Origin of the sequence: Variovorax sp. Root434 (assembly GCF_001426595.1) — a bacterium.
Lineage (GTDB): Bacteria > Pseudomonadota > Gammaproteobacteria > Burkholderiales > Burkholderiaceae_C > Variovorax.
Genome location: NZ_LMEK01000001.1, coordinates 113633 through 169505 on the forward strand (window position 1 = coordinate 113633; position 55873 = coordinate 169505).

Annotated in this window: 52 protein-coding genes (2 of these 52 cut by a window edge); 19 read left to right on the plus strand and 33 right to left on the minus strand. The window is 68.1% G+C overall.

All coding sequences use genetic code 11. The annotated features are described in order from the left end of the window. From ASD05_RS00525 to ASD05_RS00550, 6 genes are all read right to left on the minus strand, one after another. Nucleotides 1–1735: the 5' portion of a DUF5682 family protein gene (locus ASD05_RS00525; RefSeq protein WP_056586160.1), read on the minus strand. It extends 704 nt beyond the left edge of the window; the window shows 1735 of its 2439 coding nt (coding positions 1–1735); its start codon is at nt 1733–1735; its stop codon lies off the left edge, out of view. A 144-nt stretch (nt 1736–1879) separates the two neighbouring features. Next, a complete protein-coding gene (locus tag ASD05_RS00530) occupies nt 1880–3016 on the minus strand; it encodes an ATP-binding protein (protein WP_056586163.1) in 1137 nt (378 codons plus the stop codon). A 123-nt stretch (nt 3017–3139) separates the two neighbouring features. After that, the gene (locus ASD05_RS00535) at nt 3140–7288 is read right to left on the minus strand and encodes a WGR and DUF4132 domain-containing protein (protein ID WP_056586167.1); all 4149 of its coding nucleotides are present in this window, start codon (nt 7286–7288) and stop codon (nt 3140–3142) included. Nucleotides 7289–7475: 187 nt separating this feature from the next. Next, a complete protein-coding gene (locus ASD05_RS00540) occupies nt 7476–8285 on the minus strand; it encodes an SDR family NAD(P)-dependent oxidoreductase (RefSeq protein WP_056586169.1) in 810 nt (269 codons plus the stop codon). A 134-nt stretch (nt 8286–8419) separates the two neighbouring features. Next, nucleotides 8420–10141 carry a single-stranded-DNA-specific exonuclease RecJ gene (gene recJ / locus ASD05_RS00545; RefSeq protein WP_056586172.1) on the minus strand — a complete coding sequence of 574 codons (1722 nt, stop codon included), beginning with the start codon at nt 10139–10141 and terminating at the stop codon, nt 8420–8422. After that, nucleotides 10138–11100 carry a hypothetical protein gene (locus tag ASD05_RS00550; RefSeq protein WP_056586176.1) on the minus strand — a complete coding sequence of 321 codons (963 nt, stop codon included), beginning with the start codon at nt 11098–11100 and terminating at the stop codon, nt 10138–10140. The genes recJ and ASD05_RS00550 overlap by 4 nt, the downstream gene beginning before the upstream one ends. Nucleotides 11101–11155: 55 nt before the next feature. Between ASD05_RS00550 and ASD05_RS00555 the strand changes: the two genes are divergently transcribed. Together ASD05_RS00555 and lolD are read left to right on the plus strand one after the other, a co-directional pair. After that, a complete protein-coding gene (locus ASD05_RS00555; protein ID WP_056586178.1) occupies nt 11156–12412 on the plus strand; it encodes a lipoprotein-releasing ABC transporter permease subunit in 1257 nt (418 codons plus the stop codon). Next, on the plus strand, nt 12405–13082 hold the full coding sequence (gene lolD, locus ASD05_RS00560) for a lipoprotein-releasing ABC transporter ATP-binding protein LolD (protein ID WP_056586181.1): 678 nt from the start codon (nt 12405–12407) through the stop codon (nt 13080–13082). Before ASD05_RS00555 ends, lolD begins: the two co-directional genes overlap by 8 nt. Before the next feature lie 4 nt (nt 13083–13086). On the opposite strand, the gene ASD05_RS00565 is transcribed toward lolD, so the two are convergent. Further along, the gene (locus ASD05_RS00565; RefSeq protein WP_157609913.1) at nt 13087–13608 is read right to left on the minus strand and encodes a hypothetical protein; all 522 of its coding nucleotides are present in this window, start codon (nt 13606–13608) and stop codon (nt 13087–13089) included. Nucleotides 13609–13762: 154 nt separating this feature from the next. On the opposite strand from ASD05_RS00565, the gene ASD05_RS00570 reads away from it, so the two are divergent. Further along, a complete protein-coding gene (locus ASD05_RS00570; RefSeq protein ID WP_007837476.1) occupies nt 13763–14377 on the plus strand; it encodes an ATP-dependent Clp protease proteolytic subunit in 615 nt (204 codons plus the stop codon). Nucleotides 14378–14394: 17 nt separating this feature from the next. On the opposite strand, the gene ASD05_RS00575 is transcribed toward ASD05_RS00570, so the two are convergent. Further along, the gene (locus tag ASD05_RS00575) at nt 14395–14784 is read right to left on the minus strand and encodes a RidA family protein (RefSeq protein WP_007837475.1); all 390 of its coding nucleotides are present in this window, start codon (nt 14782–14784) and stop codon (nt 14395–14397) included. A gap of 190 nt (nt 14785–14974) precedes the next feature. On the opposite strand from ASD05_RS00575, the gene ASD05_RS00580 reads away from it, so the two are divergent. The 9 genes from ASD05_RS00580 to ASD05_RS00620 all read left to right on the plus strand — a co-directional run bounded on the left by ASD05_RS00580 (nt 14975) and on the right by ASD05_RS00620 (nt 24544). Beyond that, entirely contained in the window at nt 14975–16552 is a 1578-nt protein-coding gene (locus tag ASD05_RS00580; protein ID WP_056587736.1) for an ABC transporter substrate-binding protein, read from the plus strand. A 31-nt stretch (nt 16553–16583) separates the two neighbouring features. Further along, nucleotides 16584–17525, plus strand: coding sequence for an ABC transporter permease (locus ASD05_RS00585; protein ID WP_056586187.1), 942 nt, complete (start codon nt 16584–16586; stop codon nt 17523–17525). 3 nt (nt 17526–17528) lie between these two features. Next, nucleotides 17529–18368, plus strand: a complete 840-nt coding sequence (locus ASD05_RS00590; protein WP_007837472.1) for an ABC transporter permease — start codon at nt 17529–17531, stop codon at nt 18366–18368. After that, nucleotides 18368–19405: an ABC transporter ATP-binding protein gene (locus tag ASD05_RS00595; RefSeq protein ID WP_056586190.1), complete on the plus strand. Its 1038-nt coding sequence runs from the start codon at nt 18368–18370 to the stop codon at nt 19403–19405. Before ASD05_RS00590 ends, ASD05_RS00595 begins: the two co-directional genes overlap by 1 nt. Nucleotides 19406–19559: 154 nt before the next feature. Beyond that, on the plus strand, nt 19560–20543 hold the full coding sequence (locus ASD05_RS00600; RefSeq protein ID WP_056586193.1) for an ABC transporter ATP-binding protein: 984 nt from the start codon (nt 19560–19562) through the stop codon (nt 20541–20543). Further along, a complete protein-coding gene (locus tag ASD05_RS00605; protein WP_056586196.1) occupies nt 20540–21841 on the plus strand; it encodes an amino acid deaminase in 1302 nt (433 codons plus the stop codon). Before ASD05_RS00600 ends, ASD05_RS00605 begins: the two co-directional genes overlap by 4 nt. 10 nt (nt 21842–21851) lie before the next feature. Further along, nucleotides 21852–22763, plus strand: coding sequence for a MurR/RpiR family transcriptional regulator (locus tag ASD05_RS00610; protein WP_007837465.1), 912 nt, complete (start codon nt 21852–21854; stop codon nt 22761–22763). Then, the gene (locus ASD05_RS00615) at nt 22760–24232 is read left to right on the plus strand and encodes an N-acyl-D-amino-acid deacylase family protein (protein ID WP_056586199.1); all 1473 of its coding nucleotides are present in this window, start codon (nt 22760–22762) and stop codon (nt 24230–24232) included. Before ASD05_RS00610 ends, ASD05_RS00615 begins: the two co-directional genes overlap by 4 nt. Nucleotides 24233–24358: 126 nt before the next feature. Then, on the plus strand, nt 24359–24544 hold the full coding sequence (locus tag ASD05_RS00620; protein ID WP_056586202.1) for a hypothetical protein: 186 nt from the start codon (nt 24359–24361) through the stop codon (nt 24542–24544). Between the two features lie 23 nt (nt 24545–24567). On the opposite strand, the gene ASD05_RS00625 is transcribed toward ASD05_RS00620, so the two are convergent. Continuing rightward, a complete protein-coding gene (locus tag ASD05_RS00625) occupies nt 24568–25491 on the minus strand; it encodes a LysR family transcriptional regulator (protein WP_056586205.1) in 924 nt (307 codons plus the stop codon). A 141-nt stretch (nt 25492–25632) separates the two neighbouring features. On the opposite strand from ASD05_RS00625, the gene ASD05_RS00630 reads away from it, so the two are divergent. Together ASD05_RS00630 and ASD05_RS00635 are read left to right on the plus strand one after the other, a co-directional pair. After that, nucleotides 25633–26529 carry a transporter substrate-binding domain-containing protein gene (locus ASD05_RS00630; RefSeq protein WP_056586208.1) on the plus strand — a complete coding sequence of 299 codons (897 nt, stop codon included), beginning with the start codon at nt 25633–25635 and terminating at the stop codon, nt 26527–26529. A 3-nt stretch (nt 26530–26532) separates the two neighbouring features. After that, nucleotides 26533–27834: an aminotransferase class V-fold PLP-dependent enzyme gene (locus ASD05_RS00635; protein ID WP_056586211.1), complete on the plus strand. Its 1302-nt coding sequence runs from the start codon at nt 26533–26535 to the stop codon at nt 27832–27834. Nucleotides 27835–27888: 54 nt separating this feature from the next. Here the strand turns inward: ASD05_RS00635 and ASD05_RS00640 are convergent, their stop codons facing one another. Beyond that, complete coding sequence (locus ASD05_RS00640) at nt 27889–29571, minus strand: SulP family inorganic anion transporter (RefSeq protein ID WP_056586214.1); 1683 nt, start codon at nt 29569–29571, stop codon at nt 27889–27891. Nucleotides 29572–29827: 256 nt separating this feature from the next. Here ASD05_RS00640 and ASD05_RS00645 point away from each other — a divergent pair, with 256 nt between their 5' ends. Both ASD05_RS00645 and ASD05_RS00650 read left to right on the plus strand, forming a co-directional pair. Next, the gene (locus tag ASD05_RS00645) at nt 29828–30328 is read left to right on the plus strand and encodes a DUF4337 domain-containing protein (protein WP_235507822.1); all 501 of its coding nucleotides are present in this window, start codon (nt 29828–29830) and stop codon (nt 30326–30328) included. Between the two features lie 19 nt (nt 30329–30347). Beyond that, a complete protein-coding gene (locus tag ASD05_RS00650) occupies nt 30348–30608 on the plus strand; it encodes a hypothetical protein (RefSeq protein WP_157609914.1) in 261 nt (86 codons plus the stop codon). Between the two features lie 521 nt (nt 30609–31129). On the opposite strand, the gene ASD05_RS00655 is transcribed toward ASD05_RS00650, so the two are convergent. Then, nucleotides 31130–31402: a helix-turn-helix domain-containing protein gene (locus ASD05_RS00655; RefSeq protein ID WP_056586223.1), complete on the minus strand. Its 273-nt coding sequence runs from the start codon at nt 31400–31402 to the stop codon at nt 31130–31132. A 254-nt stretch (nt 31403–31656) separates the two neighbouring features. On the opposite strand from ASD05_RS00655, the gene ASD05_RS00660 reads away from it, so the two are divergent. Next, a complete protein-coding gene (locus tag ASD05_RS00660) occupies nt 31657–32229 on the plus strand; it encodes a helix-turn-helix domain-containing protein (RefSeq protein ID WP_056587739.1) in 573 nt (190 codons plus the stop codon). 309 nt (nt 32230–32538) lie between these two features. Here ASD05_RS00660 and ASD05_RS00665 read toward each other — a convergent pair whose 3' ends face one another. The 21 genes from ASD05_RS00665 to ASD05_RS00765 form a co-directional block, all read right to left on the minus strand. Next, nucleotides 32539–34059 carry a tripartite tricarboxylate transporter permease gene (locus ASD05_RS00665; RefSeq protein WP_056586226.1) on the minus strand — a complete coding sequence of 507 codons (1521 nt, stop codon included), beginning with the start codon at nt 34057–34059 and terminating at the stop codon, nt 32539–32541. 25 nt (nt 34060–34084) lie between these two features. Further along, entirely contained in the window at nt 34085–34507 is a 423-nt protein-coding gene (locus tag ASD05_RS00670; protein WP_414930028.1) for a tripartite tricarboxylate transporter TctB family protein, read from the minus strand. 187 nt (nt 34508–34694) lie between these two features. Continuing rightward, a complete protein-coding gene (locus ASD05_RS00675) occupies nt 34695–35525 on the minus strand; it encodes a ChbG/HpnK family deacetylase (protein WP_056586232.1) in 831 nt (276 codons plus the stop codon). Continuing rightward, nucleotides 35518–37098 (minus strand): ArnT family glycosyltransferase, encoded by a 1581-nt coding sequence (locus ASD05_RS00680; protein WP_056586236.1) that lies wholly within the window; start codon nt 37096–37098, stop codon nt 35518–35520. Before ASD05_RS00680 ends, ASD05_RS00675 begins: the two co-directional genes overlap by 8 nt. Beyond that, entirely contained in the window at nt 37095–38147 is a 1053-nt protein-coding gene (locus tag ASD05_RS00685; RefSeq protein ID WP_082571929.1) for a glycosyltransferase family 2 protein, read from the minus strand. Before ASD05_RS00685 ends, ASD05_RS00680 begins: the two co-directional genes overlap by 4 nt. Continuing rightward, nucleotides 38144–38740: a phosphatase PAP2 family protein gene (locus ASD05_RS00690; protein ID WP_056586240.1), complete on the minus strand. Its 597-nt coding sequence runs from the start codon at nt 38738–38740 to the stop codon at nt 38144–38146. Before ASD05_RS00690 ends, ASD05_RS00685 begins: the two co-directional genes overlap by 4 nt. 158 nt (nt 38741–38898) lie before the next feature. Further along, nucleotides 38899–39348, minus strand: coding sequence for a hypothetical protein (locus ASD05_RS00695; RefSeq protein WP_056586243.1), 450 nt, complete (start codon nt 39346–39348; stop codon nt 38899–38901). Nucleotides 39349–39704: 356 nt separating this feature from the next. Further along, nucleotides 39705–40265: a methyltransferase family protein gene (locus ASD05_RS00700; RefSeq protein ID WP_056586245.1), complete on the minus strand. Its 561-nt coding sequence runs from the start codon at nt 40263–40265 to the stop codon at nt 39705–39707. A gap of 40 nt (nt 40266–40305) precedes the next feature. After that, complete coding sequence (gene paaZ / locus ASD05_RS00705; protein ID WP_056586248.1) at nt 40306–42366, minus strand: phenylacetic acid degradation bifunctional protein PaaZ; 2061 nt, start codon at nt 42364–42366, stop codon at nt 40306–40308. Between the two features lie 151 nt (nt 42367–42517). Further along, a complete protein-coding gene (locus ASD05_RS00710) occupies nt 42518–43249 on the minus strand; it encodes an ABC transporter ATP-binding protein (RefSeq protein ID WP_056586251.1) in 732 nt (243 codons plus the stop codon). Further along, entirely contained in the window at nt 43246–45150 is a 1905-nt protein-coding gene (locus ASD05_RS00715; protein WP_056586253.1) for an ABC transporter permease subunit, read from the minus strand. The genes ASD05_RS00710 and ASD05_RS00715 overlap by 4 nt, the downstream gene beginning before the upstream one ends. After that, nucleotides 45147–46175: a branched-chain amino acid ABC transporter permease gene (locus ASD05_RS00720; protein WP_056586256.1), complete on the minus strand. Its 1029-nt coding sequence runs from the start codon at nt 46173–46175 to the stop codon at nt 45147–45149. The genes ASD05_RS00715 and ASD05_RS00720 overlap by 4 nt, the downstream gene beginning before the upstream one ends. 167 nt (nt 46176–46342) lie before the next feature. Then, nucleotides 46343–47491: an ABC transporter substrate-binding protein gene (locus ASD05_RS00725; RefSeq protein ID WP_056586260.1), complete on the minus strand. Its 1149-nt coding sequence runs from the start codon at nt 47489–47491 to the stop codon at nt 46343–46345. Nucleotides 47492–47525: 34 nt separating this feature from the next. Beyond that, nucleotides 47526–48611, minus strand: a complete 1086-nt coding sequence (gene paaE, locus ASD05_RS00730) for a 1,2-phenylacetyl-CoA epoxidase subunit PaaE (RefSeq protein WP_056586263.1) — start codon at nt 48609–48611, stop codon at nt 47526–47528. A 13-nt stretch (nt 48612–48624) separates the two neighbouring features. Continuing rightward, the gene (gene paaD / locus ASD05_RS00735) at nt 48625–49152 is read right to left on the minus strand and encodes a 1,2-phenylacetyl-CoA epoxidase subunit PaaD (RefSeq protein ID WP_157609916.1); all 528 of its coding nucleotides are present in this window, start codon (nt 49150–49152) and stop codon (nt 48625–48627) included. Continuing rightward, nucleotides 49149–49922 (minus strand): 1,2-phenylacetyl-CoA epoxidase subunit PaaC, encoded by a 774-nt coding sequence (paaC, locus tag ASD05_RS00740; protein WP_056586269.1) that lies wholly within the window; start codon nt 49920–49922, stop codon nt 49149–49151. The genes paaD and paaC overlap by 4 nt, the downstream gene beginning before the upstream one ends. 167 nt (nt 49923–50089) lie before the next feature. Next, entirely contained in the window at nt 50090–50386 is a 297-nt protein-coding gene (gene paaB, locus ASD05_RS00745) for a 1,2-phenylacetyl-CoA epoxidase subunit PaaB (RefSeq protein ID WP_056586272.1), read from the minus strand. After that, a complete protein-coding gene (gene paaA, locus ASD05_RS00750; RefSeq protein ID WP_056586275.1) occupies nt 50383–51393 on the minus strand; it encodes a 1,2-phenylacetyl-CoA epoxidase subunit PaaA in 1011 nt (336 codons plus the stop codon). The genes paaB and paaA overlap by 4 nt, the downstream gene beginning before the upstream one ends. Nucleotides 51394–51429: 36 nt before the next feature. Then, nucleotides 51430–52740 carry a phenylacetate--CoA ligase PaaK gene (paaK, locus tag ASD05_RS00755; protein ID WP_056586278.1) on the minus strand — a complete coding sequence of 437 codons (1311 nt, stop codon included), beginning with the start codon at nt 52738–52740 and terminating at the stop codon, nt 51430–51432. 13 nt (nt 52741–52753) lie between these two features. After that, nucleotides 52754–53197: a hydroxyphenylacetyl-CoA thioesterase PaaI gene (paaI, locus tag ASD05_RS00760; RefSeq protein ID WP_007837426.1), complete on the minus strand. Its 444-nt coding sequence runs from the start codon at nt 53195–53197 to the stop codon at nt 52754–52756. Nucleotides 53198–53533: 336 nt separating this feature from the next. Next, nucleotides 53534–54337, minus strand: a complete 804-nt coding sequence (locus tag ASD05_RS00765; protein WP_056586282.1) for an enoyl-CoA hydratase-related protein — start codon at nt 54335–54337, stop codon at nt 53534–53536. 153 nt (nt 54338–54490) lie between these two features. Here ASD05_RS00765 and ASD05_RS00770 point away from each other — a divergent pair, with 153 nt between their 5' ends. Together ASD05_RS00770 and ASD05_RS00775 are read left to right on the plus strand one after the other, a co-directional pair. Then, complete coding sequence (locus ASD05_RS00770) at nt 54491–55093, plus strand: phenylacetic acid degradation protein PaaY (protein ID WP_056586285.1); 603 nt, start codon at nt 54491–54493, stop codon at nt 55091–55093. Nucleotides 55094–55158: 65 nt separating this feature from the next. Next, nucleotides 55159–55800: a TetR/AcrR family transcriptional regulator gene (locus ASD05_RS00775; protein WP_056586288.1), complete on the plus strand. Its 642-nt coding sequence runs from the start codon at nt 55159–55161 to the stop codon at nt 55798–55800. On the opposite strand, the gene ASD05_RS00780 is transcribed toward ASD05_RS00775, so the two are convergent. Beyond that, nucleotides 55784–55873: the final stretch of a VWA domain-containing protein gene (locus tag ASD05_RS00780; RefSeq protein WP_056586291.1), read on the minus strand. 948 nt of this gene lie beyond the right edge of the window; the window shows 90 of its 1038 coding nt (coding positions 949–1038); its start codon lies beyond the right edge, outside the window; its stop codon occupies nt 55784–55786. The genes ASD05_RS00775 and ASD05_RS00780 overlap by 17 nt on opposite strands.

The following is a 55873-nucleotide window of genomic DNA, read 5'->3' on the forward strand; positions in this document are numbered from 1 at the left end:
GCGCGCGGTCGAAGCCCGACTCGATCACTACGCGCAGCACGGGCGCATCGGCCATGCCCAGCATCTGGCCGTGCCGCAGCAGCGTGTGCAGCACCGACAGCGCGGGGCCGAGCGCCTCGAAGCGCGGCTCATTGGCAACGGCGCCCTGCAGTTCGCGCAGCAGCGCATCGCTGAGCGCCGACAGCCCCGCCCATGCGGCTTGGTTGAGGCCGTCGGCGAGCGGGCCGATGTGGCCGTGGGCCTGGCGCAGATCGTCTTCGAGCCGGGCGCGCGCTGCGTCGTGCAGGCTCGCGCCCCAGGCGCCGGCCTCGATCATCGCGGCCTGCTGCTCCAGCGGTTCGCTCAGCGACCACAGCTCGGTGCGCTCGCCCGACATCGCGAGCTTCGGCCCCTGGGTGCGGCGCACGCCGGGCAGCCGCAGGATAGCCAGGCGGTGCAGCACGCGGCTTTTCGCGCGGTCGGCTTCGAGCAGCAGGTCGAGCTTGATCTGGCCGCGCAGCACGATGCCGTGCGCCGCGAGTTCGGCCTGCACCGCGGCCACCAGCGGCGGCTGGGGCGTGCCGGGCGCCAACTGCCCGACGGTGTCGCCGGCCAGCACGTCCATCGCCTGCACCAGCACGGGATCGGTGCCGGGACGGATCGCGCCGCGGTAGGTCCAGGGCAGCGGCGCGTCGAGCGCGTCTTTCACGAGCGCACCGGCCAGCGCGTCGAGCCAGTCGGAGCGCAGCGGCTTCTCGTGGCCGCGCAAGCGCGCGAGACCTTGTGCGCGCAGGTGCACGGCCATCAGGTCGGCGGTGGAGGCGGGGAGTTTCTTCTCGCGCAGGCGCTGCATCACGTGCTGCAGCGCGCGGCGCGCGGCGCCTTCGGGGCCGTGGTCCCAGACCCACTGGTAGTAGGCGGGGGAGGGCATGCCCGAGGCATAGCCTGCGAAGGCGTCGAGGCGCTTGAAGGTGTAGGGCACGAGGTAGGAGCCGAATCGCAGCGCGGTGTCGGCGTCGTGCGTGTCTTCTTCGTCGGTGGATTCGAGCGAAGGCTGCGGCGTGGCGGGCAGCTCCGCAGGCATGCCTTGCCACAGCCGCGCCAGCGCGGGCGCGTGATAGCCGCCGCACACCACCAGCGCCTGCGCGCGGCCCGGCTCGCCCGGCTGCGCCATCGCCCAGGCGATCCAGCGCGCCATCATGGCTTCGCGCGCCTGGTTGCCCTGCGAGCCGCGGTCTTCGCCGCGCAGGTGGTCGAAGTAGGTCGAAAGGCGCTGCGCCAGCTCGGCCGCATCGCAGCCGTCCTCGAACAGGTGGTCCCACAGCGCATCGCGGCCCTGCACCGAGAGCTTCTCCGTCAGCGCGCGCTCGTAGGCTTCGGCGCGCTCCTCGTGCTCGTGGTCGGCCACGTCGGCATAGCGGTTCTCCATGCGCGAGAACGCGTCGTGCCAGGCCGGCAGGTCGATGAAGCGCACGGTGGAACCGACCTCGCGCGCGACCTGCAGCGCCTGCCACTCGGGCGAATGCTCGGCAAAGGGCGACCACGAACCGCGGTGCGTGTCGTCGCCCGAGAGATAGCTGTAGATCGCCACCGGCAGCCGGTGCGGCAGGTACATCTCGTCGAGGCGTTCGTTGAAGTCGGCCGGGCCTTCGATGAGCACGTACGCGGGGCGCAGCGTGCGGATGCGCTCGGCCACCAGCCGCGCGCAGGCCGGGCTGTGGTGGCGCACGCCGACGATGTGAAGCGATTCGCTCATCCTCGTCACCGATGGCGCGCCAAGCGAAGCGAGGGCCCTTCGCGGAACACCGCGGAACCGGCTTTGCCGGGCCGCAGGTGTTGCCCCCTGCAAGGGGGTTGGCGAAGCGACACGGAGTGCGCGAAGCCTGGGGGTTTGCTCATGTCAAGGCAGGCGGTGGCGAGCGTCGTAGTACGCGCGCCAGTGCGAGCCGCTTCGCTTTGCCGCCTTCTGCTCGAAGTAGCGCCGCAGCTTGGCGCGGTCGTCGGCGTTGTCCTTCACCACCGTGCCGGCGATGCAGTCGACCAGGTCGGCCGGCGAGCCCTCGCGCTGTTCGAGGAACCATGCGCGCACGCCCACCGCATGCGCCACGTTCACCGCCTCGGCGGTGGACATCACGGCGGTGAGCCGGTCCATCGCCGCGTCGCCCGAGTTGCCGTTGTCGCCCTTCGCGGGTGCGCCGCGCAGGTCGCGGAAGGTGGACACCAGCAGTTCCAGCACCGGCGCAGGAACCGTCTTCGGAATGCCGCTCTGCGCGAGCAGCCGCGTGGACGATTCCTGCACCAGCGCCAGCTCGCGGTCGAAGTCGAGGATGGGGAACACCGTCTCGAAGTCGAAGCGCCGCTTCAGCGCCGCGCTCATCTCGTTCACGCCGCGGTCGCGCGTGTTGGCGGTGGCGATGATGTTGAAGCCCTCGCGCGCATAGAGCATGCCATGCTCGCCCGACAGCTCGGGCACCGCCATCACGCGGTCCGACAGCATGCCCAGCAGGCAGTCCTGCACCTCCAGCGGCGCGCGCGTGATTTCCTCGAAGCGCACCACCTGGCCCTGCTGCATGCCGAGGTACAGCGGCGCCGGCACCATTGCGCGCGGACTCGGGCCTTCGTTGATGAGCAGCGCGTAGTTCCAGCCGTACTTGATCTGGTCTTCGGTGATCGAGGCGCCGCCCTGGATGGTGAGCGTCGAGACGCCCGAGATGGCCGTGGCCAGCAGCTCCGACAGCATCGACTTCGCCGTGCCCGGCTCGCCCACCAGCATCAGCCCGCGACCGGTGGCCAGGGTGACGAGCATGCGTTCGATGCTGGCCACGGGCGCGACGATCTTGGGCGCGATGCCGAGCGCCGCATCGCCGAGGATGAACGAGCGCGCGGCCTTCAGGCCCAGTGCCCAGCCGGGCGGGCGCGGGTCGGTGTCCTGCGCGCGCAGCCGCGCGAGCTGTTCGGCGTAGAGGATCTCGGCCGGCGGGCGCTGCAGTTGCTGCTGCGCCGTGCCGGTGTCCTTGGTCGTGTTGTTGATGGCCATCTTTGATTCGGTCAGGTCAAGTTCGGGGAACGCCGCGGAACCGGCTTTGCCGGGCCGCAGGTGTTGCCTCCTGCAAGGGGGTTGGCGAAGCGACACGAAGTGCGCGAAGACTGGGGGTGTGCCTCATGCCGCCCGCAGACCTTCCATGTCGCGGATGAGTTCGCTGGCGGAGATCGGGTCGAGCAGGTGCAGTGCCTCTGCATCCTGCATGTCGCCCCAGCCCGAGGGCTGGCCCACCTGCACCTGGCCGAGCGTCTGCTCGGGGTATTCGTCCACCATGCCGACGATGATGCCGGGGTCGAGGCTCAACTCGATCACGCGGCTCGTGCCCAGCGGCTTGCTGAAGTACCAGATGCAGCCCGAGTCCTGCGCCTGGCCGCGCCGCCAGCCCTTGTTGGCCAGCCCCAGCACGCGGCCGGTGGGCACCTTGACGTCTTTCCAGCGCTCCAGCTTCAGGCTCTTCTTCTCCTCGTCGGACAGCGTGTAGACGTCGCGACCGATCTGCGCGAAGGGCTGCAGCAGCTCGTAGTCGGCGAACACCTGCCCGAAGGCGGCGGCGTCGGCGGCCGGCAACTCCAGCGCGTGCGGCACGCCGATGCGGATGTTCTCGCCCACGGGCAGTTCGAACGGATCGTCTTCCGCGGTGGTGAAGCTGCCGTCTTCCGCCACGCGGAAGCAGGCCTGCAGCGTGCCGCCATAGCTGGCACCGCCTTCCACCGCGTACACGCCCCAGATCAGCCGCTGCACGATGTGGCGCACCAGCGGATGTTCGACCAGGAAGGTGCGGAAAACCTCGGGCGTCCAGCGGCGGCGCGCGCACATCGCCACCTCGAGGCGCAGCAGCTGCTGGCTGGCGATGGTGCGCACGTCCTTCTTCAGCAGCTTGAAGCGCTCGACCGCTTCCTTGCCCAGTTCGGCGTCGTCCGTCTTCTTGGGCTTGGGCAGGTCGGGCAGGCGCGCGCCGTCCGTGCCGTCGGCGCCGGTCTCGCGCACATAAGGCTTGAGCGACTCGTCGAAGCCGACCTTGAAGGCGCGCGGACCGAAGTCCAGCAGCATGGTGCCCTGTTCGTCGAGGCCGAGGTCGGGCGCGAGCCGATCCTCGAGTTCCTCGGTGCTGAGGCCGCGCGCCTCGGCGATGGCGTCGATCTTCTCGCGCGCCTTGTCCTGCAGGCCCTTGAACTTGACCTTCTGCGCGATGCCGTTGAGCAGCATCAGCGCGACGTCGCTGCCGATGGCGGCCAGCACGTCGAGCCCGGTCACGGCGCGCGCATGCGCGGCCTCGCCGGGCCATGCGCGGATGAAGGGCGTGAGCTTGCGCGCGGTGTCGTCGTTGCCCAGCAGGCCGAGCGCGGTGAGGGCCCAGCCTTCCTTGCTGGGGCCGCCGGCCTCGAGCCAGGCGGTGAAGGCGTCCCAGGCGAACTCGGCCAGCGAGCCGGCGTCGCAGGCTTCCTTGGCCACGGCGATGCCGCCGTAGATTTCCTCGTTGGTCGGAAAGGTCAGCATCTGGCCCAGATGGTCGAGCGCGTCGTCGGGCAGCGCCTTGCCGTTTCGCAGCACGGGCCGGCGCCAGCCGCGCGGCTGCCAGAACTCAGGCAGCTTCGCGCGCCGGGTGGGGAAGCGGTCGATCGGGCTTTCGTCGAGCACGGCGCGCATCGCTTCCACCACTTCGGGCTTGCCGTAGCGGCCAGCCACTTCGAGCAGCAGTGCCTCGTGGCCGTTGGCCTGCAGCAGGCGCAGCGCGGAACCCGCACAGTCGCGCGCCTCGCCGGCCTTGCCCAGCGCCGGCGCGATCAGGCCGGCTGCGCTGTGCTCGGGATACTTCAGCAGCCATTCACGCCCTTCGGCGCGCAGCGTCTTGAGCTTGGCGAAGGCGCGCGCGGCCGGCGCGGCCAGCTCGACGGCGCCGTAGTTCAGGGCGTGCGAGAGGTTGTCGGCGGGCTTGGATCGCACCATGGCCACCAGGCCGGGCAGCACCGCGAGGCCGTGGGTGGCCAGGATCAGGCCGATGTTGTCGCTTTCGGCCTCGCCCGCGACGGCGTTCCAGAACGGCACGCCGATCGCCGCCGGCAGCAGCGTAACGAAGCTCGCGTGGAAGTTGAACCAGTAGTAGCGGTCCTTCTTCCGCTCGGCCACCATCTCGCGCCAGCTGGTGATCAGCGCGCCGGCGTCGCCGGCCGCGACGGCCGCGGCGGCGGCCTTGGCGAATGGCACAAGGCTGTGCCTGCCCTTGTCGAAGCCCAGTTCGTCGAGCAGCACGTCGACGCTCTTGCGCGCGGTGTCGTGGCGGCCGGTCTGCCACGAGTTCAGGCGCTGCGCGCTCTCGCGCTTGCCTTCGCCCCATTGCTCCACCGATGCCAATGCCAGCGGCTCCAGCACCAGGGTGCCGGCCGCCTTCTTCTGCACCTTGGCGAGCCAGGGCGGCGCGGCCAGCACGCCGGGCAGTTCGCTTGCATCGGCCACCTCGCTCGGGCCGGCCAGCAGCGCCAGTTGCCGGTCGATCACCGCCTGCGCACCCGCGTCGAGCCAGGGCCGCAGGGTGGGCAGGGCAGGGCCATGCGCGCGCAGCAGGCGCGTGAGGCCGGGCGTGACGAGGTTGGCGTCCTTGCCGCCGGCCGCGACGAGCCGCGACAGCGCGGGAATGGCCGCCATCGGCCAGCGGTCGACGGCCAGCGCCAGCCGCGCCAGCGCGCCCTTCGAACTGCCCGCCACGCGGGCCAGCGCGAGCACGGCGTCGGGCGTGCCGATGCAGGCCAGCGCGTCGCCCGCGTGGTCGTCCGCGGCGCCGCGCTCCAGCACCGGCACGGCATCCACGCCGCGCTCCTGCACCAGCGTGCTCGTCATGGAGCCGCTGCCCCAGAAGCCGCTCGAATAGCTCAGGCGGACCTTCGCGGCCAGCGCGATGGCGTAGGGGTGGGTGGCCGTCAGCAGCAGCCAGTGCATGTTCTCGGTCGTGTTCTTGTCGGCCGCCAGCGTGTGCACGAGCGCGTTGGAGATTTCGGGGGCGTCGGGCAGCAGCATCGCCAGCACGGGCTGGCGGGCCGGGTGAACCTTGGGCAGGCCGGCCTCGATGCGGTTGCGGCAGTCCTGCCAGACCTCGGGGGCGGCCAGCGAGAGGTGCGCGCGCAGCGCCTGTTCGCCCGTTCCCAGCGGACCGTAGTAGGAGCTGCCCATTTGGCGGGTGACGGCGGCGCAGAAGCTGTACTGGTGCTTCTTCGTCGAACGGTCGTAGGTGGACTGCACTTCGATCTGCTGGGCGGCCAGCAGGATGTCGATGGTGTCCGGCAGTCCGTACTGCTTGACGAGGTAGTGCACCACCACTTCGCCCATCTCGTTCGCGTTGTAGTTGCCGCCGGTGCCCAGCGCGAACGCCAGCAGCAGGGTGTCGGCCTCGGCATCGGCCGCGGGGGAGGGCTGCGTGCCGCGGTCGATCACGCGCTGGGCAACCGCGCGCAAGGCCGCGTCGGTGCTGCTCATGTTGACGTCGAGGCTGAGCTTGCGCCGCACCGGCAGCCAGGCCGCGGCGGGGCTCGCCGTTTCGTCGAAGGGCTTTGGCGGAAAGCGCCGCGAAGGGAAGGCTGCGCGCTGCATGTCGGGCGAGAGCCGGATGGGCGTGCCGGCGGCGAGCCAGGGCGGCGTGTCCCCGTCCGCGGGCGGCAGTTCGGCGGCGGGCGCGGTCAGGGCCACGGACGATGCGGCCGATGCATTGGCGCCCAGTTCCTTCGCGATGGCCTGTGCGTTCTTGGGGGGTGCGCAACTGGTGCCCCAGCCGTACAGAAGGCCCGCGGACTGAAGCCGCTTGAAGGCGATCGCTGCACCTTGCTCGCTCACGCCATGCTGGCGCTTGAGTGTTGCGGTGGAGAGCGTGTCGCTGGCGGTCAGCGTGCCGGCCTCGATCTGCGCGCGCACGGTTTCGAACACGCGGTCGGCCTGGCTGTCGATGCCTTCGGTGGGCGCGGCAGCCTCTGCGCTCGCGGTGGCCTTCGCGGTGGGCGGGGCCGCAGTCTTTTCCGTTGCCGTCTCGGCCTTCGGCTTCGCCTCGGTCTTGCCGATGGCCGTGCCGGCCGCCACGCCCACTTCGGCGTAGCCCTTGCCCGTCTTCTCGGCCACCAGCTTGGTCAGCGCGGTGGCGGCCTTGGTGGCGTCGGCGAACGACTTGGTCTGGCTCTGGCCCGCGGTGCCGATGCGGCCCCAGCGGATGTTGAGTTCGGCATCTGCCTGCTCGACTTCCCAGAATTTGCTGGCGGTTCCCTCGATCAGTTCAAAGCGGCGCATGGAAAAAACATCCTCCTGTATGTTCGCCGCAGAGGATAAGGGGCCGGCGTGAAAGCTCGGCCCCGAGTAACGAGAAGATTTCGCTTTGCACGTCGGTGAATACGAAATAAATATTCACCTGCTTCGGGATCGCCGATGGCGGCCCCCAAACAGCGCCCGCCGGAGCGCCGCGCCCCGGAAGAAAAGGTCAGACGAAGGGCCTGGCCTGTGGCTCCGCGCTGCCGGGCTCGGCGATGCGCCGGTGCTGCTCGGCCAGCCTTGGCGCCGGCATCACGCGCGACAGCGCCACCTGCATCTTGTTGCGCCATCCCGCGATCACGCCGCTTTCGCCGCGCATCATCGCCTCGAAGCCGGCCCGGGCCACCTCTGCCGGGTCGGCCTTGTCGCTTTGCTGGGCCACGCGCGTGTCGAGCATGTCGGCGCGCGCGAAGAAGTGGGTGTCGGTCACGCCCGGCATCAGGCAGGTGACCGAGACGCCGGTGCCCTTGAGCTCGTTGCGCAGGGCCATGGCGAACGAATCGATGAAGGCCTTGCTGCCGTTGTAGACGGCCTGGAAGCTGCCCGGCTGGAAGCCCGCGATCGACCCGGTGATCAGGATGCGCCCCTGCCCGGCCTCGCGCATGCCGCGGCCCACGCACTGCACGAGATAGATGGTGCCGGTGATGTTGGTGTTGATGACGTGCTGCACGTCGTGGAAGTCCTGGTCGAGGAAGCCGTGGCCCAGCCCGTGCCCGGCGTTGGCGAACAATGCCGCGATGGGGCGGCCTTCGGTGGCAGCGAGCAGCGTGTCCACGCCGTCGCGGGTGGCGAAGTCGGCGCGCACCGCGGCCACATTGGCGCCGAGCACGCGCAGTTCGGTCTCGGCCTGTTCCAGCGGCTCGTCGGCGCCGATCAGCAGGTCGTGGCCCCGGCGCGCGGCCAGCAGCGCGAGCTGAAAGCCGATGCCGGACGAAGCGCCGGTCACCACCGCAAGGGGTCGGATGTCGTTGGGTTGCATGTCGGTCTCCTGATGAAGTGGATGAACCTTGTCGGACCACCCTAGGAACGCCGGCTTGCCGCACGCGTAGGAATCCGTCCCGACTGCCCGCCCGCCATGGCATGCGATCGCAGGCTTTTCCAGGGACAGCCCCCCTAGAACTCCGCCCCTTCGACCAGGAACCGCAGCCGCCGCACGCCCTGCCATTCATCGGCATCGAGCCGGAACGCCAGCTTCACGCGCGGCGGCAGCGGCTCCGTGTGGCTGAACCAGATCGCGTCGATCGGCTGGCCCTGGTGCCTGAGCTTGAGCGACAGGTGCTTCTCGCCCACCAGCCGCTGCGACACCACTTCCACCTCTTCGCTGAAGGTGGGCGGCGCGAAGCCCTGGCCCCACACCTCGCGGTGCAGCGTGTCGACGAGGTCGATGCGCATGTACTCGCGCGAGATCGGTCCGTCGGTCTCGATCTGCCGCGTGAGCGCGGCTTCGGCCAGCCATTCGCCGGCGACCTGCGCGAAGCCTTTCTCGAAGGTCTCGAAGTGCTCGCGCGCGACCGTGCAGCCGGCCGCCATCGCATGGCCGCCGAAGCGCAGCAGCACGCCCGGATGGCGCTTGGCCACGAGGTCGAGCGCATCGCGCAGGTGGAAGCCCGGAATCGATCGGCCCGAGCCTTTCAGCTCCTGCTCCTTGCCGGGCGCGCCGCTCGCGGCGAAGACGAAGGTCGGCCGGTGGAAGCGGTCCTTGATGCGCGAGGCCACGATGCCCACCACGCCTTCGTGGAAGCCCGCATCGAACACGCTGATGGCCGGCGGCGGCGCTTCGATGCCCTCGCCATCGGTGGCGAACAGCGACTCCGCCAGCAGCAGCGCCTGGTCGCGCATGCCGCCCTCGATGTCGCGGCGCTCGCGGTTGATGCCGTCGAGCATGCGCGCGAGTTCCTCGGCGCGGCCCGCGTCGTCGGTCAGCAGGCATTCGATGCCGAGCGTCATGTCGGCCAGTCGGCCGGCGGCGTTGATGCGCGGGCCGAGTGCGAAGCCGAAGTCGAAGGTGGTGGCGACAGAGGCATTGCGGCCCGCGGCCTTGAACAATGCGGCAACGCCCGCAGGCATTGCACCGGCGCGGATGCGGCGCAGGCCCTGTGCCACCAGGCGGCGGTTGTTGGCATCGAGCTTCACCACGTCGGCCACGGTGCCGAGCGCGACCAGCGGCAGCAGCGCATCGAGCTTCGGCTGGCTGGCCGTGTCGAACACGCCGCGCTTGCGCAGCTCCGAGCGCAGCGCGAGCAGCACATAGAACATCACGCCGACGCCAGCAATGCTCTTGCTTTCGAATTCGCAGCCGGGCTGGTTCGGGTTGACCAGCACGTCGGCCACCGGCAGCTCGGGGCCGGGCAGGTGGTGGTCGGTCACCAGCACCTGCAGGCCGCGCACCTTGGCGGCGGCCACGCCTTCGACGCTGGCGATGCCGTTGTCGACGGTGATCAGCATGTCGGCGCCGCTGTCGGCCACGCGTTCGGCGATGGGTGGCGTGAGCCCATAGCCGTCGACCACGCGATCGGGCACGAGGTAGCTCACGTGCTTCGCGCCCAGCAGGCGCAGGCCGCGCACGCCGACCGCGCAGGCGGTGGCGCCGTCGCAGTCGTAGTCGGCGACGATGCACAGGCGTTTGTCCTGCGCGATGGCGTCGGCCAGCAGCACTGCGGCCTCGTGCGTGCCGCGCAGCGTGTCGGGCGCCAGCAGGCGCGCGAGGCCGTCATCGAGTTCTTCCTTGGCACGCACGCCGCGGGCGGCGAACAGCCGGGCGAGCAGCGGGTGCACGCCGGCCTGCTCCAGCGCCCAGACGGTGCGCGGCGGGATCTCCCTGGCGATGATCTTCATAGCGACTCCAGCACGGCCGATGCCCGCTTGCGGTCGAACAGGCTCCTGGCCCAGCCAGCCAGGCCGCGCGGCTGCACGGTGTAGCGCTGCGCCGCGCGGTCGCCGCACAGCGTGAGGGACACCTCGGCGCCGCCTGTGTAGCTGGCCAGCAGCGAGGCGACCGGGCCGGCGTCCAGCGCGTGCCAGGCGGCAGCCCAGCCCATGCCGTCGTCGCGCAGGGCGGTTTCGCGCAGTGCATCGCTCACTGCCGGCACGGCGGCGGGCGCAACTTCGTGCTTCAGTGCGCCGGTGCCGCTGAGCCAGAAGGAGTTGATCGGCGGCACGCCGCGCGCGGCGCGGTCGTCGTTCACGCGCTGGGTGTACAGCAGCATCTGCATTTCGTTCTGCAGGCGGCGCAGCGGCCGTGCCGAGTCGCCGAGCGGCGACCACTGCGAGATCGGGTAGCCCACCGCGCGGTCGATGGAGGCGGTGGCCAGGCCGTCGAAAATGGGGGCGCGCGCCAGCCATCGGCCGGGTACGGGGGAGGGGTGCAGCGCGATGCCGTCTTCCTCGAAGAAGGGGCGCGCGGCTTGCAGCAGCGCGGCCGATTCGGCGGCGTCGATCTCGATGGCGGACGGGTCGCCCAGCACCACGTCGTCGATGCCGATCTGCCAGTTGCATAGCGTGACGAGGCCCCAGCCATCAGGGTCGTTGGGCGCGGCGATGCCCAGTTGCCGCGCTTCGAGCGCAGCCCAGGGAATGCAGCCGTCGGCCGCGGCGATGCCCGCTGCCCGGGCCAGCGCGCGTTCGTGCGGAGGCGAGCGCGTGCTTTCGTCCTGCGTGTCGGTATCGGCCAGCGTGAGCCGCGCCAGCAAGGTTTCGAGATTGGGGAGCCGCAAGGTGGGCAGCGCAGCGCGGCATGCAGGGGAACCGCGGCCGGCAAAGGGAATCAACAGGTGACGTGGGAGGGTTTCGGCCATCTCCCTATTGTCCGGGAAGCCCTCAGGGTATCCGGGATGCCACAATTCCGCCCCTATGCGACTTCCCTACGAACTGCAGCTCGGCTGGCGCTACACGCGCGCAGGCCGGGCGACGCGGCGCAACGGCTTCATCTCCTTCATCTCCGGTGTCTCGATGCTCGGCATCGCGCTGGGCGTGGCGGCGCTGATCATTGTGCTCAGTGTGATGAACGGCTTCCAGAAGGAAGTGCGCGACCGCATGCTCGGCGTGGTGTCGCACATCGAGATCTTCTCGCGCGACGGGCAGGCGCTGCAGAGCCTCGACGCGATCACGGCCGCTGCCCGCAAGAACCCCGAGGTGGTCGGCGCAGCGCCCTTCATCAACACGCAGGCGCTCATTGCGCGCGGCGAGGACATGAAGGGCACCATCGTGCGCGGCATCGATCCCAAGCTCGAGCCCGAAGTCACCGACATCAACGGCATCGCCTCCAAGGGCACTTTCGACAAGCTGGTGCCGGGCGAATTCGGCATCGTGCTCGGCGCGGAGCTGGCGCGTTCGCTCTTCGTGCAGCCGGGCGACCAGGTCACGCTGGTGGCGCCGGGCGGGCAGGTCACGCCGGCGGGCGTCGTGCCGCGCCTGAAGCAGTTCACCGTGGTCGGCACCTTCGACTCGGGCCACTACGAATACGACTCGGCGCTCGCCATGGTCCACGAGCAGGACGCGGCCAAGGTGTTCCGCCTCGAAGGGCCCACGGGCATCCGCCTGAAGCTCAAGAATCTCAACGAGGCGCGCGACGTGGCAGACCAGCTCGCCGTGACTCTGCCGGGCGAGTTCCTCATCCGCGACTGGACGCGCCAGAACAAGACCTGGTTCGCGGCCGTGCAGGTCGAGAAACGCATGATGTTCATCATCCTCACGCTGATCGTGGCAGTGGCGGCCTTCAACCTCGTCTCCACGCTCGTGATGACCGTGACCGACAAGCGCGCCGACATCGCCATCCTGCGCACGCTGGGCAGCTCGCCGCGCAGCATCATGGGCATCTTCGTGGTGCAGGGCGCGATGGTGGGCGTGATCGGCACCGTGGCCGGCCTGCTGCTGGGCCTGGGCATCGCCTACAACATCGACGTGATCGTGCCCTTCCTCGAGCAGCTGTTCCATGCGAGCTTCCTGCCGAAGGACATCTACCTGATCAGCAAGATGCCGAGCGATCCGCAGCAAAGCGACATCGTGCCGATCGCGATCATTTCCCTGGTGCTGGCCTTCGTCGCCACGCTGTACCCGAGCTGGCGCGCCAGCCGCGTGAACCCTGCCGAAGCCCTGCGCTATGAGTGAAGTTGTATTGAAGGCCCGTGGATTGACCAAACGGTTCCACGAGGGCAGGCTCGACCTGACCGTGCTGCACGGCGTGGACCTCGACGTGCATGCCGGCGAAACACTGGCCATCGTCGGCGCCTCCGGCTCCGGCAAGAGCACGCTGCTGCACCTGATGGGCGGGCTCGATGCGCCCACGACGGGCAAGGTCGAGCTGCTCGGCAAAGATATTGCGCACGCCGATCCGGCGGAGCAGGGGCGCCTGCGCAACCAGCACCTGGGCTTCGTCTATCAGTTCCATCACCTGCTGCCCGAGTTCAGCGCGCTCGACAACGTGGCCATGCCGCTGAAGATCCGCCGCGTGGAGCCGCATGCGGCTGCGCAGTCGGCGGCGAAGATTCTCGAAAGCGTGGGCCTGGGCCAGCGTTTGCACCACCGTCCGGCCGAGCTGTCGGGCGGCGAGCGCCAGCGCGTGGCGATCGCGCGTGCGCTGGTCACGCAGCCGGCCTGCGTGCTGGCCGACGAGCCTACCGGCAACCTCGACCGCAGCACGGCGGACACAGTGTTCGCGCTGATGCTCGACCTCGCGCACCGGCATCGCACGGCGTTCGTGATGGTCACACACGACCAGGACCTGGCGAAGCGTTGCGACCGGGTGCTGCAGTTGGTGGCGGGGCGGCTGGCGGGGTGAGCCGCTACTGATCAGCGCTGCTGGCTTCGCGGCGTTGCATGGCGGCCCGCAGTTGCGTCAGATGGCGGTTGGTTCGCCAGCGTGACCAGATGGACAGCAGTGCGAGCAGGATGCCCCCTGCTGCGCCTGAGAGGGTCCAGCGAAGGTTGTCGCTTCGTTTTTCTGCCCTGGCTTGGACAGTGGCCGCATAGGTGCATTGCAACTGGCCATTCGCTGCGATCTCGAAGAGCGTGTGGTCATCGTGCAGCGTGATGACGGGAGTGCCTTTCGGCAGTTGGGCGATCTGTTGTTCGCATGCATCGATGGCGAGCTGCCGGGAATTGCCATCGGACTCGACGACCGCGTAGTTGTTGGATCGCGCACGTCCCTTCCCCGGTTCGATGCCCATGAACAATCCCGAAGTGCGCGAAAGATCTTCTTTTTTCGTCTCCGGGATGAGTGCCAAAGTGCTGAGTGCGGCGAGCAACACGGCGACAAGAACCCCGACATAGAGCGCACCAGAGATCCCCCGCAGGCTTTTGTTCATTGCCGGATTCTGCCTCCGGGGCGCGCTGGATCAGCCATGGCGAGAAATGGCGCTCGCCGAGTACCTGAGCAGCTTGCCATTGATTGAAATGTCGCGAAACTGGGGGCTAGTCCGCCAAATAGTCCGACAGTCCAAAACCACAGGAGCCTGCTTCATGCTGCCCATGTTCTCAATGGAATCCGAAGACGACACCAAGCCCGCGGCCACCGCCGAGCCGCGCAACTCCTACCTGGAGGAGAAAGCGTTCAAGTCGCGCACGCTGCTGATCTTCGGCACCGTCACCGACTCTGTGGCCGCCGACGTGACGCGCCGGCTCATTGCGCTCGATGCCGACAGCGCCGACAAGCCTATCGACATCCTCGTGAGCTCGCCCGGCGGGCATCTGGAGTCGGGCGATGCCATCCACGACATCGTGCGTTTCATCAGCGCGCCGGTGAACATGATCGGCACCGGCTGGGTCGGCAGCGCGGCCACGCACCTGTTCCTGGCCGCGCCGCGCGAGCGCCGCGTGTGCCTGCCCAACACGCGCTTCCTGATCCACCAGCCCAGCGGCGGTGCGGGCGGGCAGGCGACGGACATCGCGATCCAGGCGCAGGAAATCATCAAGGCCCGCCAGCGCATCGCGCACGAGATCGCGCGAGAGACCGGCAAGCCCATCGACGTGGTGCTGGCCGACATCGAGCGCGACCGCTGGCTGTCGGCTGCGGAGGCCGTGGAATACGGCTTGGTCTCGCGCATCATCCAGCGCAAGACCGAGTTGAAGGGCTGAGGTTTGAGCCCGCGTCCTCAGGCCTTGGGCTTGTAGGCCACCACGTCGATCTCGACCTTGGCGTCGACCATCAGCCGCGCCTCGGTGGTCGAGCGCGCCGGCTTGTTCTCGCCGAAGTAGCCCATGTAGATGCGGTTGAAGGCACCAAAGTCGCGCGCGTCCTGCAGCCAGACGGTGCTCTTGCACACGTCGTCGAGCGTGGCGCCGGCCAGCGCGAGCACGGTCTTGAGGTTTTCCATCACCTGGCGCGTCTGCGCCTCGATGCCGCCCACCACGATCTCGCCATCCTTGTTCGCCGGCACCTGGCCCGACACGTAGATGAAGTCGCCGGCGCGCACGGCCGGGGAGAAGGGGCGGGCCTGGCGGTCGGACGCGACGGGCGGGGCGCCGAGGTATTCGAGGGGCATGAAGACTCCTGAGAAGTGGTGAAAGAAGGGAGAAGGGAGCCGCGAGTATCGCGCTCAATCTGAAAATCTCTTTCAGATTAACCCTCAATCAAGGGTTAACACGGATGATTTGGCATGAATGCTGCTTCAAAGTCCAGGCCGAAGAGAAATTTTCTTTCACAAACTCGCAAGCCCCATGAAGGAGTTCCCCATGCCCCACGTCGGTCCTGTTGTCCAGCGCCTGCCCAAGCTGTCGAAGCGCAGCCTGCTGGGAGCCTCCCTGCTCGCGATGCTGTGCGCCGCGCTGCCCTATCAGCAAGCTCACGCCCAGGGCCCGCGCAACTTCGCCACGCTGGCGATGGTGGCCGAGCCGCAGACGCTCGACCCGATGGCCTCCACGGCCGACCTGGTCGGAACCATCATGCAGCACGTGTACGAGACGCTCTACACCTTCGACGCCAAGTGGAACGTGGTGCCGATGCTGGCCGAAGGCATGCCGAAGATCTCGGCCGACGGCAAGACCTACGCCATCACCCTGCGCAAGGGCGTGATGCTGCACAACGGGCGCGAACTCAACGCCGACGATGTGGTGGCCAGCCTGCAGCGCTGGATGGACCAGTCGCCGCGCGGCAAGGCCGTGGGCAAGGAGGTCGCCAGCCTCAAGGCCAAGGGCCCGCTGGCGGTCGAGGTCGTGCTGAAGGAGCCTTATGCGCCGCTGCTGTCGCAGCTCGCGCTGCCCAGCGGCATGGCCGCCATCATGGCCAAGGATTCCATCGCCTCGCCGCTGAAGGATTTCGTCGGCACCGGCCCCTACAAGTTCAAGGAACGCCGCCCCGACCAGTTCGTGCTGCTCACGCGCTTCGACAAGTACAGCGCGCGCAAGGAACCGGCGAGCGGCTACGGCGGCAAGCGCGAAGCGGCGATCGAGGAGCTGCGCTTCGTGCCCGTGCCCAACGCCAGCACGCGTGTCGAAGGCGCGCTGGCCGGCCAGTACGACTTTGCCGACCTGCTGCCGGTGGAAGCGCTGCCGCGCCTGGAGAAGTCGGGCGGCAAGACGGTGCCGATCATGACGCCGTCGTTCGGCTTCCCGTACCTCGTGCTCAACACCAAGGAAGGCGTGGCCGCCAGCCAGCCGGTACGCCAGGCGATCCAGACCGCGCTCGGCGAAGGCGAGATGCTCGCTGCCGGCTTCGGCGACACGCGCTTCTTCGTGGCCGAAGGCAACCACTTCCCGAAGGGCTCGCCGTTCTATTCGGCGGCCGGCGCCGACCAGTACAACCAGCGCAACGCCGCCAAGGCGAAGGAAGCCGCGGCCAAGGCTGGCTACAAGGGCGAGCCGATCCGCGTGCTCACCAGCCGCCAGTACGACTTCCACTACAACATGGCGCTGCTGATGGCCGAGCAACTCAAGCGCGCCGGCTTCAAGGTCGACCTGAACGTGGTCGACTGGGCCACGCTGGTGCAGCGCCGCAACGACGCCAAGCTGTGGGACATCTACGTCACGCACTCGGGCCAGTTCCCCGAGCCCATGCTCTCGCCGCCGCAGCTCGGCGACGGTGCACCCGGCTGGTGGGACACGCCCGCCAAGAAGACGGCACTGCAGGCCTTCAACGTCGAGAGCGACCCTGCCAAGCGCGGCGCACTGTGGGGCAAGGTGCAGCAGGTGGTCTACGACGAGGTGCCGTACATCAACGTCGGCAAGTTCAACGGCCTGTCGGCAAAGAGCCCGGCGCTGGACAACTACCAGCCCGCGACCTGGCCGTTCTTCTGGAATGCCCGGATCAAGTAAGTAATGAGGCCGTTGAAACGATAACCGCCCCATGATCCGCTACATCGCTTCCCGCGCCGCAGGCATGCTCGTCGTGCTCGCCATCGTGGCCGTGCTCGTCTTCGTGCTCACGCGCGCCGCATCGGGCGACCCGGTCTCGGTGCTGCTGGGCGACCAGGCCACCGCGGCCGACATCGCCCGCGTGCAGAAGGAGTACGGCCTCGACAAGCCGCTGCCCGTGCAGTTCGGCTACTGGCTGCGCGAGGTGCTGCAGGGCAACCTTGGCACCTCGATCTTCCTGCAGCGGCCGGTGACCCAGGCGCTGTGGGAGCGCTCCGAACCCACCACGCTGCTCGCGCTGATGGCCGTGGCCATCGCCGCGCTGATTGGCGTGCCATGCGGCATCGTCTCGGCCGTGTTCCGCGGGCGCGTGGTCGACCAGCTGTTCACCGGCATCGCGATGTTGGGCGCGAGCATTCCGAGCTTCTGGCTGGGCATCGTGCTGATCCAGATCTTCGCGGTGTCGTTCGGCTGGTTCCCGGTGTCGGGCTACGGCGCGCCCGATGCGGCGCTGGCCGAGCGGCTGCATGCGCTGGTGTTGCCGGCCACGGTGCTGGGCCTCTTGAACTCGGCGCTCATCATCCGCTTCACGCGCGCCTCGATGCTCGACGTGCTCGGCGAAGACTACGTACGCACGGCGCGCTCCAAGGGCCTGAGCGAAAGCACGGTGGTGCTCAAGCACGCGCTGCGCAATGCGCTGGTGCCCATCGTCACGGTGATCGGCCTCACGGTCGCGCTGATGATCGGCGGCGCCGTCATCACCGAGACCGTGTTCGGCCTGCCCGGCGTGGGCAACCTCGTGGTCAGCGCCGTGCTGCGGCGCGACTACCCGGTCATTCAAGGTGCATTGCTCGTGATCGCCGCGATCTATGTGCTCATCAATTTCTCGATCGACCTGCTGTACGCAGTGGTCGATCCGCGCGTGAAGGTCTGAGCGATGCGCATGCCTCGAATGCTCCGCCAGCTGATGCATCGCCGCATCGTGATGGTTTCCGCCCTGGTGCTGCTGGTGATCGCCATCCTGGCGATCGGCGCACCGCTGTTCGCCTCCATCGATCCCAACGACACGGCGGTGCTGCAGCGCCTGAAGGCGCCCAGCGCCGAGCACCTGCTCGGCACCGACGAACTGGGCCGCGACCTGTATTCGCGCATCGTGCATGGCGCGCGCTACTCGCTGGCCATCGCGGCGCTCACCGCGCTGGGTGCGGTCATCGCCGGCACGGTGCTGGGTTTGATGGCCGGCTTCTTCCGCCGCCTCGACGCCCCGCTGATGCGCGTGGTCGACGCGATGATGTCCTTCCCCGACATCCTGCTGGCCATCGCGCTGGTGGCGATCCTCGGGCCCTCGCTCATCAACACGGTGCTTGCGCTGGTGCTGGTCTACACGCCGCGCGTGGCGCGGGTGGTGCGGGCCTCGACGCTGGTGGTGCGCGAACTGCTGTTCGTCGAAGCGGTGCGTGCGCTGGGCGTGCGCACCTCGCGCATCCTGTGGCGGCACATATTGCCGAACCTGATGTCGCCGATCCTGGTGCAGGTGTCGTTCATCTTCGCCTACGCCATCCTGGCCGAAGCGGGTCTGTCGTTCCTCGGCGTCGGCGTGCCGCCCGAGATCCCGACCTGGGGCACCATGGTCGCGGGCAGCCAGCAGTACGCGCACCAGGCCTTCTGGGTGGTGTTGTTCCCGGGGCTTGCGATCATCTTCACCGCACTGTCGCTGCAACTGCTGGGCGACGGTGTGCGTGACCTGCTCGACCCGAAGCTCAAGAAGACCTCGTGATGAACAACGCCAACCAGACACCACGCCTCACGGTCAGCAACCTGAGCACCAGCTTCCCCACCGAAGACGGCCTCGTGCGTTCGGTGGCCGACGTGAGCTTCTCCATCCAGCCCGGCAAGACCACCGCGCTGGTCGGCGAATCGGGCTCGGGCAAATCGGTGACCAGCCTCACGCTGATGCGCCTTCTGCCCAAGACCGCGAACGCGCAGGTCAGCGGCAGCGCCTCGTTCGTGACGCGCGAAGGCAAGACGCTCGACCTGCTGCAGATCGGCGAACGCGAGATGCGGTCGCTGCGCGGCAACCAGCTGTCGATGATCTTCCAGGAGCCGATGACCAGCCTGAACCCGGTGTTCACCATCGGCGAGCAGATTGCCGAGAGCGTGCGCCTGCACAAGGGGCTCGACCGCAAGGCGGCGCTGGCCCATGCGCTGCGCATGCTGGAGTTGGTGGAGATCCCCGCCGCCGCGCAGCGCATCCACGAGTACCCGCACCAGCTTTCGGGCGGCATGCGCCAGCGCGTGATGATCGCGCTGGCCATGGCCTGCGACCCGACGCTGCTGATCGCCGACGAGCCCACCACCGCGCTCGACGTGACCATCCAGGCGCAGATCCTCGAACTCATGCGCCGGCTGCAGGCCGAGACGGGCATGAGCATCCTGTTCATCACGCACAACCTCGGCGTGGTCGCGCACCATGCCGACGACGTGGTGGTGATGTATTCGGGCCGCGTGGTCGAGAGCGCGCCCGTGCGGCCGCTGTTCGCGCAGCCCGAGCATCCGTACACGCAGGGCCTGCTGGCCTGCCTGCCGGGCAAGGCGCGGCTGCCAGGGCAGCCCAAACCGAAGCGGCTGTTTGCCATTCGCGGGCAGGTGTCGAGCCCACTCGCGCCGCCGCCCGGCTGCGCTTTCGAGCCGCGCTGCGACCTCGCGCTGCCCGAATGCAGCGCCGCGATGCCGCCGCTGCTCGACATCCGGCAGGGCCGCCAGGCGCGATGCATCCGCGTGCAGCCCGAGCAGCCGCTCGCGAGGGCCGCATGACCCGCGCGCCACTTCTGTCTTGCTCCCTCCCCCTCTGGGGGAGGGCCGGGGTGGGGGCACTCGGCCGTTCCATCGCCGCGACGGTCTCCACCGCCCAGAGCCCCCACCCCAACCCTCCCCCAGAGGGGGAGGGAGCCAATACCGAACACCCACGATGACCACCGCAGCCCCCCTCATCGAAGTCCGCGGACTCAAGAAATACTTCGGCAGCAGCGATCGCCCCGTGCGCGCGGTCGACGACGTGTCGTTCGCGATCCAGCCCGGCGAGACGCTGGGCCTCGTCGGCGAATCGGGCTCGGGCAAGAGCACCATCGGCCGCACCGTGCTGCGCCTGCTCGAACGCACCAGCGGCCAGGTGCTGTACCGCGGCGACGACATCGGCACGCTGTCGGGCGAGCGCATGCGCAAGCTGCGCAGCAAGCTGCAGATCATCTTCCAGGACCCGTATGCCAGCCTGAACCCCAAGATGCGCATCAGCGCCATCCTCGGCGAGGCGCTGTCCACGCACGGCCTGCACAAGGGCGCGGCCGCGCGCGACAAGCGCATTGCCGAACTGCTCGAAACCGTGGGCCTGCGCGCCGAGCATGCGAGCCGCTTTCCGCACGAGTTCTCGGGCGGGCAGCGCCAGCGCATCGGCGTGGCGCGCGCTCTCGCGGTGGAGCCCGAATTCATCGTGGCCGACGAGCCGCTGTCGGCGCTCGACGTGTCGATCCAGTCGCAGGTCATCAACCTGCTGGCCGACCTGCGCGAGCGGCTCGGCCTGACGATGCTCTTCATCTCGCACGACCTCGACGTGGTCGAGTACCTGTGCGACCGCGTGGTGGTGCTCTATCTCGGCAAGGTGATGGAAGTCGCCAGCACCGACGAACTGTTCGCCCGTCCCTCGCACCCCTACACCCAGGCGCTGCTGGCCGCGAGCCCGAAGCCCGACCCGGAGGTCGCGACCGAGCGCATCGCGCTGAAGGGCGACATTCCCAGCCCCATCTCGCCGCCCTCGGGCTGCGTGTTCCGCACGCGCTGTCCGCACGCCGTCGAGGCCTGTGCGCAGACGGTGCCGCCGCTCGACGAGATTTCCGCCGGACACTACAGCGCCTGCATCCGCAAGGAATTGCTCTCCAACATTGCCGCACGACCATGACCGATACCGCCACCACCGATTTCAACGACCCGCTGCTGGGCAGCAGTTTCAAGGGCTACCCGCGCACGCAGCCGCCGCGCCGCCGCAGCGAGATCGGCGCCGCCGGCTGGAACGTGCTGGCCGGCGACCTGCCGCTGCCGCTGGCCGTGCTCAAGCGCGAGGCGCTCGAGCACAACCTCGCGTGGATGCAGTCGCGCGTGCGCGAATGGGGCATCGACCTCGCACCGCACGGCAAGACCACCATGTCGCCGCAGCTGTTCCAGCGCCAGCTCGACGCTGGCGCCTGGGGCCTGACCTTCGCGACCGTCACGCAGCTTGCCGTGGGCGTGGCGGCCGGCGCGCGCCGCACGCTCATCGCCAACCAGGTGGTGAGCGACGAAGACCTCGCGGGCATCCAGCTGCTGCTGGCCGACCATGCCGACCTGCGCATCGTGTTCCTGGTCGATTCGCTGGCGCAGCTCGCGCTGATCGAGGACTGGTCATCGCGCCATCCCGCGAGCGTGCCTTTCGAGGTGATGCTCGAGATCGGCGTCGACGGTGCACGCACTGGCTGCCGCACGCATGAAGAAGCCGTCACGCTGGCCACGCGACTGCGCGCCAGCAGCGCCGCGAAGCTCGTCGGCATCGAGACCTACGAAGGGCAGGGCGCGACCGGCGTCAGCGAGCCCGACACGGCCTACGCCACCACGCTGATGGACCGCGTGGAAGCCGTCGCCCGTCATTGCGACACCGAAAAACTTTTCGAGACCGACGAGGTGCTGGTGTCCGCCGGTGGCTCGGCCATCTTCGATCTCGTGGCCGGACGGCTCAAGCCCGCGCTCGGCGCGCCGGTGCGCGGCCTGCTGCGCTCGGGCTGCTACGTCACGCATGACCACGGCTTCTACAAGCGCATGGTCAGCGCGGTGGACGAGCGCCTGGGCTGCAACTGCGGCGAAAGCCTGGTGCCGGCGATGGAAGTCTGGGCCACCGTGCAGTCGCGCCCCGAGCCCGGCCTCGCGATCCTTGCCGTGGGCAAGCGCGACATCTCCTTCGACCTCTCGCTGCCCGTGCCCATCGCGCGTGCCGCGCGCGGTGTGCTGCAGCCGCATGCCGTGCCCGCCGGCTGGAAGATCACCGCACTCAACGACCAGCATGCCTACCTGCGCTGGGACGCGGGCGAGGAAGCCGAGGCGCCCAAGGTCGGCGACCGCGTCGGCCTCGGCATTTCGCACCCCTGCACGACCTTCGACAAATGGCACTGGATGCCTGTCGTCGAGCAGGACTACCGCGTGAGCGACGCCGTCGCCATGCACTTCTGAACACGCACCGATGACTCCTTCCCTGCTTCAGAAAATCGGCGAGATCCGCAGCGACGCCCCGGCGACGCGGCGCGCGATTCTCGACCTGATCCTCGAAGACCCCGACCGCGTGCTCGAGGAAAGCTTCGAGCAGCTGGCCGAACGCTCGCGCAGCTCGGTGCCGACCATCATGCGCACCTGCCGCGACCTCGGCTTTGCCGGGCTGCGCGAGTTCAAGCTCGCGCTCGCACAGGAGCTGGCGCTCGGCGGCTCGCCGCTGCACCGCCGCGTGAACATCGAGGACGCGGCCGACGAAGTGGTGGGCAAGATCGCGCGCAGCGCGGCGGCCTCGGTTTCGGGCGTGCGCGGCCAGCTCGACATGCAGGTGCTCGACGGTGCAGTGGCCGCCATCGCGGCCGCGCCGCACGTCGACCTGTACGGCGCGGGCGCCACCTCGTGGTTCATGGCCAACGACCTGCAGGCCCGGCTATTCCGTCTCGGCCTGTCGGCCAACGCCTGGGCCGACTACCACCTGCAGCAGGTGGCCGGTGCGGCGCAGCGCCCGGGTGGCGTGGTCATCGCCATCTCGCACGTGGGCGGCATGCCCTCGCTGCTCGACGCGGTGGACATCGCGCGCGGGCAGGGTGCCAAGGTGGTCGCGATCACCCGGCCCGGCACGGCGCTGGCGGCCAAGGCCGACTTTCTGCTCGGGCTCTCGGTGCCGGACGACGCGGTGATGCACGTGGGCATCGACGCCTACCTGACGCACCTCACGGCGATCGAGATCCTCACCGTGCTCGTGGCACAGCGCCGCGGCGAGCCCGCGGTGCAGCGCCTGCAGCGCGCGCGCGAGGCCTTCCAGCGCCATGGCATCGACGCCACCACGCATCCGCTGCAGAGCTGGGATGGCGGCGGCATCAGCGGCGGAGGGCGCGCATCGTGAGCCAGGACTCCAAAGCCATCCTGCTCGAGGCCGGCCTCGTGGTCGACGGCTCGGGCGGCCCCTCGTGGCCCGGCGACGTGCTGCTGCAGGGCGACCGGATCGTTGCGCTCGGCGAAGGCTTGCGCGAGCGGCTGCCCGATGGCCTCGCGCTGGCCGACGTCGAGATCGTCGACTGCCGCGCCAAGGTCATCGCGCCCGGTTTCATCGACGCGCACACGCACGACGACGCCATCGTGCTGCGCGACCCGCTGTGCCTGCCCAAGGTGTCGCAGGGCATCACCACCGTGGTCACGGGCAACTGCGGCATTTCGCTCGCGCCGTACCGCACGCCGCAATCGAAGCCGCCGCTCACGCTGCTGGGCGCCGATTCGTTCAAGCACGCGACCATGGCGGAGTACCGCGCGGCCGTCGATGCGACGCAGCCCGCGCTCAACGTGGCCGCACTGGTCGGCCACACCACGCTGCGCTTCGCGACCATGCAGGCGCTGGACCGTCCCGCCAGCGCCGACGAACTGGCGCGCATGGAAACGCTGCTCGACAGCTGCATGGCCGACGGCGCGCACGGCATGTCGTCGGGCCTGTTCTACGAAGAAGCCTTTGCCGCGCCCGCCGAGGAAGTGACGGCGCTGGCGCGCGTCGTGGCCCGCCACGGCGGCGTCTACGCCACGCACCTGCGCAGCGAGATGCAGCAGATCATCGAGGCGCTGCATGAGGCCGGCGACTCGGCCTTCAGCGCTGGCGTGCCGCTCGTCATCTCGCACCACAAGTGCGCCGGGCCGGCCAACTGGGGCCGCACCAGGGAAACCCTGCCGCTGATCGAGTCGCTGGCGCAGCGCCAGAAAATCGCGATGGACGTCTACCCCTACGTGGCTGGCTCGACCGTGCTGCGCGAGGACCTGGTCGACGGCGTGATCGACGTGCTGCTCACCTGGTCCGACCCGCATCCCGAGATGATGGGCCGGCTCATTTCCGACATCGCGCGTGAATGGGGCACCACCGAGCAGGAGGCCTGCCTGCGCCTGAAACCGGGCGGTGCTTGCTATTTCCAGATGCAGGAGGAAGACGTGGAGCGCGTCATCGCGCACCCGCTCACGATGATCGGCAGCGACGGCCTGCCGCACGACCGCCATCCGCATCCTCGCCTATGGGGCGCCTTTCCGCGCGTTTTTGCGCGCTATTGGCGCCAACGTCGCCTTTTCACGCTTGAACAGGCGGTGCACAAGATGACAGGCATGACGGCGCGCAACCTGCGCATTGCCGACCGCGGCCTGTTGCGCGCGGGCACCATGGCCGACGTGGTGGTGTTCGACCCCGAGACCATCGCCGACACCGCCACCTACGAGCAGCCGCACGGCGTGAGCCTGGGCGTGGAACGGGTGTTCGTGAACGGCGTGCTGGCCTATCGGGGCGGCGAGGCCGAAGCCCGGGTCCTTGCGCGGGCGGGCCGGATGCTGGCGCGGGGGGCCTGAAGAGCAGGGCGGGGCCGCCGTATCTGACCGGGAATAACCTCAAGACCTCTAAAGTTCTAACGCTCTCGGCAAAAATCAGTCAAACTTGTACATCTTATTGGCCGTCGAATTCCGACAGGAGCAAAGATGGACAAGGACGCTGAAGGCCTTGGTGCTGATTTCGAGCTGTGGCAGCAGCTCACGGACGACTACGAAGCCGCATTGGGCGCCCTGGCCCGGGGCGAGCCGGGCGCGCGAGAGCGGGTGGTCCGGTTGTCGTTGGCACTTCAGCAACTGCACCCGGACCTCTCCCCCGTCGACCACGACTACTGAGGCGCCGCACAAGATCAGCAAGCTCAGTCCTGCGCCGGCTCCTCTTCCGCCTGCGCCTGGAACATGCGAGTGAAATCGCAGCACTCCTGCGCCAGCATCACGATGGACGAGGTGAGCGCGCTGCGGTGCTCGCCCTTGTGCATTGCCACGTAGCGCACCACGGGCAGCGCCGGCGCCACGTCGATCACCGCCAGCATGCCGGCCGCCACCAGCGGCTGCAGGCACTGGCGCGGCAGGTAGCTCACGCCCAGCCCCGACACCGTGAGCCCGGTCAGCGCCACCAGGTTGCTCACCACGATCACGTTGGCGGGCTGCACGCCTTGCTCCTTCATCCAGGCGTCATAGGCGCGGCCGGTGCCCGAGTTGTTGCCCTGCACCAGCATGCGATGCCGCGCGAGCTCGTGCAGCCGCACGGTGCCGCCGGCCGGCACCACGCCGGGCTTGCACATCCACGCGCTCGTCACCTGGCCAATGGCCTTGTGCTGCAGCCGCGAGTCGGCGAAGGTGTCGGGCACGATGACCAGGTCGAGTTCGTCGGCCAGCAGCTTGTCGCGCAGCTGCAGGCTGTCGTCCACGTCGGGCTCGAGGATCACCTTGGGATAGTGCTGCTGGATCAGGCCGACCAGCCGCGGCAGCCACGTCATCGCGGTCAGCTCGGTAACCCCGATGCGGATGCGCCGCTCCACCACGCCGGGCTTGCCGAACTGCTCGACGGCCGCGTCGCGCTGCGCCAGCAGCTTCTGTGCGAGCACGTACATCTCCTCGCCCTTCTCGGTGAGCCGCGCGGTGCGTTGGCTGCGGTCGAACAGCTCGGTGTCGAACAGCTGCTCCAGCTCGTGCACCCGCTTGGAAATGGCCGACTGCGAGGTGTTGAGCTGGTTGGCCGCCTGCGCAAAGCCGCCGAGGCGGGCGATCCAGTACAGGGCTTCGAGTTGCTTGAAGGTCATCACGGTCGGCGGCTCCAGCGATATCGGGTTGATTGAACGCTTTTATTCATGCAATTCGATCACAAAAAATCGCTTTTAGAAATTCATCGCGAAGCCGAAGATTCGCCCGAGCCAACGTCATCGACTCTTCAAGGAACCACCATGGACCTCAGGAAACTGCCTCTCGCACTCGGCCTCACCCTTGCTTTCGCCTGCGGCGCCGCCAGCGCCCAGGACGGCGGCACCCTGCAGAAGATCAAGGAGAGCGGCACGATCCAGATCGGCGCGCGCGACAGCCAGATCCCGTTCTCGTACAAGCTCAGCGCCGACAGCGCCCCCATCGGCTTCACCAACGACATCTGCCTGAAGATCGTCGACGCGGTGAAGGCCAAGCTTGGCCTCGCGAAGATCGAGGTGCGCTACACCATGCTGAATTCGACCAACCGCATTCCGCTGCTGCAGAACGGCACCGTCGACCTCGACTGCGCCACCACCACCAACACCACGCAGCGCCAGCAGCAGGTCGACTTCGCGCCCAGCCACTTCGTCACCAACATCACCGCTGCCGTGAAGAAGGCCTCGGGCATCAACGCGCTGGCCGACCTCAACGGCAAGAACGTGGCCACCGTCTCGGGCAGCACCTCGATCCAGCTGCTGCGCGGCGCGCGCAAGAGCGGCACCATCGAAGTCAACGAGATCGCCGGCAAGGACACCTCCGACGGCTTCCTGCTGCTGTCCACCGGCCGCGCCGATGCCTATGTGCTCGACGACGTGCAGCTCGCCGGCATGGTCGCCAGCGCGACCAACCCGGGCGACTACAAGCTGCTGAAGGAGTCGCTGCGCCAGGAGCCCTACGGCATCATGCTGCGCAAGGACGACCCGCAGTTCAAGGCGCTGGTCGACGAGACCGTCACCGGCCTGATGAAGTCGGGCGCCATCGAGCAGCTCTACACCAAGTGGTTCCTCTCGCCGATTCCGCCGAAGAACGTGAACCTCAACTTCCCGATGTCGGACGCGGCGCGCGAGATCTACAAGAACCCGAACAACAAGGGCGTCTGAGCGATGGATCTCCAGCTTCCGAACTTCCCCAAGGGCCAGGCCTTTTCCGATGCGCTGATGCGCGAGGTGAAGGCGCGCTTCCTGCAGGTCGACCACGACCACCACGGCCGCGAACGCCTGTACTTCGACAATGCGGGCGGCTCCTTCCGCCTCAAGGCCGCGGCCGAGCGCTTCGCGCAGGTCGACGCCATTCCCGACAACGCCGAGCGCATCCACGCCACGGCCGTCGAGTTGCAGGACATCCAGGCCAAGGGAAGCGCCGACCTGCGCACCATCCTCAACGCCACGGGCGGCAGCGTGTACGCCTCGCTCACCGCTTCGGGCGCCATGTTCGACATGGTGCGCGCGGTGGCCGAGAACGTGCCGGGCACGAACATGGTCACCACCGTGCTCGAGCACCCCTCGGCCTTCGACGCGATGAGCCTGTATGCCGAGCGCCTCGGCCGCGAGCTGCGCGTGGCGAAGAGCAACCCGGTGACCGGCGGCGTCGACGTGGACGAGATCGTGCGGCTGGTCGATGAGAACACCTGCCTGCTCAACGTGATTTACGCGTCGAACATCTCGGGCGTCAAGCTCGACATGGCCGAGATCGTGCGCCGCGCACGCGAGATCAAGCCCGACCTGTACATCCTGGTGGACGCCGTGCAGCATGCGCCGCACGGCCTCATCGACCTGCAGAAGACGCCGGTGGACGGCATCAACCTCGCACCCTACAAGTTCTTCGGCTGCCGGGGCTCGGGGCTGTCGTGGATGTCCGTGCGCGCGGCCGTGCTGCCGCACCACAAGCTCGCGGGCAAGAAGACCGACTACTGGGACCTGGGCAGCGCCGCGCCGTGGCAGTTCGCGGTGCTCACGGAAATCGTCGACTACGTGTGCTGGCTCGGCGGGCACTTCACCGATGCCGTCGACGCCACCGACCGGCGCGCGTTGTTCGCGGCAGGCATCACGCACATCGAACTGCACGAGCGCGCACTGCTGGCGGTGCTTCTGGACGGCAACGAGAACGCCACCGGCATGCGCAAGCTCGAAGGCGTCAATGTGTTCCTCGACTACCAGGACCTGAGCAAGCGCGACCTGATCCTGGGCATTGGCTTCGACCGCATCGACTGCACGCAAGCCGTGGTCGAGTACGCGAAGCGTGGCGTGACGGTCTACGAGCGCGTGGCCACCAGCATCTACTCGAAGCGCATGCTCGAATCCTTCGGGCTCGTGGGCACGGTGCGGGTGTCGCCGCTGCATTGCAACTCCATCGCGGACGTGGAGAAATTCCTGCGCATCACGCGGGAGATCGCTGCAGACATTTGAAGGTGCAGGGCGCGGCGCCGTGTACGCCCCTTCGCGCGGCAGCCACGCGCGAGTTCAGGCGGCAGGAGGAGCCACGCCGACCGGCTGCGCGCGCTGCAGCTGCACCGCGTCGTCCACGCTCCATGGCGCATACACCTCGGCGTGCAGATCGGGCGAGTCGACCTTGGCCAGCAGGTCGCGCACGCTGTCCTTCACGCGCGCCAGCGTCAGGCGCGTGCCCCGCACGCGCACATAGGCCGCAAAGTCGCACAGCGCCTCGATGCTGGTCGCGTCGAGGTCCGGCGACTCCTCCAGGCTCAGCACCATGCGTTGCAGGCCCGGCGTCGCGTCGATGCGCGCGCGGATCGAGGCAAACACCGCATCGGCGTTGCCGAAGAACAGCGGCACTTCGGGTCGCGCGATGAGCACGCCCGGCGGCACCACCGCCTCGGGGTGGCGTGCCGTGTCGACAAAGTCATGGCTCCCGCCCAGCCGCCCGAGCCAGCTGACGGTGGTGCGCGAGAAGCCGCGCAGCAGCAGCAGCAGGCTCACGCCAATGGCGGCCAGCAAGCCGTCGAGCACACCCAGCAGCAGCACCGCGGCCACCGCCACCAGAGCCACGAGCCGGTCGCGCCGCCACTGGAAGTACGGCCGCAGTGCTGCCGGGTTCAGCGTATGGCTCACCGCGTGGATCACGATGGTCGCCAGCAGCGGCTCCGGTGTGTGCGCGATCCACGGCAGCAAAGTCAGCACAGCCACCAGCACCACCAGCCCCGCCACGATGCCGGCCGCGCGGCTCTGCGCACCGGCCGATTCGTTGGCCGACGTGGCCGAGTAGCCCGCGCCCACCGGCATGCCCTGGAACAGGGCCGACAGCAGGTTCGCGCCACCGAGCGCCAGCAGGTCGCGGTTGGCCGACACGTTGTCGCCGTGGCGCATCGCGAAGGTGCGGATCGAGCCGTACGACTCGGCATAGAGGATCAGCGCCATCGCAAAGGCCAGCCCGCCGAGGCTTTGCCATTGCGAGCGGTCGAGCTGCGACACGCCCGGGTGCGAGAAGTCGAGCGAGATCGGCCCCACCGCCGCCACGCCCCAGGCATGGCACAGCCCGCTCACGTCGAGCGCGATGCCGGCCACGATCACGAGCAGCGCCGCCGGCACCGCGCGCCATCGCGCCAGGCCGCGCAGCAGCACGAGCGCCACCAGCGCCATGGCAGCCCCCGCAAGGTTCCAATGCCGCCATTGGTCTGCGAGCCCCGCGGCGAGCCGGAAGAAATCGCTGTGCGCTGGCTGCACCGCCAGCACCTTGGGCAGCTGCTTGACCACGATGGTCAGCGCAAGCCCCAGCGCGAAGCCGCGCAGCACCGGCTTGGCGATCAGGCTAGACACCGCGCCGAGCCTGGCAATGCCGGCGATGACGAAGAACACCCCCGCCAGCAGCACGATGCCCGCGCCCATCGCGAGCCGCGTGCCCGCATCGACACCCGTCACCGACATGGTGGCCGCGAACAGCACCGCGGCGGAAGACGAGGTGGCCGAGACGATCGCGAAGCGGCTGCTGCCGACGAAGCCGTAGACGAGAAGGCCCGCGAACAGCGCAATCACGCCGGCCTGTGGCGGCAGCCCCGCGATGCCCGAATAGGCCACTGCCTCGGGCAGCAGCAGGCCCGCGATGGAGACGCCCGCCACGATGTCGGCAAGGCCGGGGCGGCGAGGGGTGGGCGTGGGCATCGGCGTTGGGGGAGTTTCCTCGGTCATGGGCAAGTGTGCTGTGGCCGCCCCCATGCTGGCAACGGGTGGCGGACCGGAACCTGACGGCGGGGCGCCGGGGGTGCCGCGCGACCGGGCATACTCGCGCGCGCTCCACATTCCAACACTTCACAGCAAGGACCCCATGTCAGGACACGGCTTTCACGTGCACGGCCCGCACGATCACGAACTCGAACACGCCGCAACCGCCGGCCATGGCCACGGCCCCGAAGACGGCGCCGCGGCTCATTCAGGCGGCATGAACATGACGAGCAAGATCGCGGTGTGCACCGCCGTGATCGCCACCTTCGGTGCGATCTTCTCGTACATGGGTGGCGCCACCCAGGCGAACGCCGGCCTCTACAAGAACAACGCCGCGATCAAGAAGACCGAGGCGTCGAACCAGTGGAACTACTTCCAGTCGAAGAGCACCAAGCAGGCGCTGGCCGAGTTCGCGCGCGACACCGCGACCGACGACGAGCGCAAGCAGGGCTGGCAGGCCAAGGTGACGCGCTACGAGCAGGAGAAGACCGACATCCAGACGGCAGCGAAGAAGCTGGAGGCCGAGGCCAGCCAATGGGACGCGCAGTCTGAAGAGCAGATGCACCAGCACCACCGCTGGGCGCAGGCGACCACGGTGCTGCAGGTGTCGATCGCGCTGGCTGCTATTGCGTTGCTGACGAAGAAGAAGTGGCTCGAGCGCGCGATGTTCGGGGTGGCGGTGGCGGGGCTTGTGGTGGGTGGGTTGGCGGCGTTTCACGTATAGGGCAACGCAGCTCGCCGCGGTGCGGCGCGACATTCCGCTTGTGCGTCTGCGCTTTGTGCCCAAGACCGATAGTGATGCGCTGGCCCTGCGCGAAGGGCGCATCGATCTCGAGGTGGGCACTCTGTTCGACAAGGGGCCGGAGATGCAGGCCTCGCTGCTGTGCGCGTTTGAAACTGGTTGCTTGCGTGTCGGAGCCGCTGGCGCGCCCGTGGCGGCGAGTCTCGGCCTGGCGATCTTCACGCTGCCCGTGGCCGTTCTCATGGCGCCTACGCCGAGATAAACTCGCGCCCGTTCGGGGCCTGAGAATCCCGACAGTACCGGCGCAATGCTGGTGCATCGCCAGTCGGCCAAGCTGCCGGCGCCCGCGCTGCGCCAAGCGTCAACGGGGAGTCACTTCAACGTGAAACCTATGACGCGCAGAAAAAACCTTCACGCGCTCCGCGAGAGCGCTTCCTCGACTCAAGGCCATCTTTGTTTTTACTGCCGGCACCCCATGTGGCGCCAAGGCGCAAAAGCATTCGCTACAGAACACGGCATCTCGCGCGAGCAAGCGCGAATTACATCCTCAAGGGCAGCCTGGAAGACCAAGTTCATCTGGAGCCCATTGACTATCGAGCGTCGTTCCGACGGGTGGTCGGGTGATCTACAGCGGCTGAAAAGTCTTGTCCCTTTTGCACTTTGCCTGCTGAGCAAGCCTTGGGGCAGATCGCCGACGCACTCTGACTTCGGAGCCGGTCAGCGGCATCTACAGAGATAGCTTCAATCGGAGAAGCGATTGCCCTGGATGATCGGCGAGATCTCTTACTCAGCCGCCGACTTAGTCCGCAGCTCTTTCTTGTAGCGCTTCATCAAGGAACTCATGAGTTCCGACGGCTCTACCTCGAGCCCATTGCACAAGAAGATGAGACTGGTCAATGAAGGGCTGGTAGTGGCCGTCTCCAATTTGGCAATGAATGTGCGATTGAGGCCCGACGCAAAACCGAGCTCTTCCTGATTGAACCCGCGCACTGCCCGCCGAGCCTTCAGCTCGGCCGCAAAGGCTTTCAGTAGTGCGGGATCCTGCGTTGATCGCATGCAACGAATCTCGCTGCATGGACTTCTTTATGCACCCGCTTGTATGGTACATAATGAGTTGCGCATCTGCGTTTCTAATTTCGCAATGGATCGCTCCTCCTGCGGGTTGCCTCTGTTGCCGAGATTGAAAGCTCTTACCGCTGCCAACGAATCCAATGACGCGTCGACAGATCGCTTCGCCTCTACCAACGGCTCACCCTCTGCGGTTGCCGGTCTCGGTGACGCGTGTCCGACCGAGGCAACCCGCGCCTGTCGTGCGCAGCCTGTCCGCGGTACGCATTGGGACGCAGGTGAGGGCGCTGCGCATGGCGGCCCAGGTGTCTGGCGGCGAACTGGCCAAGACCTCGGGGATTTCTGCATCGATGCTTTCTCGCATCGAGCGCGGGTTGGTCTCGCCTTCGGTCGAGACCTTGGAGCGCCTCGCGCAGGGGCTGCATGTGCCGACCTCGCGCTTCTTCAGTGATCAGGCGCGGCGCACAGACTTTTGTCATGTGCGTGCAGGACATGGTGTCTTGGTCGATCGCATCGGCGCGGTGGCGGACTACCGCTACGAGCTGCTGGGTCACCTCCTGTCGGGCAACCTGTTCGTCGAGCCCTATCTGGTCACGCTGCTGCCCGGCGCCGATCCCTACGTGACCTTCCAGCACCCGGGTCTCAAGTTCCTGTACTTCCTGTCCGGGGAGGTCAGCTACCGTTACGGCGGCAGGACTGTGGAGGTGAGGGCAGGGGACTCGTTGCTGTTCGATGCGACCGCACTCCATGGGATCGAGGCCATTCAGACGCAGCCGGTCTCTTACTTGTCAGTGGTGTTCACGCTGCGGGAGTAGGCTGTTCTTGGCGGCCCTGCCGCGCTGCGCGGGCGACGTGAATGCCCATTCGATGGCCCCCCGAATTCGCTACGTGTCGAATTCACTTCTCTGTCCGGCTCTATTTCTCCGTGTTCGGCATGTCGAACACCGAGAAATCTGCGGCTTTCGTCGCAACGGGTTACTCGGGACGCCAATCCCGATCACGCTTTTTGACGTGACGGGGCGCAGTATTGCCACGCAAATACCTGCAGATGCATTGGCCGGTCAGAGCCCCCGGCAAACGCATCCCCATCCGCGAAAGATCGCGGGGGCCGCGACCGCTATTGCTTACTCCTGCGGCTCCAACGCAACCGGTGGCTGGATCCCGCTCTTCCTCCGAGCCTGGAGCACGAACGAAACCACCTGCCACACCACAAAGATCCCGATCAGGCTCAGCAGCGTGCCGCTGATCGGCCGCGAGACGAACGTGCCGAAGCTCCCGCGGCTCAGCAGCATCGCGCGGCGGAAGTTCTCCTCCAGCATCGGGCCGAGGATGAAGCCGAGCATGAGCGGCGCGGCGTCCATCTCCAGCCGCATGAACATGTAGCCCATGAAGCCGAAGGCGGCGGTGATGAAGATGTCCTCCATGTTGTTGTTGACGCTGTAAGTGCCGATGCAGCAGAAGAACAGGATCGACGGGAACAGCACGGCGTACGGAATCTTGAACACCGACAGCCAGTAGCGCACCAGCGGCACGTTCAGCACCAGCAAGAAGACGTTGCCGATCCACATGCTGGCCACCAGGCCCCAGAACAACTCGGGGTGGCTGCCGATCATGTTCGGCCCGGGCTGGATGCCCTTGATGATGAAGGCGGCCAGCATCAGCGCCATGACGGCGTTTTCCGGAATGCCGATGCTCATCAGCGGAATGAAGCTCGTGCGCGCGGCGGCCTCGTCGGCCGCGGCCTGGCCGGCCACGCCTTCGATGCAGCCGGTGCCGATCTCGTGCTTGTACTTGCTGACCTTCTTGTCGATCGCGTAGGCCGCAAACTGGGCGATGGTCGGGCCGCCGCCGGGCAGGATGCCCAGGAAGGAGCCGACCACGCTGCCGCGCAGGGCGCTCGGAATGATCCGCTTGAACTCCGCCCAGGTCGGAATCAGATTGATCTTGCCGTTGAAGGGCGAGCGCTCCTCGCGCGAGTCGAGGTTCTTGGTGATCTCGGCGATGCCGAAGCAGCCCAGCGCGATGCTCACGATGCCGACGCCGTCCACCAGGAACGGCAGGTCGAGCGTGAAGCGCTGCGCACCGCTGTTCACGTCGGTGCCGATGGTGCCGAGCAGCACGCCGATCATGCACATGGCCAGCCCGTTGAGCAGGCTGCCGGTGGTCACGAAGCTCACGCACACAAAGCCCACCAGCATCATCGCCACGTAGTCCGCAGGGCCGAAGAGGAATGCCACCTCGCCGAGCACGGGCGCCAGAAACGTCAGCACGAGGATTGCGACCGTGCCGCCGATGAAGCTGGAGAAACCCGCCGTGAATAGCGCCAGCCCCGTCTGCCCTTTGAGCGTCATCGCATATCCGTCTATGCAGGCCACGATGCTGCTCGCATGCGGGATCTTCATCGTGATGGCGCTGACGCTGTCGCCGTACTGCGCGCCGTAGTAAATGCCGGCCAGCATGATCAGCGCGCCGGTCGTGGGAATGGAGTAGGTCAGCGGCAGCAGCAGGCTGATGGTGGCCAGTGGGCCCAGACCGGGCAGCAAGCCGACCAGCGTGCCCACCGTGCAGCCGATTGCGCAGAACATGAGGTTCTGCCAGGTGAGGGCGTGCGAAAAACCGAACGCCAGGTTGTTGAGGACTTCCATGGTCTTTCCTTTTTCTCTCTTTTTCTCAGTAGAGCGGCAGGTTGAGACCCAGCAGCTTCTGCAGTGCCAGCGCCATGACGATCAGGCCGGCGGAAACCTTGACGTTGCGCACCCACGAATAGGTGGATGCGGCGAAGCCCGAGCAGAAGACCATGAAGACGATGCCCGCGATCATGTTCAGGTACATCGAGATCACCGCCAGGCCGCAGAGGCTGGCGAGGATCACCGAGATGTTCCTGAAGTTGAACTCCAGCGGCACGCTTTTCACGATGAACGACCGGATCACAGTCGCCACCGCAATGATCAGCAGCATGCCGCTGATCATTGCGGGGAACAAGCCAGCCCCGGCGCGGCTGAAGTCTCCGATGGGGTAGCGAAGCGCGGTCAGGCCGAAGGCCAGCGCGATTGCCATGAGGAAGAGTCCCCTGACAAGATTTCTATTTTTCATACGCTCACGATGTAGTGGGATTGAATGCGCCCGGCTCCGCTCGAACCGGCCCGGGCCTGTCTCCATCCGGATGTGATTCCGGACGCCCCGATGCTCTTCGGGCCTGGCTGATCGGAATCTGACGCGTGCGTGAGGGGAACTACGTATGAAGGGGCGCGGAGCAACGGTGGCGCGCGCGACGTTGCCGTCAGGATGGCCGGGGCAGGCACCGCGAGAGCGGCGCGAGCGCAATCCCGCCGCTCCCGATGCCCGCTGCAAGCACCAACCCGCGCAGCACGGCGTACTCGCGCAACCGGGCGCCGCCGTGCGGGTCGCCGGGCAGGATGCCGGCGGACGGGTGGCACATGAGCACGTCGCCGGTGCGGCAGGCCGATAGCCATTCGGACAGGCGCTGTTCGTGGCGCTGCATGTCGCCCGAGAAATCGTAGACGCCCAGCAGGCGGCTGCTCATGGGAATGCCGCGTTGCGCGGCCAGCGCGGCCAGCCGCGCGCCGCCCAGTGCGTGGATGACCCGGGCCTTCAACCGGTCGGGGCCATGCTGCGCGCCCGGTGCCGTGTTGCGGATCCAGGGCGGCGACGCCGCATAGCGCCGCGCGATCTCCTCCACCAGCAGTTCGCGCACCACCGGAAACTGGTGCACGTGCCGGTGCCCGTCGACGAACACGGGCGCGCGGCCCATGGCGTCCTCGAAGCGCGTCAGCTGGTCGCGGATGTCGGCCTGGAGCCCCGGCGCGAACACCGTGCGCGTGTACGTCCGCGCGAGCAGCCCCAGCAGGCCGGGCTCGGGGCCGCCGGCGAGCGCGGGCCGCGTGAGGTCGAGGTGCAGGCCGACGTCGAGCCGTGCCGGGTCGATGAGCTTCAGCACCTTCGCGCCTTCCTCCCAGGCGTCGCGATGCACCATGCCGCTGGTGGCGGTGATCTTTCCCTGTTCGGCCAGGTCGAACACGGCGGAGTTGATGCCCGCGCTCATGCCGAAATCGTCGGCGCAGATGCAGAGGTAGCGCGTCGCCTCAGTCATTGCCGCTCGTTCCGGAAGCCGGGGCGGGCGCAACGTCCAGGCAGTGCGGATCGCGCGTGGCGCTGCCCGCGAAGCGCCACGCGGCGGCGCTTTCGTTCACCGCCACCAGCTGCGCGCGAAAGAGCCACGGGTTGGCGAGCTGTGCCGTGTTCGAGCCGACGAGCCAGGTGACGCGCGGCGCGCACAGCGTGGCCGCGAGCTGCGTGCGGTCGAGCAGCGTGGCTGCGGCGCGCGCGGGCTCGAAGCGGCCGGCGTCCGAGATCTCCTTGCGCCAGTTGTCGCGGGTGTCCCGGGCCGCGGCCTGCCAGTCGTCCGATATCAGCACGGGCTCGCGCAGGTTCCAGTAGAAGGGAATCTCGTAGTAGTAGCTGTCGAGCATCAGCACCTGGTCGCCGGGCGCCACCGCCTGCCCGGGCGGCAGCCGCAGCCGCGCGCCCGGCGGTGACGCCAGGACCGTGACGGCGGCCACGCAGGCGATGCACACGGCGGCGGCGGCCAGCGTCATCGCGCGCACCTTGGGCAGCAGCGTTTCCGGCACACGGCCCGCGAGCACGCGCTGCGCGATCAGGAAGGCCAGCGGCGGCAACGCCGGCAGCACGTAGCCGACGAGCTTGGAGCGCGGCAGCGAGAAGAACACCACGATGACCGCGAGCCAGATCCACATCAGCCAGTCGACATCCGAGCGCCCGGGCCGCGCGGCATCGTCCTTGCCCCGCGGCACGAACACCCACGCGAACCACGGCAGCGTGAGCCCCGCCAGCACCGGCAGGTAGAACCAGAAGCCGTGCTCGTTGTTGAAGCCCGAGGACGCAAAACGCCGGAAGTGCTGCGTGATGACGAAGTAGTCGAAAAACTCCGGGTACTTCATCTGCATTGCGACGAACCACGGGCTGGCCACGGCCAGCAGCACCGCCCAGCCGGGCAGCCACAGCGCGAGCCGCAGCGCCGCGAACCTGCGCGTTGCCGCACACCAGATCGCGATCACCGCCACGGGCAGCACGAGGCCGATCAGCCCCTTGGCCAGCAGCCCGGCCGCCGCGAACAGGTAGGCGCCTGCGAGCAGCGCCCGCCAGGGTTCCTCGCGCTCCTTCGCTAATGCGGCGCCGGCCGCCAGCAGGATCGTGGCCGAGATGCAGCCGGCCACCAGCATGTCGAGGTTCGCGAACTGCGCGCCCAGGAAGAAGAAGGGCGTAGTCACCAGCACCACGGTCGACAGCAGCGCGAGCTGCACTGTCGACCACCGGCGCAGGAACAGGAACAGCGTTGCCGCCGCCGCGCCCGCGCCCAGCACGGATGGCAGCCGTGCGGCCCATTCCACCGGCCCGGTCACCGCCATTGCGGCCGCGCCGATCCAGTAGAACAGCGGCGGCTTGTGGAAGAAGGGCAGGCCGTCGAGCCGCGGCACCAGCCAGTCGCCCGAGCGCAGCATCGCGAGCGCGACACCGCCGTAGCGGCCCTCGTCGGGCGCCATCAGCGGGCGTACCCAGGCCGTGGCCAGCAGCCACGCGAAGAGGGCGGCAATGAGCCACAGTGCCTGCGGCGCAGTCCACCATGCAGGGGCGGTTCGCTTCATGGTTTTTCGGCCGCGAGTCCCGTGCCGCTCTCGCGGCGCACCACGTACAGCGGGCGGCCCTTGACCTCCTCGTAGATGCGCGCGATGTACTCGCCCACGATGCCGGTGGAGATCATCTGGATGCCGATGAAGAACATCAGGCTCACGACGATGGTGGTCCAGCCCGAGACCGCGTTGCCGAACATCAGGTAATCGATCGCCACGAAGGTGCCATAGGCGAAAGCCGGCAGCGCCAGCAGCAGCCCCGCCACGCTGACGATGCGCAGCGGCCAGGTGGTGAAGGCCGTCAGCCCGTCGAGGGCCAGGCGCACCAGCCGCCGGGCGTTGAAGGAGCTGCTGCCTGCCGCGCGCGGCGCGGGCGTGTAGGGCAGCGCCACGGCGCGAAAGCCCACCCAGGCGTACAGGCCCTTCATGAAGCGGCTGCGTTCCGGCAGGTTCATGAGGGCATCGACCACCTTGCGATCCATCAGGCGGAAGTCGCCCGCGTCTCGGGGCACGGCGAAGCGGTCAGAGGAATTGACGAGGCTGTAGAAGAGCTTGCTGCCGATCTGCTTGAAACGGCTTTCGTCGCTGCGTTTCTCGCGCACCGCGTACACCACCTCCGCGCCGGCCACCCATTGCGCGACCATCGTGTGGATGAGTTCGGGCGAGTGCTGCAGGTCGCCGTCGAGCAGCACCACCGCATCGCCGGTGGCCGCGGCGAGGCCCGCGGTGAGCGCGGCCTCCTTGCCGAAATTGCGCGACAGCGAGATGCAGCGAAAGCCGGAGAGCTCGCACCACGCCTCGGCCACGGCGGCGGTGTCGTCGGTGCTGCCGTCGTCCACCACGATGATCTCCCAGCGCATGTGCGTGGCCCAGAGGATGTCTTCGAGCAGCGGCAGCAGGTGGCGTAGATTGGCCGCTTCGTTGAAGCACGGGATCACGCAGGAAATGCTGCGCGCGCCTGCCTCTGGTGCGAGCGGCGTGGCCGTGTGCGGCGCGGGAGCCTCAGCCTGGGGGAGACCGGCCGGTGCGCGTGAATGCCTGGTGGTGTGGGTCGAGGAGATCATGGATGCCTCCAGAAAGAAGCGGCCGTCGTCTTGTCGTCGCGCGTGCGGCCGGCGTGCGACGCCTGAAAAGAGAGGAAATGGCGTACGAACCATTGCGCGGCGGCGAGCACTCCCACGATCGCGCACGCGAGCAGCAGGCCTGCGGCGATGTCGAGCGGGAAATGAACGCCCACGTACACGCGCGCCCACCCGGTGAGGGCCGCCAGCGCCAGCAGAGGCACGCCCAGCCTGCGCAGGCTGGGACGCAGCAGGAAGGCCAGCGCCACCAGGAACATCACCGTTGCGTGCGTGCTGGGCAGAGACCCGCGGCTCGCATGCTCGATATACGACGGTGCCAGCCCCAGCACGAAGGGGCGCGGCATGTTGAGCGACAGCGAGATCGCGTGCGAGGCCATGGAGGCGAGGCCCGCGAGCGCCGCCACGATGCACAGGTAGGCCCGGTCGGCGCGATGCCGCCACAGCGCCACGGCGACCACACCGGCACTCAGCCAGCTGCCCCAGAGCGCGAGGGCCAAGGCCACGGACAGCACCCACGGCGTCGGCTGGCTGCCGGCTGCGAGCCATTGAAAGAGCGTGAGGTTGAGCGCGTTCATGGCGCCACCTTCGATGGACGGGAGAAAACAATGGGCGTGCAGCAGCACCCGGTGGGGTGTGTGCAACAGCAAGAACCGGACATGGTCAAACCTTTCGACGGGACGAGAGAGCCCGCTGCGCGACGCAGCGGACGGCCCGACGCGCGAGGCGTCGTGTCTCAGATCCCGGAAGGTGGTGCGGCAGTGGGCGGCAGGCGTCGCCAGGGTTGCGCGGAGGGTGGAGCACCGCCATGCGGCGGCACGTATTCGATCGCTTTGCGCACGACGGGCACTGCCAGCCGTGCGACTGCAATGGCAAGCGGCAGCAGCGCCAGCACCATCGCCATCAGCATGTCCAGCGCGGAGCCGAAGGCATCGGGGTGGTCGATGCTTGCCGGCGTCTGGGCGAACACGGTGGTCTCGCGGTCGGACGGATGGTCCGCGCGGTCGTCGGCTTCGAACTGAGTGGTGTCGCTGGCGCTGCGCACCCGCAGCATCGGCTCGTCTTCCAGGCCGTCGCAGCGGAAATGGACCGCGATGAAAGGCTGCAGGAAGATCAGCAGAATGCCTGCGACGCACCACGCCCTGTGGTGCGTTTCGGCGAAACGGCGGATGCGTGCGAACAGCATGCGCGAATGCTAGGCCGCTCTTGTGAACGGAACCTGAGCACGCGGGTCAGCATCCCGCAAGGTAGCGCATGACGCGCGTGTGAACGGACCCTAGGGTCTGTCATCAATCAAACGCCCTCGCGCTGGCCCCGCCATGCGGTGGATGTGCGGAGGGCGGCGCGGCCCATGGTCACCCATGGGCAAGCCGGCCGACAAAGCAGACGCCGTATGGCGGGGCCAGCCCGGAGGGAACCCCTGCTGTGCGGTGCATTGCGGCGTTGCCCTTCACTTGCGTGGCGATGCTACGCGGCGTTCAGGGCGCCTTGCACTGCACCGCGCAGCAGGGGTTCGCGAGGGCGTTTGATTGATGACAGGCCCTAGAGCACGAACGGAATGAAGCGCCGAGTGCCGCGCATATAGGCGCGGTAGGCGTCGCCGAAATGCGCGATGCATTCCTTCTCGTCGCGCAGGGCAGTCAGGAACAGCAGCACCGTGGCCGCGAGCACCAGCGCCAGCGTGAACCAGGTGAACTGCTTGAGGAAGGCGCCCCAGGCCAGCAGCATCAGCGCCGTGTACATCGGGTGTCGTATGTACCGGAAGGCGCCGGTGGTGACGATGGACGAGGTTTTTTCGAAACCATACAGCGCGGGGTCGTCGCTGCGCGCCTCGGTCGGCTTGCCCTGCGCCTTCAGCAGCCGCACCGCGTGGATCGGCAGCCAGATCGACAACACGAAGAAGAGCGAGGAGACGATCTGCCTCGCCGAAAACGGATCGTCATGCCACACGGGCAGGTTCACCACGACCAGCACCAGCATGCATTCCCATGCGAAGAAGCGGTAGAAGCCGTGCGAGCCGGGCCGGCTCAGCGGGCCGCGCGACACGTACAGCAGCGCCGCTGTGCCGGCGACGAAAAGGAAGAGCTGGAACCAGAAGAGCATGGCGGGCGAATTTACACGGCCTTGCCCGCTTCATGGCGCATCAGGAGGCCGCTGCCACGGGTTTCTTGGAGACCAGCGTCAGGATGTCGTAGCTGGCGACCAGCTCGCCGTCCTGGTTCGTCACCTCCACGTCCCATGCGACCACCCCCTGGCCCTGGCCGCTCGCGTCCTTCCTGTTGCGGTCGATCTTGCGCTTGCAGGTCAGTCGCGCCTGGATGGTGTCGCCGATGCCCACGGGCTTGGTGAAGCGCAGCGTGTCGAGGCCGTAGTTGGCGAGCACCGGGCCCGGCGACGGCGACACGAACAGGCCGGCCGCGGCCGACAGCACGAAGTAGCCGTGCGCGATGCGCTTGCCGAACGGCGACTGCTGCGCGGCCACCTCGTCGAAGTGCATGTAGAAGTAGTCGCCCGAGATGCCGCCGAAGGCGACGATGTCGGCTTCGCCCACGGTGCGGCGGTGCGTGAGCAGCGAGTCGCCGATGCGCAGGTCCTCGAAGTAGCGGCGGAAGGGGTGTACCTCGCTCTCGCGCACGGCCGCGCCGCGCACGTGTTCGCCGGTGATGGCGGCCAGCATGGTGGGCGAGCCTTGCACCGCGGCGCGCTGCAGGTAGTGCTTCACGGCGCGCAGGCCGCCGAGCTCTTCGCCGCCGCCCGCGCGGCCCGGGCCGCCGTGCTTGAGCTGCGGCAGCGGCGAGCCGTGGCCGGTCGATTCGGCGGCGGCCTCGCGGTCGAGCACCAGCAGGCGGCCATGCCACGCGGCGGCCACCGGAATGGCCTTGGCCGCAATGGCCGGGTCGCGCGTGACCAGCGTGCCGACGAGGCTGCCGCGGCCGCGCGCGGCCAGCGCCAGGGCCTCGTCGATGCCCTCGTAGGGCATCAGCGTGCTGACGGGGCCGAAGGCCTCCACGTCGTGCACCGCGTCGTGCTCGAGCGGCTTGCGGCTCAGCAGCAGCGTGGGCGCGAAGAACGCGCCATCGGCCACGCCGTCGCCAATCGGCGAGAAGCCGTCGCGCTCGCCGTAGACCAGCTCGGCGCCTTGCAGCAGCGTGGCGACACGCGCGGCCACGTCGGTCTGCTGGTCGCGCGAGGCAAGGGCGCCCATGCGCACTTCTTCGCGCGACGGGTCGCCGACCACCGTCTTCGCGAGCCGCGCGCGCAGCCGCTCGGCCACCGCATCGAGGTGCTGGCGCGGCACGATCGCGCGGCGGATGGCCGTGCACTTCTGGCCGGCCTTGGTTGTCATCTCGCGCGCCACTTCCTTCACGAAGAGATCGAACTCCTCGTCGTCGGGCGTCAAATCGGGCGCGAGGATCGCGCAGTTGAGCGAGTCGGCCTCGGCATTGAACGGGATCGACTGGCGCACGATGTTCGGGTGCACGCGCAGCTTGGCGGCGGTGTCGGCCGAACCGGTGAAGGTGACCACGTCGGGCCCTTCGAGCCGGTCGAGCAGGTCGCCCGTGCCGCCGATGACGAGCTGCAGCGCGCCCGCGGGCAGGATGCCCGACTGCACGATCAGCCGCACCACGGCTTCGGTCAGGTAGCTGGTGGCCGTGGCCGGTTTGCCGATGCAGGGCATGCCCGCGAGGAAGCTGGGTGCGAACTTTTCGAGCAGGCCCCACACCGGGAAATTGAACGCATCGATGTGCACCGCCACGCCGCCGCGCGGCACCAGGATGTGCGTGCCCGCGAAGCCGCCCTTCTTGCCGAGCGGGAAGGCCGGGCCTTCGTGCACGAGGTTGCCGGAGGGCAGCTCGTTGGTGCCGATGCCGGCGTAGGCGCTCAGCGTGCCGGCGCCACCTTCGATGTCGATCCAGCTGTCGGCGCGCGTGGCGCCCGTGTGGGCCGAGATGGCGTACAGCGTTTCCTTGTTCGCGGCGATGTACTTGGCCAGCGCCTTCAGGCGCTCGGCGCGCTGCTGGAAGTCGAGCGCCATCAGCGCGGGAATGCCGGTGCGGCGTGCGTACTGCAGCGCTTCGGCGAAGTCGATGGCTTCGGCGTGCGTGGCTGCCACGGGCTGGCCGTTGACGGCGCTGCGCAGCTGCTGCGCGGCCTGCTGGCCGATCCAGCGGCCGGCGATGTAGCTTTGGAGGGTGGTGGTCATGAAGGGTGTCCTTGTGTGGCTCCTTCCCCCTTTGGGGGAAGGCTGGGATGGGGGCAGCGCCCAACGAGCGTTGCGTTTCGTTCGAGGCCGTCGTGCCCCCACCCCAGCCCTCCCCCGGAAGGGGAGGGGGCAAGAAGGGGAGGCACTTCGGTCATTCCTTCTTTCCTATACCGAGGTACGTGTCGATGATTCGCTGGTCGTGCAGCAGGTCGCGCGCCTTGCCTTCGAGCGCCACGGCGCCCATCTCCAGCACGTAGGCGCGGTCGGCCACCTGCAGCGCGGCGCGTGCGTTCTGCTCCACGAGCAGCACCGACACGCCATGGCTGCGCAGCTGCGACACCACGCGCAGCACCTCGCGCACCACCAGTGGGGCGAGGCCCAGCGAGGGTTCGTCGAGCATCAGCAAACGCGGCCGCGCCATCAGTGCGCGGCCGATGGCCAGCATCTGGCGTTCGCCGCCCGAAAGCGTGGAAGCCATCTGTGGGCGGCGCTCGCGCAGGCGCGGGAAGATCCCGAAGACTTCGTCCATGCGCGCTCGCTGGTCGCGCTTGCCCTTGCGCCACTGGTAGAAGCCGCCGAGCAGCAGGTTGTCTTCGACCGACATCTCGCCGAACAGCTCGCGCCGCTCGGGCACCAGCGCGACGCCGCGCGCCACCATCGTCTCGACGCTGGGCCGCGCGACGCGCTCGCCGTCCAGCATCAGCTGGCCGGTGGAAGGCAGCAGGCCCATGGCCGCGCACAGCAGCGTGGTCTTGCCGGCGCCGTTGGGGCCGATCACGGTGACGATCTCGCCCTCGTTCACCTGCAGGCGCACGCTGTGCACCGCTTCCACGGTGCGGTAGGCGACGCAGAAGCCGTCGAGTTGAAGCAAAGGATGGCTCATCGGGCGTCTTCCAGCAGTTCGTCGTCGGCGCCGCCGAGGTAGGCCTCCAGCACGCGCGGGTTGGCCTGCACTTCGGCCGGCGTGCCGGTGGCGATGACGGTGCCGAATTCGAGCACCGTGATGCGGTCGGCGAGGTTCATCACGAACTCCATGTCGTGCTCCACCACGAGGATGCCGAGGCCCTCGGCGCGCAACTGGCTCAGCAGCACCGAGAGCGCGCGCTTTTCAAGATGGCGCAGGCCGGCCGCGGGTTCGTCGAGCAGCAGCACCGAGGGCTGGCCGGCGAGCGCGCGGGCGATCTCCACCACGCGCTGCTGGCCGAGCGAGAGCGATGCTGCAGGCGTGTCGGCATGCGCGCCGAGACCGCAGCGTTCGATCTGCCTGCGGGCCTCGGCCAACAGCGCGGCTTCTTCGGCGCGGTCCAGCCGCAGCATGGCGGCAAGCCAGCCGCGCTTCGCACGCAGGTGCGCGCCGAGCGCGACGTTCTCGGCCACGCTGCGCTGTCCGAGCAGGCGCACGTGCTGGAAGGTGCGGCCCAGGCCCAGCGCGGCGAAGGCGCGCGAAGGCTTGGCCGCCATCGGCTGGCCGGCGAGCTTCACCTCGCCCGAGGTCGGGTCGTCCACGCCCGAGATCATGTTGAAGAAGGTGCTCTTGCCGGCGCCGTTCGGGCCGATCAGCGCATGGATCTCGCCGGCCTTCAGCGTCATCGAGATCGCGTTGTTGGCCACGAGTCCGCCGAATCGCTTGCTCACGTCGCTGGCTTGCAGCAGCAGTTCGCCACTCGCGGGCAGCGTGCGCTGCGCGAGCTGCACCGTCGGCGCCTTCGACGCGGGAGCCGGCGCCTTGCGCGCCGCATCGTTGCGCACCCAGCGGCGCGTGATGCGCGCCAGCGTGGGCCACAGGCCGTCGGAAAAACGCTGCAGCACGAAGAGCATCAGCAGCCCGAACACGATCACCTCGAAGTTGCCGCTGCTGCCGAGCAGCGAGGGCAGCACGTCCTGCAGTTTCTCCTTCAGCAGCGTGATCAGCGCGGCGCCCAGCACCGCGCCCCACAGGTGGCCCGCACCGCCGACCACCGCCATGAACAGCAGCTCGATGCCGATGTTCAGGTTGAACGGCGTCGGGTTCACGAAGCGCTGCAGGTGCGCATAGAGCCAGCCCGACACCGCCGCGAGCAGCGCGGCCAGCACGAACAGCTTGATGCGGTGGCGCGCCGTGTCGACGCCCATCGACTCGGCCATCAGCCGCCCGCCCTTGAGTGCGCGGATGGCGCGGCCTTCGCGGGAATCGAGCAGGTTGTGCAGCGCCCACAGCGCGAGCAGCAGCACGGCCCAGATCACCACGCCGAGCGCGCGCGGCGTGGCCAGCGACACGCCGAACACCACCAGCGGCGGCACGCCCGTGATGCCGGTCTGCCCACCGAGGAAGTCCATGTTGCCCAGCAGGTAGTACAGGCTCAGGCCCCAGGCGATGGTGCACAGCGGCAGGTAGTGGCCCGACAGCTTGAGCGTGACCGCGCCGAGCATCCAGGCCAGCGCGAAGGTGAAGGCCAGGCCCAGCAGCAGGCCGGCCCACGGCAGCAGCGCAGGGCCGACCGCGCCACCCAGCCATGCGGCAGCCGTGGGGGAGGTGCAGATCCACGCGGTGGCGTAGGCGCCCATGCCGACGAACGCGGCCTGCCCGAACGAGGTCATGCCGCCGACGCCGGTGAGCATGACCAGCCCGGCCGCGACCAGCGCATACAGGCCGATGTTGCTGAGCACCGAGACGGTGAATTCGGGCAGGAAGCCCCAGGCCAGCGCCAGCAGCACCACGCACACCAGCGTGAGCTGGCGCGGCGTGACCAGCGGCTTGCCTTCGGGCGGTGTGTTCAGGGTCGCGGGATTCGAAGACGCGCTCATTCTTCGTCCTCCACGTGGCGGCTGTGGAGCGAACGCCACCACAGCACCGGAATGATCAGCGTGAAGACCAGCACCTCCTTGAACGGGCTGGCCCAGAACGAGGCGAAGGCTTCGAGCTGGCCGACCAGCAGCGCGCCGGCCAGCGCCAGCGGATAGCTCGCGAGCCCGCCGACGATGGCGGCGACGAAGCCCTTCAGGCCAATGAGGAAGCCGGTGTCGTAATACACCGTGGTGATCGGCGCGATCAGCAGCCCCGAGACGGCGCCGATGAGCGCCGCGAGCGCGAAGCTCAGGTCGCCCGAGAGCTCGGTCGGAATGCCCGACAGCCGCGCACCCACCCGGTTGATGGCGGTGGCGCGCAGCGCCTTGCCGACCATCGAGCGGCCGAAGAACAGGAACATGGCGATCACCAGCAGCAGCGTGACGCCGACCACCACCAGCGATTGTCCGCTGATCGGAATGCCGCCGACGTCGAAGCGCGCTTCGGAGAACGCCGCGGTGCGCGAACCTTCGGCGCCGAAGAACAGCAGGCCCAGCCCGACCAGCACGCCATGCAGCGCGACCGAGACGATCAGCAGCATCAGCACGTTGGCATCCGCCAGCGGCCGATAAGCCAGGCGGTAGAGCAGGGGGCCGAGCGGCATGATGAGCACCAGCGTGGTGAGCGTCTGGCCCGTCATCGACGTGGGCTTGAGCAGCAGCACCAGCGCGGCGGCGGCTGCCGGCAACACCACGCACCATGCGAGCGCGGAGGCCCAGTCGACCACCGCGCCGCGCTTCCATCGCAAGATTTCCACCAGCAGCACCGCGACCGCCAGCACCAGCAGCAGCCACAGCGTGGCCGGCACACGGCCGGCCTGCAGCATCGCCATCGAGAGCGCCCCGAAGGCGACGAACTCACCCTGGGGAATGAAGATGACGCGCGTGACTGAAAACACCAGCACCAGTGCGAGCGCCATCAAACCGTAGACGGCACCGTTGACGATGCCGTCCTGCCCCAGAAGAAGGGCGATCTGCGAATCCATAAAAAACTTTCGGGCTTGGCCCATGTGTCTCTGCGCTGTCTCGCTCCTTCCCCCTCTGAGGGAAGGCTGGGATGGGGGCTGCCCCCGCATTGACGGCCGCGCGGCGGTCAATGCTGTCGTGCCCCCACCCCGGCCCTCCCCCGGGAGGGGAGGGAGCAAGGCCGGGATCAGGGCTGGTATTTCCAGGTGCCGTTTTCGATCTTGACCATCACGCGGGCGCGCTGGTCGAGACCCAGGTGGTCCTTCTCGGTCATGCTGAACACGCCGTGCGCGCCCGACACTTCCTTGACCTGCTCCAGCGCATCGCGCAGCGCGGCACGGAATTCCGGCGTGCCGGGCTGTGCCTTCTTCAGCGCGGCGGGCACGGCCGAGGTCATCAGCAGGCCGGCGTCCCAGGCGTGTGCGCCGAAGGTCGACACGGTGCCCTTGCCGTAGGCGGCTTCGTAGGCGCTGACGTAGGCCAGTGCAGATTTCTTCACCGGGTTGCTGGCGGGCAGCTGCTCGGCCACCAGCACGGGACCTGCGGGCAGGAAGGTGCCTTCCACGTCCTTGCCGCCCACGCGCAGGAAGTCGGCGTTCGCCACGCCGTGCGTCTGGTACATCTTGCCGGCGTAGCCGCGCTCCTTGAGCGTCTTCTGCGGCAGCGCGGCCGGGGTGCCCGAGCCCGCGACCAGCACCGCGTCGGCCTTGCTGGCCATGATCTTCAGCGCCTGGCCGGTCACCGAGGTGTCGGTGCGGGAGTAGCGTTCGTTGGCCACGATGGTGATCTTCTTCAGCGCGGCGGCCTTGGCGAATTCTTCAGACCAGCCTTCGCCGTATGCGTCGGAGAAGCCGATGAAGGCCACGGTCTTCACGCCGTTGGCGGCCATGTGCTCGGCGATGGCAAGCGACATCATGATGTCGTTCTGCGGCGTCTTGAACACCCACTTCTTCTTGGCGTCCATCGGCTCGATGATGCGGGCCGAGGCGGCGATGGAGATCATCGGCACCTTGGCTTCGCTCACCACGTCGATCATGGCCAGCGAGTTGGGTGTGGTGGTGGAGCCCAGCACGACGTCGACCTTGTTCTCCGCGATGAGCTTGCGCGTGTTGGCCACGGCCGCGGTGGTGTCCGAGGCATCGTCGAGCACGATGTAGTTGATCTTCTGGCCGCCGATGGTCTTGGGCATCAGCGCGATGGTGTTCTTCTCCGGAATGCCGAGCGAGGCGGCCGGGCCGGTGGCCGAGAGCGTCACGCCGACATTGACGTCGGCCCACGCCGCGGCGGCGGTGGCGCACAGCGCGGCGATCAGCAGGGGCTTGAAGAAGAGTTTCATTGGTCTTGTCTCCGGTTGAATAATCTTTGAAGTTCTAGCGCTCGTCGAATGAGAGCGTGACGCGTTCGGTCAGGGGGTGTGCCTGGCAGGTCAGCACGAAACCTGCTGCCACTTCATTCTTGTCGAGCGCAAAATTTCTTTCCATGCGGACTTCCCCGTCCACGCATTTCGCGCGACAGGTGCCGCACACGCCGGAGGTGCACGAGAACGGTACTTCGAGCCCCGCGGCCGAAGCCGCATCGAGGATGCTGGGCTGGCCTTCGGTGTAGGTGATCTCGCGCTGCAGCCCGTCGCGCACGATGACGATGCGTGCCTGCCTGGCGTCGCCGGGCTGCGCCTCGTGCACCACCGCGCCGACCTGCGTGGCCGAAGGCAGCGCCACGCCGAAGCGTTCGATGTGGATGCGTTCCTCGGGCACGCCGGCGGCCAGCAGCGCGGCCTCGGCCTCGTCGTTCATCTGGAACGGGCCGCAGACGTAGACATGGTCGATCGTCTTCGCGGGCACCACCGACGCCAGGAACTCGCCGATCTTCTCGCGGTTCATCACGCCGAAGCCCAGCGGCGAATCGGTGTGCTCGTCGGAGAACACGTGCTGCAGCACCAGCCGCGTCATGTAGCGGTTCTTCAGGTCTTCGATTTCTTCCTTGAACATCGTGGACTGCAGCTGGCGGTTGCCGTAGATCAGCGTGAAGCGGCTCAGTGGCTCGCGCGCCAGCACTGTCTTCATGATCGACAGGATCGGCGTGATGCCGCTGCCGCCCGCGATGCCGACGTGGTGGCGTGCCGAAGCCGGCTCGATGGGCACGAAGAAGCGACCCTGCGGCGCCATCACCTGCAGGGTGTCACCCGGCTGCAGATGGGCGTTGATCCAGTTGGAGAACACGCCGCCGCGCACCTTGCGCACGCCGACGCGCAGCTCGCCATCGTCGAGGCCGGCGCAGATCGAATAGGAGCGGCGCAGGTCCTGGCCGTCGATGTCATGGCGCAGGGTGAGGTACTGGCCCTGCGTGAAGCCGAAGACCTGCTGCAGGTCGGCGGGCACTTCGAACGAGACGACGACGGCCTCGGCCGTGTCGGGCTCGATGGCCTTCACGCGCAGGGGGTGGAAGAGGGTGCTCATCGTGTGGGGCGCCTTAGATAGGCTTGAAATGTTCGAAGGGTTCGCGGCAGGCCACGCAGCGGTACAGCGCCTTGCAGGCGGTGGAGCCGAAGGCGGAGAGGCGCTCGGTGCGCTCGCTGGCGCAGCGTGGGCAGGCGATGCGTTCGCCGGCGATGCGGCCGAAGAGCTTGATCGGCATGGCGGTGTCGGCCGCCTGCTGGGCGTTCAGGTGCGCGGGCGGTGCGATGCCATAGGCCTTGAGCTTGGCGCGGCCTTCGTCGCTGATCCAGTCGCTGGTCCAAGCGGGCGCGCGGCGCAGCGTGGCCCGCGCGCGGCCGAGGCCGGCCTGCTCGATGGCGGCCAGCACGTCGTGCTCGATGGCTTCGGTGGCCGGGCAGCCGGAGTAGGTCGGCGTGAGCACGATCTCGAGACCGTCGTCGTGTTCGATCACGTCGCGCACGATGCCGAGGTCGCAGACCGACACGGCCGGCACCTCGGGGTCGGGCACGGTGTGCAGCACCGCCCATGCCGCGTCGATGCGCGAGGCGAGGGCGTTCGTCACCACACGCCTCCCGGAAAGCTGCGCTGCAGGTGCTGCATCTCCGCGAGGATGTAGCCCATGTGCTCGCTGTGCACGCCGTGCTTGCCGGTGCTGCGGAAGGCGGCTTCCTGCGGCATGGCGAGGCCGGCGGCGTTGAGCACCTGTTGCATTTCGGCGAGCCAGGGTTCGCGCAGTTCGCTCCACGCCGGACCGAGACCGCTGGCGCTGGCTTCGGCATCGACCGCGTCGCTGAAGAAGAGCTCGGGCATGTAGAGCCACAGCTGCTTGAGTGCCTTTTCGGTGCGGCGGCGCGATTCGTCGGTGCCGTCGCCCAGCCGCACCACCCAGTCGCCCGAATGCTGCTGGTGGTAGCGCGCCTCCTTTACGGCCTTGCCTGCGATGGCGGCCACTTCGGGGTCATTCGATGCGGCCAGGCGCTGCCACAGCAGCTTGAGCAGCGTGGACACCATGGTGTTGCGCACCACGGCAAAGGCGAAGTCGCCGCGCGGCAGTTCGGCGATGGTGAGGTTGAAGTAGTCGCGTTCGTCGCGCAGGTAGGCGAGCTGGTCTTCGTCGTGCTCGCGGCCTTCGATGCGGCCCGCGTGTGTCAGCAGCGCGCGCGCCTGCCCGACGAGGTCGAGCGCGATGTTGGCCATCGCGATGTCTTCCTCCAGCACGGGTGCGTGGCCGCACCATTCGCCGAGGCGCTGCGCGAGCACGAGGCATGTGTCGCCGATGCGCAGCAGGTATTGCACGGCGGGTGTTCGGTTCAGTTCGATCGAGGCTTGCATTTCATTGGCTCTGTCTTGCTCCCTCTCCCCTTGGGGAGAGGGTTGGGGTGAGGGCGCGGGCGGTGGAAAAGGTCTGGCGGTAGCGAAGGCCGGGAGCCCTCACCCCAACCCTCTCCCAGAGGGAGAGGGAGCAACACGAAGTCCACGTGCAGGCGTTCATCGGAGGCTCACATGTGATCCACGGACTTGGGCAGTGTGTAGAAGGTCGGATGCCGGTACACCTTGTCCTCTGCCGGATCGAAGAACATGTCCTTGTCCCCCGGATCGCTCGCCACGATCTGGTCCGAGCGCACCACCCAGATGCTGCTGCCTTCCTGTCGACGCGTGTACACGTCGCGCGCCATCTGAATCGCCATCTTCGGATCGGCCGCGTGCAGGCTGCCGCAATGCTTGTGATCGAGCCCAGCCTTGCTGCGCACGAACACTTCCCACAAGGGCCACTCTTGCTTCTGTTCGACGGTCATGCCGCCTCCTTCATCGGTTGTTTGTTGGCGTGGGACATCGCGGCTTCGCGCACCCACGCGCCCTCTTCCCAGGCGTCGACACGGGCCTGCAGCCGTTCGCGGTTGCAGGGGCCGTCGCCGCCGATCACGCGCCAGAACTCGCTCCAGTCGATCGCGCCGAAGTCGTGCGCCTGGCGCTCTTCGTTCCACTTGAGGTCGGGGTCGGGCAAGGTCACGCCGAGGATGGCGGCCTGCTCGACGGCAGCGTCGATGAACTTCTGGCGCAGCTCGTCGTTGCTGAAGCGCTTGATGCCCCAGCGCATCGACTGCGCGCTGTTGGGCGACTGGTCGTCGGGCGGGCCGAACATCATGATCGACGGCCACCACCAGCGGTTGACCGCGTCCTGCACCATCGCCTTCTGCGCCTCGGTGCCGTGGGTCATCATGGTCAGCAAGGCTTCGTAGCCCTGGCGCTGGTGAAAGCTCTCCTCGCGGCAGATGCGGATCATGGCGCGCGCATACGGCGCGTATGAGCAGCGGCAGATCGGCACCTGGTTCATGATGGCCGCGCCATCGACCAGCCAGCCGATGGTGCCCATGTCGGCCCAGGTCAGCGTGGGGTAGTTGAAGATCGAACTGTACTTGGCCTTGCCGCTGTGCAGCGCGTCGAACATCTGGTCGCGCGAGGTGCCCAGCGTTTCGGCGGCGGCATACAGGTAGAGGCCGTGGCCGCCTTCGTCCTGCACCTTGGCCAGCAGGATGGCCTTGCGCTTGAGCGTGGGCGCACGGCTGATCCAGTTGCCTTCGGGCAGCATGCCGACGATTTCCGAATGCGCGTGCTGGCTGATCTGCCGCACCAGCGTCTTGCGGTAGTGCTCGGGCATCCAGTCCTTCGCCTCGATGAAGTCGCCGGCGTCGATGTGCGCGTCGAAGCGCTCTTCGAGCTTCATCTCCTCGGCGGAGCGCACGGCCTTCTGCTTGCCGTCGCCTGCGTCCTTGCCCATGGTGTCCATTGCCTGGGTGTACATGTGCGTGTCCTTTCGGTGAATGGATGTGGAATGGCTTCAGCGCGGGCGCGTGTCGATCACGCGGCGGGCCTTGCCGGTCTGCGTGCGCTCCATCTCGTCGGGGCCGTGCACGACCACACGGGCGGAGATGCCGATCAGCGTCTTCACGCGGTGCTGCACCCACTCGGAGATGGCGCTGCGGTCGGCCGCAGCAGCCTCGTGGGGCGTCAGTTCGCAGTGCACCTCGACCTGGTCGAGCAGGCCCTCGCGGCTCACGCGCACCTGGTAGAGGCCGGTGAGGGCGCTGTGCGCGAGCACGATCTCTTCCACCTGCGTGGGGAAGACGTTGACGCCGCGGATGATCATCATGTCGTCGCTGCGCCCGACGATCTTGCCCATGCGGCGGAACGAGCGCGAGGTGGGCGGCAACAGGCGCGTGAGATCGCGCGTGCGGTAGCGCACGATGGGCATGGCCTCCTTGCTCAGCGAGGTGAAGACGAGTTCGCCTTCTTCGCCGTCGGCCTTCAGCTTGCCGGTCTCGGGGTCGATGATCTCGGGGTAGAAGTGGTCTTCCCAGATGACGGGGCCGTCCTTGCTCTCGACGCATTCGCTGGCCACGCCCGGGCCCATCACTTCCGATAGGCCGTAGATGTCGACCGCGTCGATGCCGGCCTTGGCCTCGATGTCGCGGCGCATGGCTTCGGTCCACGGCTCGGCGCCGAAGATGCCGACCTTGAGCGAGCTGTCTTTCGCGTCCAGGCCCTGGCGCTCGAACTGCTCGATGATCACCTGCATGTAGCTGGGCGTGACCATGATGATGTCGGGCTTGAAGTCCTGGATGAGCTGGACCTGCTTCTCGGTCTGGCCGCCTGACATCGGGATGACGGTGCAGCCCGCGCGCTCGGCACCGTAGTGCGCGCCGAGGCCGCCGGTGAACAGGCCGTAGCCGTACGACACATGCACCATGTCGCCGGGCCGTCCGCCCGCGGCGCGGATGGAACGGGCGACGAGGTCGGCCCAGGTGTCGATGTCCTTCAGTGTGTAGCCGACCACGGTCGGCTTGCCGGTGGTGCCCGACGAGGCGTGGATGCGCGCCACCTTCTCGCGCGGCACGGCGAACATGCCGAAGGGGTAGTTGTCGCGCAGGTCGCTCTTCACCGTGAACGGGAACTTCGACAGGTCGGCGAGTGACTTCAGGTCGTCGGGGTGCACGCCCTTGGCGTCGAAGGCCTTGCGGTAGTGGGGCACGTTGTCGTAGGCGCGCTGCAGCGTGGCGCGCAGGCGCTGGATCTGCAGCGCGGTGATTTCGTCGCGGCTCGCGGTTTCGATCGGCTCGAGGTCGCCGGGGTTGGGGCGTTTGACTGTCATGTGTCTTGTCTCCTCAGGCAGCAACGGCGGGGCGGCCCTTGGCGGTGTAGGAGCGGCCGCGGAACATCGCGATGCGCTCGCCGCGCTGGTTGGTGATTTCGGTGTCGTACACGCCGGTGCGGCCGGCCTTCGACACTTCGTGGCAGCGCGCGGTGAGCACGTCGCCCTCTCGCGCCGGGGCGATGAAGTCGATGGAAAAGCCCGAGGCCACGGTCAGTTCGTTGTACGAGTTGCAGGCAAAGGCGAAGGTCGAGTCGGCCAGCACGGCCATGAAGCCGCCGTGGCAGGTGGCGTGGCCGTTGAGCATGTCAGGGCGCACCTTCATCTCTATGGTGGCTTGGCCGGGGCCGACCTCGACGATGCGCATGCCGAGGCCCTGGGTGGCGTTGTCGTTCGCGAGCATGCCGTCGCGGACATACTCGGCCGTTTGTTGAGGAGTGCGGGTGGGTTCGGTCATCTTTTTTCAGCTGGCTCGAAGTTGCGTATTTGGGTTCGGGGCGCGTGCCCAGGCCACCGGGTACTCCCCTCCGCGAATGTCCCCCGGCCTGCGGCCTCCTCCTTTATTTCGCTGCGGGGAGCACCCGATGTCCTGCGCACAGGGCACGCTGCTGGTTTGCGGCCAATCAACCATTGCTCTGAACGCTCACGCCGGCGGGGTGCCTTGCGCAGCGAAATAAAGGAGGAGCCCGAAGGGTGGGGGACATTCGCGGAGCAAGGCACCCCCTCGGCGTGAGCGCGCCCCGAAGCACCCGTTTCACGCACAACGCGAAAGATCGAGAAGCAAGGCTTCATCTCAGCGGTCCTTGAACACCGGCGCACGCTTCGCGCGGAAGGCTTCGACGCCTTCGCGGTAGTCGTTGGCATTGCCCATGACGCGCTGCAGTCGGGCTTCTTCGTCGAGCGCCGTCCGCAGGTCCATGTCCTGCGCATCGGCCATGGCCTGGCGCGTGGCGACGAGGGCGCGGGTCGGCATGGCCGCCAGCTTCGATGCGAGGGCCGCCGCGGTTTCGGCCAGCGCCGCGTCGTCCACGCATTGCCAGATCAGGCCGATGCGCGCTGCGTCTTCGGCCGGCAGCTTGTCGCCCAGCATCGCGATGCCCAGCGCGCGGGCCGAACCCACGAGGCGCGGCAGCAGCCAGGTGCCGCCGGTGTCGGGCACGAGGCCGATCTTGGTGAAGGCCTGGATGAAGCTGGCCGAGCGGCCGGCCACGACGAGGTCGCAGCACAGCGCGAGGTTGGCGCCCGCTCCGGCCGCAACGCCGTTCACCGCGGCGATCACCGGCACCGGCATCGAACGCAGGCGTGCGACGAGCGGGGCGTAATAAGTGGAGATGACATGGCCCAGGTCCTTGGGTGCGGCGCCCGGAGTCGGGTCGGGCGCGACAGAGGGATCGGCGAGGTCCTGGCCGGCACAGAAGGCGCGGCCGGCGCCCGTGAGCACCACGCAGCGCACGCTCTCGTCTTGCGCTGCGGCTTTCAGCGCCGCCATCAACTCCGCATGCAGCTCGGTCGTGAAGCTGTTGAGCGCCGCAGGGCGGTTGAGGCTCAACGTGCGGACGGTGCCGGCGTTGCCGGTGAGTACCAATGGCTCAGGCATGGCGTGTCTCTTTCATCCTCTGTGGGGGGGTGGACCGGCGTGCAAACACTATTGACCGACCGTTCGGTTGATTTTAGGATCGACCTCAATCCCGGCACAAGCGGGGTTGGTTCAGGGCAAACCCTGAGTCACGGAAAAAAGGAGCCCGACCCAATGCCCAGCTATTCCATCGACGGCGTGATTCCCGTCGTCGACCCGAGCGCGTACGTGCACCCCACGGCGGTGCTGATCGGCGACGTGATCGTCGGCCCGAACTGCTATGTGGGCCCCTGCGCCAGCCTGCGCGGCGACTTCGGCCGCATCGTGCTGGAGGAGGGCTCGAACGTGCAGGACCATTGCTGCGTGCACGGCTTTCCCGACAACGACACGGTGATCGAGGTCAATGGCCACATCGGCCACGGCGCGATCCTGCACAGCTGCATCGTGCGGCGCGACGCGCTGGTGGGCATGAACGCGGTGGTGATGGACGAGGCCGAGATCGGCGAGAAGGCCATCGTCGCGGCCTGCGCCTTCGTGCCGGCCGGCATGAAGGTGCCGGCGCGCTCGCTGGTCGCGGGCATTCCGGCGAAGGTGAAGCGCGAGCTGGGCGAGGACGAGATCGCCTGGAAACTCGAGGGCACGCAGACCTACCAGGCGCTCACGGTGCGCAGCCTCGCGAGCCTGCATGAAGTGGCGCCGCTCGCGCAGGTGGAGCCGCACCGCCCGCGCCTGCCGGCCACGGAAGTGCGTTCGCTCATCGCCACGAAGCGGGGCTGATCCGGCTCGCGCTTCGTGCAAGATCGCCCGTTGCCCTCAACAGTCCAACCCAGGAACAAGAACCGATGCCGCGTGGAAGATCCGCCACCTACGACGACCAGCGTGAACTGATCCTCGCGCAGGCCGCCCAGCTGTTCGCACGCAGCGGCTATCCCGCCACCTCGATGAACCAGGTGGCCGAGGCCTGCGGGCTCTCGAAGGCGACGCTCTACCACTACTACAAGGACAAGAGCAGCCTGCTGATCAGCATCGCCGAGACGCATGTGTCCAAGCTGGCGGCGCTGGTGGCCGAGGAAGAGGCGTCGACGCACACCGACGAGCAGCGCCTGCGCCGCTTCATCTACCGCATCGTCGAGGAATACGCCGGCGCGCAGGACGCGCACCGCGTGCTCACCGACGACGTGCGCTTTCTCGAAGAGGCCGACCGCGAGCGCGTGCTCGACAAGGAGCGCGAGGTGGTCGCGGGCTTTGCGCGCGCCGTGTCGGCGCTGCGCCCCGGCGCGCCGAGCGACGATCTCGCCAAGCCGCTGACCATGCTGCTGTTCGGCATGATCAACTGGATGTTCACCTGGATGAAGCCCGATGGCCGGCTCGACCACGCGGCCATCGCGCCGATCGTGGCCGACCTGTTCCTGGGAGGCATCGGCGCGGTCAAGTCGCCCGATGCGCCGGCCGCCGTGCCGCGCGGGCCTAGAGAATCCGGTTGAACCAGAGCAGCGACAGCCCCGCAGACAGCAGCGTGAGCACCGCGGCACCCAGCGCGAACAGCGCCGAGATCTC

What these genes read in the sequence shown, in the direction of transcription:
- ASD05_RS00530 (WP_056586163.1), bottom strand. Translation starts at nt 3,016, where the DNA reads ATGGCCATCAACAACACGACCAAGGACACCGGCACGGCGCAGCAGCAA.
- ASD05_RS00535 (WP_056586167.1), bottom strand. Translation starts at nt 7,288, where the DNA reads ATGCGCCGCTTTGAACTGATCGAGGGAACCGCCAGCAAATTCTGGGAA.
- ASD05_RS00540 (WP_056586169.1), bottom strand. Translation starts at nt 8,285, where the DNA reads ATGCAACCCAACGACATCCGACCCCTTGCGGTGGTGACCGGCGCTTCG.
- recJ (WP_056586172.1), bottom strand. Translation starts at nt 10,141, where the DNA reads ATGAAGATCATCGCCAGGGAGATCCCGCCGCGCACCGTCTGGGCGCTG.
- ASD05_RS00550 (WP_056586176.1), bottom strand. Translation starts at nt 11,100, where the DNA reads ATGGCCGAAACCCTCCCACGTCACCTGTTGATTCCCTTTGCCGGCCGC.
- ASD05_RS00555 (WP_056586178.1), top strand. Translation starts at nt 11,156, where the DNA reads ATGCGACTTCCCTACGAACTGCAGCTCGGCTGGCGCTACACGCGCGCA.
- lolD (WP_056586181.1), top strand. Translation starts at nt 12,405, where the DNA reads ATGAGTGAAGTTGTATTGAAGGCCCGTGGATTGACCAAACGGTTCCAC.
- ASD05_RS00565 (WP_157609913.1), bottom strand. Translation starts at nt 13,608, where the DNA reads ATGAACAAAAGCCTGCGGGGGATCTCTGGTGCGCTCTATGTCGGGGTT.
- ASD05_RS00570 (WP_007837476.1), top strand. Translation starts at nt 13,763, where the DNA reads ATGCTGCCCATGTTCTCAATGGAATCCGAAGACGACACCAAGCCCGCG.
- ASD05_RS00575 (WP_007837475.1), bottom strand. Translation starts at nt 14,784, where the DNA reads ATGCCCCTCGAATACCTCGGCGCCCCGCCCGTCGCGTCCGACCGCCAG.
- ASD05_RS00580 (WP_056587736.1), top strand. Translation starts at nt 14,975, where the DNA reads ATGCCCCACGTCGGTCCTGTTGTCCAGCGCCTGCCCAAGCTGTCGAAG.
- ASD05_RS00585 (WP_056586187.1), top strand. Translation starts at nt 16,584, where the DNA reads ATGATCCGCTACATCGCTTCCCGCGCCGCAGGCATGCTCGTCGTGCTC.
- ASD05_RS00590 (WP_007837472.1), top strand. Translation starts at nt 17,529, where the DNA reads ATGCGCATGCCTCGAATGCTCCGCCAGCTGATGCATCGCCGCATCGTG.
- ASD05_RS00595 (WP_056586190.1), top strand. Translation starts at nt 18,368, where the DNA reads ATGAACAACGCCAACCAGACACCACGCCTCACGGTCAGCAACCTGAGC.
- ASD05_RS00600 (WP_056586193.1), top strand. Translation starts at nt 19,560, where the DNA reads ATGACCACCGCAGCCCCCCTCATCGAAGTCCGCGGACTCAAGAAATAC.
- ASD05_RS00605 (WP_056586196.1), top strand. Translation starts at nt 20,540, where the DNA reads ATGACCGATACCGCCACCACCGATTTCAACGACCCGCTGCTGGGCAGC.
- ASD05_RS00610 (WP_007837465.1), top strand. Translation starts at nt 21,852, where the DNA reads ATGACTCCTTCCCTGCTTCAGAAAATCGGCGAGATCCGCAGCGACGCC.
- ASD05_RS00620 (WP_056586202.1), top strand. Translation starts at nt 24,359, where the DNA reads ATGGACAAGGACGCTGAAGGCCTTGGTGCTGATTTCGAGCTGTGGCAG.
- ASD05_RS00625 (WP_056586205.1), bottom strand. Translation starts at nt 25,491, where the DNA reads ATGACCTTCAAGCAACTCGAAGCCCTGTACTGGATCGCCCGCCTCGGC.
- ASD05_RS00630 (WP_056586208.1), top strand. Translation starts at nt 25,633, where the DNA reads ATGGACCTCAGGAAACTGCCTCTCGCACTCGGCCTCACCCTTGCTTTC.
- ASD05_RS00635 (WP_056586211.1), top strand. Translation starts at nt 26,533, where the DNA reads ATGGATCTCCAGCTTCCGAACTTCCCCAAGGGCCAGGCCTTTTCCGAT.
- ASD05_RS00640 (WP_056586214.1), bottom strand. Translation starts at nt 29,571, where the DNA reads ATGACCGAGGAAACTCCCCCAACGCCGATGCCCACGCCCACCCCTCGC.
- ASD05_RS00645 (WP_235507822.1), top strand. Translation starts at nt 29,828, where the DNA reads ATGACGAGCAAGATCGCGGTGTGCACCGCCGTGATCGCCACCTTCGGT.
- ASD05_RS00655 (WP_056586223.1), bottom strand. Translation starts at nt 31,402, where the DNA reads ATGCGATCAACGCAGGATCCCGCACTACTGAAAGCCTTTGCGGCCGAG.
- ASD05_RS00665 (WP_056586226.1), bottom strand. Translation starts at nt 34,059, where the DNA reads ATGGAAGTCCTCAACAACCTGGCGTTCGGTTTTTCGCACGCCCTCACC.
- ASD05_RS00670 (WP_414930028.1), bottom strand. Translation starts at nt 34,507, where the DNA reads ATGAAAAATAGAAATCTTGTCAGGGGACTCTTCCTCATGGCAATCGCG.
- ASD05_RS00675 (WP_056586232.1), bottom strand. Translation starts at nt 35,525, where the DNA reads ATGACTGAGGCGACGCGCTACCTCTGCATCTGCGCCGACGATTTCGGC.
- ASD05_RS00680 (WP_056586236.1), bottom strand. Translation starts at nt 37,098, where the DNA reads ATGAAGCGAACCGCCCCTGCATGGTGGACTGCGCCGCAGGCACTGTGG.
- ASD05_RS00685 (WP_082571929.1), bottom strand. Translation starts at nt 38,147, where the DNA reads ATGATCTCCTCGACCCACACCACCAGGCATTCACGCGCACCGGCCGGT.
- ASD05_RS00690 (WP_056586240.1), bottom strand. Translation starts at nt 38,740, where the DNA reads ATGAACGCGCTCAACCTCACGCTCTTTCAATGGCTCGCAGCCGGCAGC.
- ASD05_RS00695 (WP_056586243.1), bottom strand. Translation starts at nt 39,348, where the DNA reads ATGCTGTTCGCACGCATCCGCCGTTTCGCCGAAACGCACCACAGGGCG.
- ASD05_RS00700 (WP_056586245.1), bottom strand. Translation starts at nt 40,265, where the DNA reads ATGCTCTTCTGGTTCCAGCTCTTCCTTTTCGTCGCCGGCACAGCGGCG.
- paaZ (WP_056586248.1), bottom strand. Translation starts at nt 42,366, where the DNA reads ATGACCACCACCCTCCAAAGCTACATCGCCGGCCGCTGGATCGGCCAG.
- ASD05_RS00710 (WP_056586251.1), bottom strand. Translation starts at nt 43,249, where the DNA reads ATGAGCCATCCTTTGCTTCAACTCGACGGCTTCTGCGTCGCCTACCGC.
- ASD05_RS00715 (WP_056586253.1), bottom strand. Translation starts at nt 45,150, where the DNA reads ATGAGCGCGTCTTCGAATCCCGCGACCCTGAACACACCGCCCGAAGGC.
- ASD05_RS00720 (WP_056586256.1), bottom strand. Translation starts at nt 46,175, where the DNA reads ATGGATTCGCAGATCGCCCTTCTTCTGGGGCAGGACGGCATCGTCAAC.
- ASD05_RS00725 (WP_056586260.1), bottom strand. Translation starts at nt 47,491, where the DNA reads ATGAAACTCTTCTTCAAGCCCCTGCTGATCGCCGCGCTGTGCGCCACC.
- paaE (WP_056586263.1), bottom strand. Translation starts at nt 48,611, where the DNA reads ATGAGCACCCTCTTCCACCCCCTGCGCGTGAAGGCCATCGAGCCCGAC.
- paaC (WP_056586269.1), bottom strand. Translation starts at nt 49,922, where the DNA reads ATGCAAGCCTCGATCGAACTGAACCGAACACCCGCCGTGCAATACCTG.
- paaB (WP_056586272.1), bottom strand. Translation starts at nt 50,386, where the DNA reads ATGACCGTCGAACAGAAGCAAGAGTGGCCCTTGTGGGAAGTGTTCGTG.
- paaA (WP_056586275.1), bottom strand. Translation starts at nt 51,393, where the DNA reads ATGTACACCCAGGCAATGGACACCATGGGCAAGGACGCAGGCGACGGC.
- paaK (WP_056586278.1), bottom strand. Translation starts at nt 52,740, where the DNA reads ATGACAGTCAAACGCCCCAACCCCGGCGACCTCGAGCCGATCGAAACC.
- paaI (WP_007837426.1), bottom strand. Translation starts at nt 53,197, where the DNA reads ATGACCGAACCCACCCGCACTCCTCAACAAACGGCCGAGTATGTCCGC.
- ASD05_RS00765 (WP_056586282.1), bottom strand. Translation starts at nt 54,337, where the DNA reads ATGCCTGAGCCATTGGTACTCACCGGCAACGCCGGCACCGTCCGCACG.
- ASD05_RS00770 (WP_056586285.1), top strand. Translation starts at nt 54,491, where the DNA reads ATGCCCAGCTATTCCATCGACGGCGTGATTCCCGTCGTCGACCCGAGC.
- ASD05_RS00775 (WP_056586288.1), top strand. Translation starts at nt 55,159, where the DNA reads ATGCCGCGTGGAAGATCCGCCACCTACGACGACCAGCGTGAACTGATC.